This window comes from Ralstonia mojiangensis (assembly GCF_023955645.1).
Taxonomy (GTDB): Bacteria; Pseudomonadota; Gammaproteobacteria; order Burkholderiales; family Burkholderiaceae; genus Ralstonia; species Ralstonia mojiangensis.
In genome coordinates, this window is record NZ_JAMXHU010000001.1 from 1 (window position 1) to 57,671 (window position 57,671).

A 57,671-nucleotide genomic window follows, 5' to 3' on the forward strand; every position below is an offset into this window, starting at 1 on the left:
CGAACAGGACCGTGAAACGACTCCGCGCCGATGATAGTGCGGATTCCCGTGTGAAAGTAGGTCATCGCCAGGCTCTCCCATCTACACCCCAGCTCTGCCTCAGAGCTGGGGTGTTTGCTTTGCGCGATCAGGGCGCTCCCGGCCTGCTGCATTGACCTGTCGGCCAGATCCCGACTACATCTCCCTCCGCTCTCCCGCACAAAACAAAACGCCTCCAAACGGAGGCGTCTGCGTGCTCGCTTGCAAGACTGATTAGCTTCGTGCCAAGAATTTCTCGACGAGGCGAACCCAATATGTCGCGCCCAGCGGCAGCAACTCGTCATTGAAGTCGTAGCTCGGATTGTGCAGCATGCACGGGCCCAGACCATGGCCTTGTTCCCGGTGGTCGCCGTCACCGTTGCCAATGAAGGCGAAGCAGCCGGGCCTCTCGATCAGCATGAACGAGAAATCTTCCGCGCCCATGGTCGGATCGATATTGGCTTCCACGTTATCTGCGCCGACCAGCTCTCGCATCACAGCCGCCGCGAACTGCGTTTCATTCTCCGTGTTCACAGTCGGCGGATAGTTGCGATGGAACACGAAGTCGACCGTGCAATCGTATGCGGCGGCGATGCCCCTAGAGACTTCTTCCATGCGGCGCTCGATCAAGTCGAGGACTTCGGTGGAGAACGTGCGTACCGTGCCGCCGATCCAGGCTTCGTTCGGAATGATGTTGGTCGCATCACCGGCATGGAACTGTGTGACGGAGAGGACCGCGGTGTCGATCGGGCGCTTGTTGCGCGTGATGATGCCTTGCAGCGCCGATACCACCTGAGCGCCGACAAACACCGGATCGTTGCCGTTGTGCGGCAGCGCGGCGTGCGCACCCTTTCCCTTGATCGTGATGCGGAACTCGTTGCTCGATGCCATTAGCGCGCCGGCACGTGTACCGAATGCACCAACCGGCACGCCTGGCCAGTTATGCAGACCAAAGACGGCGTCGCAAGGGAATCGATCGAACAGGCCGTCCTTGATCATCTCGCGCGCGCCGCCACCGCCTTCTTCGGCGGGTTGGAAGATCAGGTTTACGGTGCCGCTGAAATTGCGGTGCCTGGACAGGTAATGCGCTGCGCCGAGCAGCATTGCCGTATGGCCGTCGTGGCCACACGCGTGCATCTTGCCGTCGTGTTTGGAGCGATGCTCGAACTGGTTGGCCTCGGCGAGCGGCAAGGCGTCCATATCGGCGCGCAGGCCGATGCTCTTGCCCTCACCGTTGCGGATAACGCCAACCAGGCCGGTCTTGCCCAGGCCCCGATGCACTTCGATGCCCCATTCGGCGAGCTTCGCGGCGACCAGATCGGAGGTGCGCTGTTCTTCGAAGCACAGTTCGGGGTGTGCGTGGATGTCGCGTCGCAGCGCCTGGATCTCGGGCTGCGCGGCTTGGATTTCTGGGATCAGCTTCATGAGTTGCTCGTGTTCTGGCTGAAGGTTCGGAATCACGTTCGATGATACGCCGAAGGGCGATTTCCGACCGGCTATCAGCCAATTGCTTGATCCGTCCATGCAGTTTCGTATGGATTCTTTCGCGCGATGGCCTGTGCGCTCTCGTTTACAGCCGAAGCCGGGCGGCCGAAACGCCTACACTGGAGGTTCGCCAATTGACCGCGCGCCAGCCTCTGAGCTTTCCCCGCAGGTCTCCGAGCGCACGTGAACGACCCGAGCCCATCATGTCTGCCGACGCCATCGCTGCTGCATCGCAACCTTCCGACGAAGTTCTGCAATTGATCCGCACGCTGGTGGCGTTCGATACGGTCAGCCGCAATTCCAATCTTGGCCTGATTGAGTGGGTACGCGATCGCTTGCGCGCGCAGGGTGCGGACTGCCGACTGACGTATGACGCAACGGGCGGCAAGGCGAACCTGTTTGCGACGCTATCGCCGGGCCGCAAGCCAGGGCTGGTGCTGTCAGGGCACACCGATGTGGTGCCCGTTGATGGCCAGTCGTGGGAGACGAGCCCATTTGATGCGCAGATTCGCGATGGCCGCCTGTACGGGCGCGGCACAGCTGACATGAAAAGCTTCATTGCTGTGGCGCTCGCGAATGTGCCCGCGTTCATGGCGGCGGAGAGTGACGCCAGCTTTCATCTCTCGCTGTCGTACGACGAAGAGATCGGCTGCGTGGGGGTGCGCAGCCTGCTGCGCGATCTGGAGGCCAGCGGCATTCAGCCTGCGGGTTGCATCGTTGGCGAACCTACGTCAATGCGCGCCATCATTGCGCACAAGGGCAAGCGCGAATACCGATGCTGCGTGCGCGGCAAGGAAGCCCATTCCGCGTTGACGCCGCAGGGTGTGAACGCAATCGAGTTTGCGGCGCTGGTCATCGCGCATATCCGTTCGCTTGCCGCACGTCTGGCGGCGGAAGAGGCGCGCGATGCCGCCTTTGTCGTGCCGCACACCACATTGAACACGGGCACGATCAAGGGCGGTATTGCCACCAACGTGGTGCCGCGCGATTGCGAATTCACCTTCGATTTCCGCTATCTCCCGGGCACCGATCCGGATTGGCTGTTCGGTGAGGTCGAGCGCTATGCGCAACAGACGTTGTTGCCGCAGATGCGTGAAATTTCCGCCGATGCTGACATCAGCTTCGCGATGAAGGCCAACACGCCGGGGCTGTCGATTGCGCCGTCGCACGAGCTGGTGGCGCTCGCGCAAGCGTTGGCCGATGGGGGAGGCACGGTCGGCAAGGTCGACTATGGGACGGAAGCGGGACTGTTTTCGCGCGCAGGCATTCCAAGCGTGGTGTGCGGTCCGGGCAATATCGAGCAAGCGCACAAGCCGAACGAGTACATCGAGCTTGCACAGATTGCGCAGTGCGAAGCATTCATGCGGCGGCTCGCGCAGCGGCAGACGCAGCCCGCTTGAGCGATAAAAACCGGGCGCGTGGCCCGGCTTCTTCCTATAAGGGCTGCGCGTTCAGCGGATCACTTGACCGTTCGAGTTGATGATCGTCATCTCAACAAACTTGGAGCCCACATGGTTGGAGGGCGAGAAGTTCACGTTGAAGCCGCCCACGTCGTAGTTGCCCATCGACTCCAGCGCACCGATGAACTTCTCGCGTGTCAGGTCGCGGCCGGCACGCTTCAGACCTTCAACAAAGACGCGCGCCGCGACGTAGCCTTCGATGCTTCCGTAGTCGAAATCGGTAATGCCGTCGGACTTAAGAAGCTTCTGATAATCACGCACCAGCGGCGATGCACCGCTATACGGATACGGCATCACCTGCGAGATGATCACGCCGCCGCCGGCCTTGCCAAGCGCATTGGCCAACGCCTTGGTGCCGACAAACGACACGTTGTAGAACTGCCCCGCGTAGCCCTGTTCCTGCGCGCCCTTCACCAGTGCCGCTACGGTTTGGTAAGCACTGATGACGACGATCGCGTCCGGCTTCTGTGCCAGCACCGTGCCGACTGCCCCCTTCACGTCGGTCGTGTTACGCACCACGCTGGCCTGCGCGGCCAGCGAAACGCCCTGGTTTGCTGGCAGCTTCAGCGCACGCTGCACCCCGTCCAGGCCGGCCTTGCCGTACGCGTCATCGTTGTAGACCACCGCAATGCGCTTGAGGCCGGTCGTACGGATCTGCTGCACGATCGCGGCGGTTTCATCGTTGTAGCTGGCGCGCACGTGGAACACATTGCGCGCGAAGGGCTCGCGCAGCGCCGCGGCGCCCGAGTACGGCGCGAAGAACGGTACACCCGCCGGGTTGGCGATCTTCAGCGCCGCCAAGCTGGTCGGCGTGCCGACATAGCCGAACAAGGCAAAGACCTTGGTGTCTTCGATGAGCGTTTTGGTATTGCGGGCAGCCGCATCGGGCTCATAGAAATCGTCGAGCACCTTCAGCTCGATCTTGCGTCCGTTGATGCCGCCTGCTGCGTTGACGGCGTTGAAGTAAAGCTGAGCGCCGCGGTTCATCTGCTGACCGAGTTGCGCCGCCGGCCCGCTCATCGATGCCGATTGGCCGACGATGATCGCGTCGTTGGTCACGCCCGTCTCCGCGAGCACGCTGCTTGAGGCAGTGCCGATGATGCCGGCTGCGAACATGGCCAGCAGCCCGGTGATTCTGCGAGATTGCATTGCTCTCCCCCGAGAGTTGATTTGCCCGGCATCATAGCTAAACGCGCAGGGGAGGCAAACAGAATCGGGCGGGTTGCAGCGCGTTTAAGCGTTTTTGAGACAGAGAAGCCGCGCGATGTGCACGGCTTCCTTCACATCGGGCGCCATTTCAGGCGCTTCAGCCACCCGACGCTTCATCACTGCAAGCGGCACCGCGGTAACGACGGTGCCCGCCACCAGCGCCGCCACGTAGCCGCCCAGGTGTGTCGCTGCGTTCGGGATTGGCAGCACAAACGCCCCGCCGTGCGGCCCGCGCAGTTCTACCCCAACCAGCATCGATAGGGCGCCCGCGCAGGCTGACCCCACCACGAGCGCCGGAATCACGCGGAATGGGTCCCGGGCCGCCTGCGTGAGCGCCTCGGCTGCCATGAAGGTGTGGGCGATGCCGGTCGGGCACGATGTAGTGGCGATGATGCGTTGGGCTTGTACGCCGGTTTTTGGAACTGGCGGGGCGTTGTGCATCATGCGGGCCAGCACGGCCCGGGTATCCGCCAGCACTTCGTCGAGCGTGACTTCAAACGTGCGCGGATTGGCGTGGCGAGCCGCCGCGTCGGGCGAGAGGCCGGCCCAGACGACGGCCTCGGCGGTGGTCAGCGCCGCCGTGTCGACGACCGAGGCGGTGTCCGGGCTGCGCACGTCCACGTCGAACTTGTAGCCCGATTTGCGCGCTGCATGGCGCTGGGGGCACGCTTCATCCTGCCCGCTGCCGAGGCGGCGGAGGCCGAGGCGCTTGCATGGCTGTCCGGCGCAGAACAACAGCGTCCTGATGCGCTGGTTGCGAGTAAGGCGCAATCGCTGCTCGGCGTGCTGCGTGCGTTGCGCAAACTTTCGCTGGATGTGCCACGCGACATCGCCGTGGCGGGGTTTTGACAACGAGCCTTGGACGGACCTCGCCGGCCCGGGCATCACCGTGATCGAACAGCCGGTGTATGACATCGGCCGCATGGCCATGGCAATGCTGCAGGAGCGCCTCGGGCAGCCCACCTTGCCGACGCGCCGTGTGCTGCTCACGGGGCGGCTCGTCACGCGCGGCTCCACGCCGCTGCGAAGCACTTAGCAGGCGATTACAATTTCCGGATACTCGCGGCGGTGCGACAACGCCGACATGCACCCGCCGCCACCCACTCCGGAGCCCCCTGATGTCCACCCAAGTCATCCGTGCTGCCTGCCCGCACGACTGCCCCGACACCTGCGCCTTGCTCGTCACCGTCGAGGACGGCCGTGCCACCCGCGTGCAGGGCGACCCGGACCACCCGACCACCGCCGGTGTGCTGTGCACCAAGGTCAATCGGTATGCCGAGCGCACGTACCACCCGAACCGCCTGCTGACGCCAATGAAGCGCGTGGGCGCCAAGGGCGAGGGCAAGTTCGAAGCGATCTCGTGGGACGAGGCCATCGACACCGTCGCCACCCGCCTGGGCGACATTGCGGCGCGCAATCCCGAGGCCATCCTTCCGTACAGCTACGCTGGCACGATGGGGCTGGTGCAGGGCGAAAGCATGGCGGCGCGCTTCTTCCACAAGCTGGGAGCGTCGCTCCTCGATCGCACGATCTGCGCGTCGGCCGGGGCGACGGCGCTGCGCTACACGTACGGCGCGAGCCTCGGCATGGACATCGAGCACGTGCAGGACGCCAAGCTGATCCTGATCTGGGGCGCCAATCCGATTGCATCAAACCTGCATTTCTGGACGCGCGCACAGGAAGCCAAACGGCGCGGCGCCACGCTCGTCGCCATCGATCCGTATCGCTCGCTGACGGCCGAGAAGTGCCATCGCCATCTGGCGGTGCGCCCCGGTACCGATGCGGCGCTGGCGCTGGCGATGATCCACGTGTTGGTTCGTGATGACCTGCTCGACCACGACTACATCGCCAATCACACGCTCGGTTTCGAGGCGCTGCGTGAACGCGTGCAGCAATACACGCCGGAATACGCGGCCACGCTGTGCGGAGTGGACGCGGCAGATATCGAGTGGCTCGCCAAGCTGTACGGCACGACCGTGGTGCGCGACAAGCAACCGGCGGCCATTCGCCTGAACTACGGCATGCAGCGCGCGCATGGCGGCGGTCAGGGCGTGCGCGCGGTCGCGTGCCTGCCATCGCTGGTGGGCGCGTGGCGCGATGCGGCGGGCGGCCTGCAACTGTCGACGTCCGGTTTCTTCCCCATCGACAATGCGAAGTTGCAGCGTCCTGACCTGTTGCCGAGCTGGCCCGCGGTGCCGCGCACGATCAACATGAGCACCATCGGCGATGCGCTGCTGCATGCGGGCGATGCGTCGTTCGGCCCCAAGGTCGAGGCGGTGGTCGTCTACAACAGCAACCCCGTGGCGGTGGCGCCGGACTCGCGCAAGGTCGCCGCCGGCTTTGCGCGCGAAGATCTCTTCACCGTGGTGCTGGAGCATTTCCAGACCGACACGGCCGACTACGCCGATATCCTGCTGCCGGCCACCACGCAGCTCGAACACGTCGATGTGCACAAGGCTTATGGCCACACCTACGTGCTGGCTAACAACGCTGCCATTGCGCCGATGGGCCAGTCGCTGCCGAACACGGAGATCTTCCGCCGCATTGCCCAGCGCATGGGGCTCACGGATGCGTGTTTTGCCGATTCCGACGACGACATCGCCGCCCAGGCCGTCCGCCGTGACGACCCGACCTCCGCGCACATCGACTGGGCGACGCTCAAGCGCGAGGGCTGGCAGAAGCTGGCGCACCCGGCCGCACCGCTTGCACGCGGCGGCTATCGCACGCCGTCGGGCCGTTGCGAGTTCTATTCCGAACAGATGGCCAAAGAAGGACTTGATCCACTGCCTGGCTATGTGCCGCCGTATGAATCGGCCATCAGTACGCCAGAGTTGGCCAAGCGCTATCCGCTGTCGATGATCTCGCCGCCGGCGCGCAACTTCCTGAACTCCACCTTCGTCAACGTCGACAGCCTGCGCAACACCGAAGGCGAGCCGCATCTCGACATCCACCCCGACGACGCGAATGCGCGCGGCGTCGTCGATGGCGAGTTGGTCCGTATCTTCAACGATCGCGGCACCATGCAGGCGCGCGCCCGCGTGACCGATCGTGCACGACGCGGCGTGGTCGTCGGCCTGTCGATCTGGTGGAAGAAGCTCGCGCCCGATGGCACCAACGCCAACGAACTGACCAGCCAGCGCCTGACCGACATGGGGCGTGCACCTACCTTCTACGATTGCCTGGTCGAGGTCGCGCCGTTGGCACACGCAGCCTGACGGGGCCATCATGCGTGCCGCACGCGCGCTGTGCCTTGCGCTGTCGCTTGCCGGCTCGGCACTTCTGGCCGGTTGCGACACGGTCGGCTATTACTACCAGTCGGTCAGCGGACATCTTTCGCTGATGGCGCAGCGCGAGTCGATCGACCAGGCCATCGACAACGCGCGGCAGGCCCACAACGACAAGCTCGCCAAGCGCCTGGAAGATGCGCGCAGCATTCGCATCTATGCCTCGCGCGAGCTGGGCCTGCCCGACAACGGCAGCTATCGCGTCTATGCCAATCTCAAGCGCCCCTTTGCGGTGTGGAACGTATTTGCCGCGCCCGAGCTGTCGGTCAAGCTCAAGGAATGGTGTTTCCTCGTCGTCGGCTGCGTGACCTATCGCGGGTATTACGACCGCAACGCCGCCATGGCCTACGCTGATACCTTGCGCGCCCAAGGCTTGGACGTGGATGTGGCCGGCATTCCTGCGTATTCCACACTGGGCTATTTCGACGACCCGTTGCTCAACACCTTCGTCGGCCTGCCCGAAGGCGAGCTGGCGCGGCTGATTTTTCATGAGTTGGCGCACCAGGTCGCCTACGCCAAGGGCGATACGGCGTTCAACGAATCGTTTGCCACCACGGTGGAAACCATTGGTGTCGAACGCTGGCTGGCCGATGCCGCCACCCCGGAGATTCGCGCGGAATACGCCACGTATGACGCCCGGCGCGTACAATTCCGCGCCCTGCTGCTGGAGTATCGCAACCGTCTCGAGGCGCTGTATGCAAGCCCCGTGTCGGACGATGAGAAGCGCGCCGGAAAACGCGCCATCTTCGCGAGCCTGCAGGCGGATTACGCCAAACTCAAAGCAAGCTGGGGCGGTTATACCGGTTACGACCGTTGGTTTGCGCAGCCCCTGTCGAACGCGCATCTGGGAGCAGTCGCGAGTTACCTGGAATGGGTGCCGGCATTCACGGCGCTGTACCAGCGCGATGGCGGCGACTGGGCTCGCTTCTATGCCGACGTCAAAGCTATGGCGGGCGAATCCAAATCGCAGCGCGAGGCATTACTGCGGGCGCTTGCGCCTCCGGCGATGACCACGGAGGCCGGCGTCACGCAAAAGTGATGCCAAGATCGGTTTCAGCACCAGTTTCAAGCAGCCTCGAGCGGCTGAGGGAACTGTCTAAGTTATTGTTTTGACACAGACATCCGCGTAGGATGCCGAAAAAAAACGAACGACCATTCGAAAAAATCGACAATCGCCAGGAGACACACCCATGGATAAGCCGTGGCTGAAGCAGTACCCCGCTGGGGTGCCGGCCGAGATCGATGCATCGCAGTATCGATCGCTGGCCCATCTGCTTGAGGATTCTTTCCAGAAGAACCGCAACCGCCGTGCATTTGAATGCATGGGCAAGGTGCTGACCTACGGCGAGCTGGATACGCTCTCGCGCCAACTGGCGGCGTGGCTGCAATCGCGCGGTCTGACACCGGGCGCGCGCGTCGCGCTGATGATGCCGAACGTGCTGCAGTACCCGGTGGCGCTGGCCGCCGTGCTGCGCGCCGGCTACGTGGTCGTCAACGTCAATCCGCTTTACACCCCGCGCGAACTGGAACACCAGCTCAAGGACAGCGGCGCCGAAGCCATCATCATCCTGGAGAACTTCGCGACGACGCTGCAGCAGGTGCTGCCCAATACACCGATCAAGCACATCGTGGTGGCCAGCATGGGCGACATGCTTGGCGGGCTCAAGGGCATGCTGGTCAATTTTGTCGTGCGCAGCGTCAAGAAGATGGTGCCGGCGTGGGAACTGCCCAGCTGCATCCGCTTCAACACCGCGCTGGAAGAGGGCGCCAAACAGACGCTCAAGCCAACCTCCGTCGGCCCCGACGACGTGGCCTTCCTGCAATACACGGGTGGCACGACCGGCGTGTCGAAGGGCGCGACGCTGCTGCATCGGAACATCGTCGCAAACGTGCTGCAATCGGAAGCGTGGATGAACCCGGCGCTCACCAAGCCCGGCCGCGACGGCCGCATGCTGGCCGCCGACGAAGAAATCGTCACCATCACCGCGCTGCCGCTGTATCACATCTTCGCGCTGACGGTGTGCTGCCTGCTGTCGATGCGTAAGGGCGGGCTGGCCGTGCTGATCCCGAATCCGCGTGACATCCCGGGCTTCATCAAGGTACTCAAGCAGTACCGCTTCCACATGTTCCCGGCCGTGAACACGCTCTACAACGCGCTACTGAACAACCCCGAGTTCAAGGATGTCGACTGCTCCAACCTGCGCGTGGCCAACGGCGGCGGCATGGCGGTGCAGGAAGCCGTGGCCAAGAAGTGGCTCGAAGTGACGGGCTGCCCGATCATCGAAGGCTACGGCTTGTCGGAAACCTCGCCGTCGGCCATCTGTAACCCGACCGATACCGACAAGTTTTCGGGTACCGTTGGTTTGCCAATTCCGGGCACTGAAATCGCCATTCGCGACGACGAAGGCCGCGACCAACCGATCGGCCAGCCGGGCGAAATCTGCATCCGCGGCCCGCAAGTCATGGCCGGTTATTGGAAGCGCCCGGACGAGACCGCCAAGGTCATGTATGCCGATGGTTTCTTCAAGACCGGCGACGTGGGCGTGATGGACGAGCGCGGTTACACCAAGATCGTCGATCGCAAGAAGGACATGATCCTGGTGTCGGGCTTCAACGTGTACCCGAACGAAATCGAAGGCGTGGTGGCAATGTGCCCCGGTGTGCTGGAAGTGGCCGCCGTCGGCGTGCCCGACGTGCATTCGGGCGAGGTGGTGAAGCTGTTCGTGGTGCGTCGCGATCCATCGCTCACGGAGCAGAAGCTGCAGGAGTTCTGCAAGGATCAGCTCACCGGCTACAAGCGCCCGAAGTTCATCGAGTTCCGCAACGAGCTGCCGAAGACCAACGTCGGCAAGATCCTGCGCCGTGAGCTGCGCGACGAGGCGATGAAGAAGCGTGCCTGAGTCTGCGTAGAGGCAAAGAAAAAGCCGCGATTTGTCGCGGCTTTTTTATTGGCCCGGTGCAAGAAGGTACGGCCGGTCAGCCCACGTACAGCAGGATGCTGACGAACTGGCACGCGCTGCCCGCCAGCACGAACAGATGCCAGATGCCGTGGAAGTGCCGCACCTTCTCGTCAAAGAGAAAGAAACCGATGCCGGCCGTGTAAAGCGCGCCACCCGCTACCAGCCACCACAGGCCAGGTGCAGGCAGCGCGGCCGCCAGCGGCCCCATGGCAATCAGCACCAGCCAGCCCATCACCACGTAAATCAACAGAGAGAACAGCCGCGTGCGGCGGCCAATCCAGAGTTCCTGCGCAATGCCGATGGCCGCCAGCGCCCAGTTGATGCTGAACAGTGCCCAGCCCCAGGGGCCGCGCAGCGTGACGAGCGCAAACGGCGTGTAGCTCCCAGCAATCAGCAGATAGATGGCGCAATAGTCCAGCCGCTGGAAGATGCTTTTGGCAGGGCCGCGCAGGCTGTGATACAGCGTGGAAATTGTGTAAAGCAGGACGAGCGTGGTGCCGTAGACAACGGAGCTGACCACCTTCCAGGCATCGTGGTGCAGTGCGGACGACGTGACCAGCACCGCCATGCCGGTAGCAGCCAGGATGGCCCCGGCCAAGTGGCTGAAGCCGTTGAAACGTTCTCCGTGATACATGCGCTGATCTCCAGAAAAAACCGGTTTTCCCTACAATGCCCCAATGCCCGGCACCGATCTCAAAATCACCCCCCAATTGTCTATTCCGGAGTCCGAGCTGGTCGAGCGCTTTGTGCGCGCAAGCGGAGCGGGCGGGCAAAACATCAACAAGGTATCGACGGCGGTGGAGCTGCGCTTTGACATCGCCCAATCGCCGTCGTTGCCGGAGGCATTGCGGGCCCGCTTGTTGGGAAAGCGCGACCGCCGCTTGACCGACGAGGGCGTGATTGTGATTGATGCACAACGGTTTCGCACGCAGGACCGCAACCGCCAGGATGCCCGTGAACGTCTGGCCGCGTTCATCGCGACGGGGCTTTCGGTGCCGAAGTCGCGGATCGCGACCAAGCCTACGCGCGCTTCCAAGACGCGCCGTCTGGAAGGCAAGCGCGCGCGTGGCGACGTCAAGCGTGGTCGCTCGGGCCGCCACTCGTGGGATTAAGCGCGTTGCTATGCGGGGTGCTTACATCAGCCGGGTATCGCGCGTCTCGCGCATGCACAGCACGCCGATCAGGCTGACCACCGCAGCGGCCGACACATACATGCCTACCCAGCTCAGGCCACCTTGCTCGGCCAGCTTCTGCGCGATATACGGCGCAATCGACGCGCCCAGAATGCCGCCCAGGTTGTACGACACGCCGGCGCCCGTGTAGCGCACGTTGGTTGGGAACAGCTCCGGCAGCAGCGCGCCCATCGGCGCGAAGGTCACGCCCATCAGGAACAGCTCGATGATGAGGAACAGCGCCACCAGCGGCGTCTGCCCGCTGCCAAGCAGCGGCGCCATCGCAAAGCCCGAGAGGATGGCCGCGATGATGCCGACGGTCAGCACCGGTTTGCGCCCAAAACGGTCCGACGCCCACGCCGACAGCGGCGTCGCCAGCCCCATGAACACCACCGCCAGGCACAGCAGCCCCAGGAAGCTCGGACGCGAGAAGTGCAACGTGCCCACGCCATACGACAGCGAAAATACCGTCGAGATATAGAACAGCGTGTAGCAGACCACCATGGCCAGTGCGCCCAGCAGCGTGGGCCACCAGTGGTGCGCCAGCAGCGTGGCGACCGGCACCTTCACGCGCTCCTGCCGGTCGATGGCGGCTTGGAAGGCGGGGGTTTCGGCGATCTTCAATCGCACATACAAGCCCAGCGCCACGAGCACTGCGCTGACCAGGAACGGCACGCGCCAGCCCCAACTGCGGAACTGCTCGTCCGACAATGCAATGGCCAGCCCGAAGAAGAGGCCGTTCGATGCCAGGAATCCGACCGACGGGCCGAGCTGAGGAAACATGCCAAACCACGCGCGCTTGCCGGGCGGTGCATTTTCGGTGGCCAGCAGCGCCGCGCCGCCCCATTCACCGCCCAGGCCAATGCCCTGGCCAAAGCGCAGCACGCACAGCAGGATCGGCGCGAGCGTGCCGATGCTGTCGTATCCCGGCACCAGGCCGATCAGCGTGGTCGAAATGCCCATCACCAGCAGTGACGCCACCAGCGTCGATTTGCGCCCGATGCGATCGCCAAAGTGGCCGAACAGGAACGAGCCGATCGGTCGCGCAATGAACGCGATGCCAAATGTGACGAACGCCGACAGCGCTTGCGCCGTGGCAGACCCATGCGGAAAGAACACCGGGCCGATCACCAGCGCCGCGGCGGTCGCATAGACATAGAAATCGTAGAACTCGATGGCCGTGCCGATGAAGCTCGCAAAGACGATGCGCGAGCGGCTGGCGTCGGCGGTCGCGTCGGGGGCAGCGGGCGCCATGGTTGGAGAAGTCGAAGAGGACATGCGGGTCTCCGGTGAGGGTCGCGTTGTTGTCGTTATGAAGCGCCGCGCGTTGTTGTGTTGCCGTCTTGCTGTCCGGCGGCGGGCTCGATCGCAGAGCATAGCGCGCGGCCATGCAAAAAGGCACCCGAAGGTGCCTTCCTGCGCCCGCCAAGGAGAGGGGCGGCGGGCAAAAAACCAAAGCGTGCGTCAGAACTTGTGGCGCACACCCACTGCCACACCGACCTGGTTATCGGAGTTCGGCGTGATGAAGTACGTCTGCGATGCCGCCGGCAGATAGCCCACCGACGTCTGCGCGCCCGTTGCCGGGTTGGTCGCGTAGCCGATCGAATCCCAGTTCAGCGAACCATTTCGCGAATACGCGGCCGTCAGGTACACGTCGGTGCGCTTCGAGAAGTTGTAGTCGGCAATGAAGTTCCACTGCTGCGGGTTGCGCGGGTTGATGGTGGCGCCGCCGATGGTCGCTTCCTTGATGTTGTCGTAGTAGTACGACAGCGTCAGGCCGAGTGCCGGGGTTGCCTGGTAGTTCACGCCCAGCCAGTACAGGTCGTCGCGGTGCGGCGTCAGTGCGGCTGCGGCGCCGCTGGAAGGCGCTTCGGTGTTGCCGTAGCGGAAGCCTGCCATCACCTTGACGGGGCCCGTGGTGTAACTGGCCGCAATGGCGGCGCGCTTGTCACGGGCATATTCGTTGCCGCCCGACAAGCCCAGGGCTTCTGCGGCCGTCAGCACCTTCACTTCGTCATATGCGACACCCAAGCCAAACGGGCCAGCGAAGTAGTTCGCGCCGGCGCCGTAGGCCGAATTGGCCGTGTTGCTGCCCGTGCGCTCGCCGAACGACCAGTGGGCTTCGACCGTCAACGGGCCGAACGTGGCGCCGTACTTGATCATGTTGTCTTCGCGGAAGTTCGCGCCCAGCAGGCCGACCACCGGCTCCCACTGCGTGGCGTAACCGCTCGGCGAGAAGTTCGCCATCATGTCGAAGATCGTCGTGTACTGACGACCCAGCGTGATCTTGCCCCAGTTGCCTTGCAAGCCAACAAACGCCTGCCGGCCGAACAGGCGGCCACCTTGCTGCAGCGTGCCGGTGTCCATGCCGAAACCCGATTCCAGCACGAACAGGCCCTTGAGGCCGCCGCCGATGTCTTCAACGCCGCGCAAGCCCCAACGGTTGGAAGACAGCCCGCCTGCCTGCATTGCAAGGCGCGAACCGCTGCTGCCCGGAATGGCGACGCCTGCCGCCGTTACGTTCTGCTCGTGGTTGACGTACTCGACGTTCGCGTCGACCACGCCATACAGCGTCACACTCGACTGAGCCTGCGCAACACCCGCAAACGTGCCCAGCACTGCCAATGCCAGCAGCGATTTCTTCATCGGTCGGTCTCCAGATCTTTATTTATTGAGTTCGGTGGCAGGCAGACCCTCCGTTCTTGTCTTCCCGCCCCATGACTTTCAAACGAAGTCGCTGACTAATGTAGCAACGCGATACTGGGCTCGGTCGAAATTTGCGAACGAATGTTCGTAAACGCGCGTTTGCTGTCTGATCCCGGCAACAGGCTGTTTCCGAATTTGAAATAGATCAGCGATGTGCGCACTTGATTCGTTGCGGTTTTAGATGCGATCCGCGCGCCAACAGGGTTATCCCGTACAGTAGTGTTTGGTCAGCCTGCTTCTGACCGGACGCAAGGTCCCGCGCAGCGTCGGCTTTACAATGGCGATCGCGCCGCACGCCATTGCCGGCGGTGCCCGTACCTATGCTCGACCGCTTCATCCCCGAATTCGACCGCGCCCTGCGCGCTGTGGCAGGCGTCACCCGCGCCAGCCGACCGAACCCTGCTGACGCCGTTATCGTGTCCACCTCCGCGGATAGGGCCGACAGCGCGACCAAGCTTTCCGAGGCCGACCGCCGCCATGCCGCCGGCTTGATGCGCGTGAACCATGTCGGCGAGGTCTGCGCGCAGGCCCTGTACCAGGGGCAAGCGCTGTTTGCCCGGGACCCGGCCATCCGAGCCCAGCTTGACGAAGCCGCACGCGAAGAAGAAGACCATCTCGCCTGGTGCGCCCAGCGCCTGCAGGAATTGAACGACCGCCCGAGCCTGCTCAATCCGCTGTGGTACGCCGGCGCTTTCGCGATCGGCGCGGTGGCCGGACGCCTGGGCGACAAGATCAGCCTCGGCTTCGTCGCCGAGACCGAGCGCCAGGTCGAGCATCACCTCGACGGTCATCTCGATACATTGCCCGAACAGGACACCCGCTCGCGCGCCATCGTCGCCCAGATGCGCGACGACGAAATCCGCCACGGCGACAACGCGCGCCAAGCCGGTGGCATTGATCTGCCTGCGCCGATCCGCCAAGCCATGCGTGCCGCGTCACGCGTCATGACCACCGCCGCCTATCGCATCTGATCGGCGTGTCGCGTGGGTCGATCGGCCCGCCGACACGGCACACGCTCCTCCATTCGCCCGACCTCTGCCGCCTGCGGTCTGCGCCTTGAACCGGGGCGCTGTCGCTCGCCGTTCTCTCACGTGGTTTCTGCATAAACCACGCTATCTCCTTCATTTGATTGGGAAAAGTGACTTTGCCCCTCCGGGAGGATGCGCTAAGTCATTGTTCTGATTGCAAATTTTCCGTCTCGCAGCCCTCCGCAAGCCTTGACCGCCTAAAGTCGTTCCTCTAAAGTGGGAAACAGTGTCAGAAAGTGTAGTTTTGTGGTTTAAAGAGGCCGTTTGCAGGCCAGTTGACGGCAAGGTGAGTGGCGATCGAATCGCCACACGGAGAGAGAAACCAACGTGTTCCAGGGTGCGTCGGCGCTAACGCTGGATGCCAAAGGGCGGATGTCCATTCCGTCGCGGCACCGCGAAGCGCTCCAGCTGCAGGCCGAGGGTCGGGTGACTGTGACCAAGCACCCGGACGGTTGCCTCATGCTGTTTCCGCGCCCCGAGTGGGAACGCTTTCGCGAGCGCATCGCTGCGCTGCCGATGGAAGCCCACTGGTGGAAACGGATCTTCCTGGGCAGCGCCGCCGATGTCGAACTCGATACCGCCGGCCGCGTCCTCATTACCCCAGAACTGCGCACGGCAGCCTCCCTTGAACGTGACGTGATGCTGCTCGGCATGGGCAGCCACTTCGAAGTCTGGGACGCCGCCACGTACACCGCGAAGGAGCAAGCCGCCATGGCGCAAGGCATGCCCGACGCCCTCAAGAATTTCTCCTTTTGATGACGCACGATGACAACCCAAGCCAGTACGGGACTGCGCCATCAGACGGTGCTCTTAGACGAAGCGGTCGACGCGCTCATCTGGCGCGACGACGGCATCTATATCGATGGAACCTTCGGGAGAGGCGGGCACAGCCGGCTCATCCTGGAACGGCTGGGGCCCGGCGGCAGACTTGTCGCCTTCGACAAGGACCCGGCAGCAATCACCGAAGCGGGCACCGTAGAGGATGCCCGCTTCGCTATTGAGCATGACAGCTTCGCGCAGATGGCCCAGTGCCTGGACGCGCGTGGCGTGGAGCGAGTGGCCGGCGTGCTGCTCGATCTCGGCATCAGCTCGCCGCAGATCGACGAAGGCGCACGTGGCTTCTCGTTTCGGATGGATGGCCCGCTCGACATGCGGATGGACACCACGCGCGGCATCACCGCAGCCCAATGGCTGGCCGAGGCTGATGAGCGCGACATTGCGAGGGTGATACGGGACTATGGGGAAGAACGGTTTGCTGTACAGATTGCAAAGGCGATTGTTGCTCGCCGGGGCCAATCCGGGGATCGAGGTCCTCTCGATCGCACATCCGAGCTTGCCGCGCTCGTGGCGCAAGCCGTCAAAACACGCGAGAAGGGCCAAGACCCTGCGACCCGCACCTTTCAAGCTTTACGGATTCACGTCAATCAAGAGCTTGCGGACCTCGAAACCGGTCTGAAGGCCGCTTTTGAACGCCTGGAACAGGGGGGACGTCTCGTCGTGATCAGCTTCCATTCGCTGGAAGACCGCATCGTCAAGCGCTTCATGCAGGCCCTGGCGCGCCCGGAGCAATCCGCCGCGCCGGAACTGCGTCGGGCGCCGCTGCGTGCGCATGAATTGCCGGCGCCGCAGTTGCGCCTGCTTGGCCGCGTGAAGCCGTCGGAGGCCGAGGTGTCGGCCAACCCGCGTGCGCGCTCGGCCATCATGCGCGTGGCCGAGCGTTGCTGAGCCGACGGAGCCGCACGCCATGAACCGCCTGAACATGTTCCTGCTGACTGCGCTGGTGCTGTGCGCGCTGTCGCTGGTCAACGCACAGCATCAGGCGCGGCAACTGTTTGTCGCGCTGGATCGCGCGCAGGCGGAAGAGAAGCAACTGAACACCGACTGGTCGCGCCTGCAATATGAGCAGAGCGCGCTGGGCAAGAGCGCTCGCATTGCCGACATCGCCAGCAGGCAATTGAAGATGTCGCCCGCGCAGGCGGGCCGTACGCAGTATTTGCAAGGGTTTGCCGATCTGCCGGCAGCAGGGGGGGCCTCCGGGGCGTCCTCGGCGGCGGCGAGCGCGCCCACGGCTTCCGGAGTACAGCCATGAGCGGCGCACGCAAATCCAACGGCACCACGGCGCGCGCGCGCCTGGGCCAGTTCTCCGCCAGCCCGGTGCTCGGCCTGCGCCTGCCGATGTGGCGCTCGAAGCTGGTCGTGTTCCTGATGTTCGCGGCGTTCCTGGCGCTGATCGGACGCGCGCTGTGGATTCAAGGTCCCGGCAACCGTTTCTATGAGGCCGAGGGCAAGAAGCGCTTCCAACGCACGCTGGAGTTGCCGGCCACGCGCGGCAAGATTCTTGATCGCAATGGTCTGGTGCTGGCCACGAGCCTGCCGGTGAAGGCCATCTGGGCCGTGCCCGAAGACGTGCCCAACAACGTGCCTGGCGAAGACATGAAGAAGCTCGCCAAGCTGCTCGGCATGAACAACAAGGAGCTTTCGGGCAAGCTGGGCGAAGACAAGGGCTTCGTCTATCTCAAGCGTCAGGTGCTGCCCGAGGTGGCCGACCAGATTGCCGCGCTGAAGATCGATGGCATCTATCAGACGCGTGAATACAAGCGCTTCTACCCGGAAGGCGAGGCGATGGCGCACATCGTCGGTTTCACCAACGTCGAGGACAAAGGCCAGGAGGGTATGGAGCTGGCGCGCGAGTCCGACCTCGCGGGTGCCGCCGGGCAGCGTCAGGTGATCAAGGATCGGCTGGGCCGCGTGGTGGAAGACGTGGGCGTGCTCAAGGCTCCGCGTGATGGGCATGATCAGACGCTGTCGATCGACGCCAAGATCCAGTACCTGACCTTCAACGAACTGAAGGCCGCCATCGAGCGTACCCATGCTAAGGCCGCCAGTGCGATCGTGCTGGATGCCCAGACCGGCGAGGTGCTGGCGCTTGCTAACTACCCGACCTACAACCCGAACGACCGCACCCGCCTGTCTGGCGAGCAACTGCGTAACCGCGTGCTGACCGACACCTTCGAGCCCGGCTCGATGATGAAGCCGGTCACCATCAGCCTGGCGTTGCAGCTCAAGCGCGTGACGCCCACTACGCTGGTGCAGACCAACGGCAAATACAACTTTGAAGGCGCGACCATTTCCGATACCGGCAACTACGGCACGTTGACGGTCGCTCAGGTGATCCAGCACTCCAGCAACATCGGTACGACCAAGATCGCGATGATGCTCAAGCCGCAGGAAATGTGGGACATGTTCACCAGCGTGGGCTTGGGGCAGGCGCCGAAGATCGGCTTCCCGGGCGCGGTGGCGGGGCGGCTGCGGCCGGCCAACAAATGGCGCCGCATCGAGCAGGCGACCATGTCGTACGGCTACGGCCTGTCGGTGTCGCTGTTCCAGATTGCGCATGCGTACACCATCTTTGCGCACGATGGCGAGCTGATTCCGATCACCATGTACCGCACCGACGGCCAGCCGCCGCAGGGCGAGCGCGTGATCTCGCCGGAGGTGGCGCGGCAGGTCCGTCAGATGCTCGAGACGGTGACGGCGCCCGGCGGTACCGCACCGCAGGCCCAGGTGATGGGTTATCGCGTCGGCGGCAAGACCGGCACGGCCTGGAAGCACACCGGGCGCGGCTATGACCGCTCGAAGTATCGCGCCTCGTTTATTGGCCTGGCGCCGATGTCGAACCCGCGCATCATCGTGGCGGTGAGCGTGGACGAGCCGACCGTGGGTAACCGCTATGGCGGTGGCGCGGCCGGCCCCGTGTTCTCTCAAATCGTGGGCGGCACCCTGCGCGCGTTGAACGTGCCGCCGGATTCGCCGGTGCGCCAGTTGGTGATGACGCCGGATGTGCCGGAAGAGCCGGTCGGGGGCCTGCAATGACAGCCAAGCCCACTTCTGACCGCCCGACCATCGCCGCGCGCCTTGCGCCCGTGGTGGATTGGCTGCGCGCCCAAGCGCCAGCCGGCGCCGACCTCACTAGCGACACGCGCAAGCTCAAGACTGGCGATGTGTTCGTCGCCTACGTGCTCGGCAATGTGCGCCAGCGCGGCGATGGCCGTCCGCATATTCCACAGGCGATCGAGGCTGGGGCTTCCGCCGTGCTGGCCGAAGCCCATGGCTACGCCATGCCCGCAGACGCGCCCGTGCGCATCCTGCCGGTGGACGGCCTGGCTGAACTGGCCGGTCCGCTTGCCGCTCAGTGGTACGGCGTGCCGGGCGCGGACGCCCTGCGCGTGATTGGCGTGACAGGCACCAACGGCAAGACTTCATGTTCGCAATGGATTGCGCAGGCGCTGACCAAACACGGCGAGCGTTGCGCAGTGGTGGGTACGCTCGGCACCGGGTTTGTCGATGCGCTGGCCGCTACCGGCTTTACCACGCCGGATGCCATCCAGCTCCAGCACAGCCTTGCCGACCTGCACCGTGCGGGTGCCCGCGCCATCGCCATGGAAGTGTCGTCGCATGGTCTGGAGCAAGGCCGCGTGGATGGCACCTGCTTCGACATCGCGGTGTTCACCAACCTGACGCAGGATCACCTCGACTACCACGGCACGATGGCTGAGTACGAACTCGCCAAGGCGCGTCTGTTCGGCTGGCCGGGCCTGCGCGCCGCAGTCATCAACCGCGACGACGCGGCCGGTGCGCGCTTGCTGCAGAACGCCCGCGCCGATGTTGAAACCATCGAATACGGCATCGACGGCGAAGCCGCTGCGCAGCACGGTGCCAAACAATGGCTGCGCGCCAGCAACGTGCGCGCGCATCGCACCGGAACGACATTCGACGTGGATGGCAGCTTTGGCCACGCGACCATCCATGCGCCCATCGTCGGCCTGTTCAACGTATCGAATCTTCTCGGTGTGCTGGGCGCACTGCTGGCGGCAGGTGTGCCGTGGCAAGGCGCCATCGCGCGCCTCGAAAAGCTGCAACCCGTGAGCGGCCGCATGGAGCGTTTCGGCGGCGAAGACGGGCCCCTCGTGGTGGTCGATTACGCCCACACGCCCGATGCGCTGGAGCAAACGCTGCGCGCACTCGCCCCGATTACCGAGGCACGCGGCGGCAAGCTGTGGGCCGTGTTCGGCTGCGGCGGTGACCGCGACCCTGGCAAGCGTCCGCAGATGGGTGCCATCGCCGAGCGCCTGGCACCGCACGTTGTGCTGACCTCCGACAACCCGCGCAGCGAAGATCCGCAGCACATCCTCGACGAGATCGCTGACGGCATGGACAACCCGCGCGCCGCCACGCAGATCGAAGACCGCGCGGCCGCCATCCTGCATGCCGTGCGCCACGCCGATTCGCATGACGTGATCGTCGTGGCCGGCAAGGGGCATGAATCGACGCAGGAGATTGCTGGTCGCAAGCGGCCATTCTCCGATCAGGAACATGTGCGCCTGGCGCTTGCAGCCCGCGGGGTGAACGCATGAGCGCCCCGACCGTGATGATGCACGCCACCGACGCCGCTGCATGGATGGCTGGAGCCCATCTGACGGGTCCCGATGCGGCCATCCTGCGCGTGACGACCGACAGCCGAGCCGTGCAGCCTGGCGACCTGTTCGTCGCGCTGATCGGCGAGCGTTTCGATGCGCACGATTTCCTGCCCGAGGTGGTGGCGCGTGGCGCTGCCGCCGTGCTGGTGTCGCGCGCGCCGGCTGCCACGCTGGATGTGACGAAGGTGGCCGTGCTGACCGTTGCCGATACGCGTATCGGACTCGGCCAACTTGCCGCCGGCTGGCGCCGCCAGTTTCCAATTCCCGTCGTCGCCGTGACGGGCAGCAACGGCAAGACCACGGTCAAGGAAATGATCTCCGCGATCTTCGCGCAGGCCGTGGGTGAAGACGCCCGCCTGGCGACGGCTGGCAACTTCAACAACGACATCGGCCTGCCGCTCACGCTGTTCCGCCTGAACGCGCAACACAAGCTGGCCGTGCTCGAACTCGGCATGAACCATCCGGGCGAGACGGCCGTATTGGCCGCCATTGCCCAGCCCACCGTGGCGATGATCAACAACGCCCAGCGCGAGCACCAGGAATTCATGGTCAGCGTGGAAGCGGTTGCGGAAGAACACGCCGCCGTGCTGGCCGCGTTGCCGGCAGATGGCGTGGCGGTGTTTCCCCGCGATACGGCCAACGGCGGCGAATATGCGCCGGTGTGGCAGGCCGTGGCCGGTTCGCGTCGCGTGCTCGATTTCGGTATCGAGGCCGGGGCTGTGACGGGCACGGTGGTGGACACCGCCGACGGGCAACGCATCGATGTGCAGGCCCCTGGCGAGCGCTTCGTCATCACCTTGCCGCTGCTCGGCCTGCACAACGCACGCAATGCGCTGGCCGCGACGGCATGCGCGCTGGCTGCCGGAGTTGCCCCGGAGGTGATCGCACAAGCGCTGGGCAACTTTGCTCCGGTCAAGGGTCGGTTGCAGCGCAAGCACGGCACGCACGGCGGCCTTGTCATCGACGACACGTACAACGCGAACCCGGATTCGATGCGCGCGGCGATCGATGCGCTCGTCACGCTGCCCGCGCCGCGCTGCCTGGTGCTGGGTGACATGGGCGAGGTTGGCTCGCAGGGTCCGGCATTCCACGAGGAAATCGGCGCTTATGCGCGCGAGCACGGCATCGACGCGGTGCTGGCGACCGGCGAGCTTGCGCGCCACACCGTCGACGCTTTCGGCGCAGGCGCGCAGCATTTTGCGTCGGCGGAGGACTTGATTGAACACGGCGTGCCCGCCATTGCGCCGGCCGCGACGGTATTGGTAAAGGGCTCGCGCTTCATGCGGATGGAACGCATTGTGGAAGCGCTGGTCTTGAAAGACCCGGGTGCGGATTTGCCGACCGGTTCCAGCACACAACAGCAGCATTAAGGGAAGCAAGAACCCATGTTATTGGCATTGGCGCAATGGTTGCAGAACGACTACGGCTTCCTGCGCGTCTTCAACTATCTGACGTTCCGCGCCGTGATGGCATCTCTCACGGCGCTGGTGATCGGCCTCGGCTTCGGGCCGTGGGTGATCCGTCGCCTGACCGAGCTGAAGGTCGGCCAGGCTGTGCGCAGTTATGGCCCGCAAACGCACCTGGTCAAGGCCGGCACGCCCACGATGGGCGGTGTGCTGGTGCTCATCGGTATTGCTGTGTCGACGCTGCTGTGGGCGGACTGGGGCAACCGCTTCATCTGGATCGTGCTGCTCGTCACGCTCGGCTACGGCGCGATCGGTTGGGTGGATGACTACCGCAAGGTCGTGCACCGTGATCCGAAGGGCATGTCCTCGCGCGAGAAATTCTTCTGGCAGACCGTGATCGGTCTGTTTGCTGCGGCATACCTGGCGTTCTCGGTGTCCGAGACGAGCAACATGCGCGTGCTTGAGCTGTTCATGGATTGGGTGCGAAGCGGCCTGTCACTGAACCTGCCGGCCAAGTCGCACCTGATCGTGCCGTTCTTCAAAGAGATCAGCTACCCGCTGGGCGTGTTCGGTTTCATCATCCTGACGTACCTCGTGATCGTCGGCTCCAGCAATGCGGTGAACCTGACCGACGGCCTTGATGGCCTCGTCATCATGCCGGTCGTGCTTGTGGGCAGCGCGCTGGGCGTGTTCGCCTACGTGATGGGTAGCGCTGTCTACAGCAAGTACCTGCTGTTCCCGCACATTCCGGGCGCGGGCGAGCTGCTGATCTTCTGCTCGGCGATGGCAGGTGCGGGGCTTGCCTTCCTGTGGTTCAACGCGCATCCGGCACAGGTGTTCATGGGTGACGTCGGCGCGCTGGCGCTGGGTGGGGCGCTGGGCACCATCGCTGTGATCGTGCGTCAGGAAATCGTGCTCTTCATCATGGGCGGCATCTTCGTGGCGGAGACCGTCTCCGTGATGCTGCAGGTGACGTGGTTCAAGTTCACCAAGAAACGTTATGGCGAGGGCCGGCGCCTGTTCCGCATGGCGCCACTGCACCATCATTTCGAGCTGTCCGGCTGGAAGGAAACGCAAGTGGTCGTGCGCTTCTGGGTCATCACCATGATGCTGGTGCTGATCGGCCTGTCGACCCTGAAGCTGCGGTGAGCACGCACATGACCGACATGACCGAATCGATCAGCCCGGACGACATGGACGCCACACAGCCGGAAGCGGCCGTGGACGCCGTTGTCGCGACGCTCGATTCCACCGAACCGATGCCCGCTGCCGAAACCGCCCAGGAGCCGCGCATGTTCGGCGACTTCGACGCGCCGGCGGTGCTGGTGCTCGGCCTTGGCGAATCCGGCCTGGCAATGGCGCGCTGGTGTGCCCGTCATGGCGCGCGAGTGCGCGTGGCCGACACGCGCGAGGCGCCGGCCAACCTGCCGACGTTGCGTGCGCACGTGCCGGATGCCGAATTCGTGAGCGGCCCATTCGCCGTGTCGCTGCTGGACGATGTGACGCTGGTGGCCATCAGCCCCGGGCTGTCGCCGCTGGATGCCAACGTCGCCGCACTGCTGAGCGCCGCCAATGCGCGCAGCGTGCCAGTGTGGGGCGAGATCGAATTGTTTGCCCGCGCGTTGGCGGGTCTCAAGACCGCGCAAGGCTACACGCCGCGCGTGCTAGCCATTACCGGGACCAACGGCAAAACAACCACCACGGCGCTCACGGGCGCCTTGGTGGAGCGCGCCGGCAAGACTGTCGGCGTGGCAGGCAACATCAGCCCGTCGGCGCTCGATAAGCTCGGCGAATGCATTGACGCCGGCACGCTGCCTGAAGTGTGGGTGCTCGAGCTTTCCAGCTTCCAGCTCGAAACCACGCACACGCTGGACGCAGACGCCGCCACCGTCCTCAACATCACGCAGGATCACCTTGACTGGCACGGCACGCTGGAGGCCTATGCCGCTGCGAAGGGCCGCATCTTCGGCGCCAACACCGTGCGCGTGCTGAACCGTCAGGACGCGGGCGTGATGGCATTCGCAAGCAAGAACGGCGGCGATATCACCTTCGGCATCGATGAGCCGGGCACGCCCGATGCGCTCGGCCTGCTGCGCGATGGCGGCATGCCGTGGATCGTCCTGGCCGAAGCCGACGAGGAAGATCTGCCCAAGCCCACGCGCCGCAAGAAGGGCGACAACGCGCCCGCCGCCCCGGTGCCGGTGCGCCTCAAGCGCTTGATGCCCGCCGACGCGCTGCGCATCCGCGGCTTGCACAACGCCACCAACGCGATGGCCGCACTGGCGCTGTGCCGCGCGATTGGCCTACCCGTGAGCGCGCTGCTGCACGGCCTGCGCGACTACGCCGGCGAGCCGCACCGCGTCGAACTGATCGCCGCATTTGACGACATCGAATTCTTCGACGACAGCAAGGGCACCAACGTCGGCGCGACGGTGGCTGCACTCTCGGGCTTGTCCAAGCATGTCGTGCTGATCGCCGGTGGTGACGGCAAGGGTCAGGACTTCTCGCCGCTGGCCGAGCCGGTCGCGCAGTACGCGCGCGCCGTGATCCTCATCGGCCGCGATGCACCGCTGATTCGTGAGGCGCTGGCCAATACCGGTGTCGCGCTGATCGATGCGCCGACGCTGGAGGCCGCCGTGCCGCAAGCCGCCGCGCATGCGCAACCGGGCGATGCCGTGCTGTTGTCGCCGGCGTGCGCCAGCTTTGACATGTTCCGCAACTATGAACATCGCGCCCAGGTGTTCCACGAGGCCGTGGCCGCATTGGCGGCAGACCGAGGAGTCCTCCTATGAGCGACACCCAGATCAAGCGCAGCGGCTTCATCGGCGCGACCATCGGCAATGCGTGGGATGGCCTGCGTGATGCCGTTTCGGGGGTCAAGCCCACGCGCTCCAAGATGATGGAGTACGACCAGCCGCTGATGTGGGTTGCGATTGTGCTGCTCGGCCTCGGGCTGGTGATGGTGTATTCGGCGTCCATCGCGTTGCCGGATTCGCCCAAGTACGCCAACTACAGCAATGGCCACTTCCTGATCCGCCACATTTTCTCGCTGGTGATTGGGCTCATCGGTGCGATCGTCGCATTCCAGATTCCGGTCAAGTTCTGGGACAAATACGCACCGAAGCTTTTCATCATCGCGCTGGTGCTGTTGGTGATCGTGCTCGTTCCGCACGTGGGCAAGGGCGTGAACGGAGCGCGCCGCTGGCTGCCGCTGGGCGTCATGAACTTCCAGCCGTCCGAGCTGATGAAGCTGGCGGTCGTGCTGTACGCCGCCAACTACACCGTGCGCAAGCAGGACTGGATGCAGAGCGTGCGCAAGGGCTTCCTGCCGATGGGCGTGGCCGTGGCGTTTGTGGGCTCGCTCCTGCTGTTGGAGCCGGACATGGGCGCGTTCCTGGTGATCGCGGCCGTGGCCATGGGCATCCTCTTCCTGGGCGGCGTGAACGGCAAGCTGTTCGGCGGCCTCGTGCTGACGGCGGTTTCCACCTTCTCACTGCTGATCGTGGCGTCGCCGTGGCGGCGTGAGCGGATCTTCGCGTACCTGAACCCCTGGCAAGAGGAATACGCACAGGGCAAGGCTTACCAGCTCACCCACTCGCTCATCGCTTTCGGCCGTGGCGAGTGGACCGGCGTCGGCCTGGGCGGCAGCATCGAGAAGCTGCACTACCTGCCGGAAGCACATACCGACTTCATCCTGGCCGTGATCGGCGAGGAACTGGGCTTTGTCGGCGTGCTGATCGTGATCCTGCTGTTCTACTGGATGGTGCGGCGCGCATTCGAGATCGGCCGCACCGCATTGCAGCTCGACCGCACGTTTGCCGGCCTGGTCGCCAAAGGCTTGGGTATCTGGATCGGCTGGCAGGCCTTCATCAACATGGGTGTGAACCTCGGCCTGCTGCCAACCAAGGGCCTGACACTGCCGATGGTCAGCTACGGCGGTTCGGGCATCCTGATGAACTGCGTGGCGCTCGCGCTGTTGCTGCGTATCGATTATGAAAACCGCGTGCTGATGCGTGGGGGCAAGGTATGACGGTAGGCTCGGCGCCCCGCACGCTCCTCGTCATGGCCGGCGGTACGGGCGGTCACATCTTCCCCGCGCTGTCGGTGGCCAAGCTGCTGGCCGCGCGTGGCTGGAAAGTGGTGTGGCTTGGTAACGCGAACGGCATGGAAGGCCAGCTGGTGCCCAAGCATGGCTTCCCTCTGGAGTCGGTGCAGTTTGGTGGCCTGCGCGGCAAGGGCCTCGTCACCAAGTTTCTGCTGCCGCTCAACCTGTTGCGCGCGTTCTGGCAGAGCCTCGGTGTGGTGCGCCGCGTGCGTCCAAACGTGGTGTTGGGCATGGGCGGCTATATCACGTTCCCGGGCGGCATGATGAGCGTGCTGCTGGGGCGCCCGCTGGTGCTGCACGAACAGAATTCCATCGCAGGTCTGGCCAACCGCGTGCTTGCGCGCGTGGCGGATCGCGTGCTGTGCGCATTTCCGAATGCACTGTCCGGTGCTGAGTGGGTCGGCAACCCGATCCGCGCCGACCTGGCCATGCTGGCTTCGCCGCAAGCGCGCTACGCCGAGCGAACCGGCCCGCTGCGCGTGCTGGTCGTTGGCGGCAGCCTGGGCGCGGCGGCGCTCAACGACGTGGTGCCCAAGGCGCTGGCGTTGCTGCCGGCTGATACGCGCCCGATCGTCATCCATCAGGCTGGTGCCAAGCAGATCGACACGCTGCGCGCCAACTATGCCGCCGCGGGCATTGAAGATGCCCACGCGCAACCCGTGCCCTTCATCGACGACATGGCGGCCGCGTATGCGCACGCCGATCTCGTGATCTGCCGCGCGGGCGCAATGACCGTTTCAGAAGTGGCCGCGGCGGGTGTCGCGGCGCTGTTCGTGCCGTTCCCGCACGCCGTGGACGATCACCAGACCACCAACGCGCGCTTCCTTTCGGAACGCGGGGCGGCGCTGTTGGTGTCGCAGCAGGAACTGGGTCCGGCATCGCTGGCAGATACACTCGCGTCCCTGACGCGTGCGCAGTTGGCCGATATGGCGGCTAAAGCACGTGAGCAGGCACGGCCCGAAGCGGCCGAGCGTGTCGCCGACGTGTGTGTAGCGGTGGCACGGGCATAGGGAATCGAATCGATATGAAGCACATCGTCAAGAACATCCATTTTGTAGGCATCGGCGGGGCCGGCATGAGCGGCATCGCCGAGGTGCTGCTGAACCTCGGCTACCGCGTGACAGGCTCAGATCTGGGCAGCAGCGCGACCACGCAGCGGCTGGCAACCCTCGGCGCGACAATCATGCAGGGCCACGCGCCGGAGCACGTAATCGGCGCCAATGCTGTGGTCGTGTCCACCGCCGTGCGCGGCGACAACCCCGAAGTGCTGGCGGCGCGCGCCAAACGCATCCCCATCGTGCCGCGTGCGGTGATGCTGGCCGAGCTGATGCGCCTGAAGCAGGGCATCGCCATTGCCGGCACGCACGGCAAGACAACCACCACCAGCCTCGTCGCCTCCGTGCTGGCCGAAGGCGGCCTGGACCCGACCTTCGTGATTGGCGGCCGCCTGAACTCTGCCGGCGCCAACGCTCGGCTGGGCACGGGCGACTTCATCGTCGCCGAGGCCGACGAATCCGATGCGTCGTTCCTCAACCTGTTCCCCGTGATCGAAGTCATCACCAATATCGATGCCGATCACATGGAGACCTACGGGCACGATTTCTCGCGCCTGAAGCAGGCGTTCATCGAGTTCACGCAGCGTCTGCCGTTCTACGGCATTGCCGTGCTGTGCGTGGATGATCCGAACGTGCGCGAAATTCTGCCGTTCGTCTCCAAGCCTGTCGTGCGCTACGGTTTTGCCGAAGATGCGCAAGTGCGTGCGGTCAATGCGCGCGCCGTCGATGGCCGCATGGAATTCACCGTGATCCGCCAGATCAACGGCCATGCCGAGCCGCCGCTGTCGATCACGCTCAACCTGCCGGGCCTGCACAACGTGCAGAACGCGCTGGCCGCCATCGCCATCGCTACCGAACTGGAAGTGCCGGACGAGGCCATCGTCAAGGCGTTGGCCGAATTCAACGGCGTGGGCCGCCGCTTCCAACGCTACGGCGAAGTGCCGACCGCCGACGGCAAGGGCCGCTTCACGCTCATCGATGACTACGGCCACCACCCCGTCGAGATGGCTGCCACGCTGGCCGCTGCGCGCGGCGCGTTCCCCGGTCGTCGCCTTGTGCTGTCGTTCCAGCCGCACCGCTTTACCCGCACGCGCGATTGCTTCGAAGATTTTGTGAAGGTGCTCGGTACCGTAGATGCGCTGCTGCTCGCCGAGGTGTACGCCGCCGGTGAGCCTCCCATCGTCGCCGCCGACGGCCGCGCGCTGACGCGTGCGCTGCGCGTGGCCAACAAGATCGAGCCGGTATTCGTCGAGCAGATCGAAGACATGCCGCAAGCGATTCTGAATGCGGCGCAGGACGGCGACGTGGTCATCACCATGGGCGCAGGTTCGATCGGGCAGGTGCCCGGTCAAGTGGTTGCGTTGCAGGCGCAGGCGCGCAGCACAAATGTCGTGGATCTGAACGGAGGCGCCGCAGCATGACGACCGGTCCGTTTGTTCCAAATCCGACGATTGATCCGAAGTCCCTCGGCAAGGTGGGCGTGCTCATGGGCGGCCGGTCCGCCGAACGCGAAATCTCGCTGATGTCCGGCAACGGCGTGTTGGCTGCTCTGCGTGCGCGCGGCGTCGATGCGCACCCGTTCGACCCGGGCCTGCAGGCCGTGGCCGATCTGGCCAAGCAAGGGTTCGACCGCGTCGTGATCTCGCTGCACGGCCGCTTTGGCGAAGACGGCACGATCCAGGGCTTGCTCGAACAATTCGGCATTCCGTACACCGGCAGCGGCGTACTCGCGTCTGCGCTGGCGATGGACAAGGAAGCCACCAAGCGCCAATGGCAGACCCACGGCCTGCCCACGCCTGACTTCGTGATGTTGCACGCCGGCGCTGACTGGCAAGCCGTGGCCGACCGCCTTGGCCTGCCGCTGATCGTCAAGCCGGCGCGCGAAGGTTCGTCGATCGGTCTGACCAAGGTCACGAGCGCCGCCGAGCTGCCCGCCGCCTACGAAAAGGCTGCACGCCTGGACCGCGACGTGATGGCTGAGCAGTTCATCGAAGGCGACGAACTGACCTGCCCGATCATCGGCGAAGGCGAAAGCGCCACGGCATTGCCGCTTATCCGCATCGTCGCGCCGCAGGCCAACTACGACTACCAGAACAAGTACTTCACCGACGACACGCGCTACGAATGCCCGGCACCGATTCCCGCCGACGTGGCCTCGCGCGTGCAGGCGCTGGTGGTACAGGCGTATCGCGGGCTGGGCTGCCGTGGCTGGGGCCGTGCCGACATCATGCTGCGCAAGTCCGACAACGCGCCGTTCCTGCTGGAGATGAACACGTCGCCGGGCATGACTGGCCATTCGCTGGTGCCGATGGGCGCGCGCGCGGCCGGCATCAGCTATGAAGATTTCGTCTTGCAACTGGCGGCGAGTGCATCGCTGGAGCTGCACGCGAGCACCGACTGGAAACCAGAGTAATCAACGCAACGTCAGCGAAACCGGACAGCACAACGTTATGTGGCACAACACCCGTCTCCTCAACGCCGTCGCGAGCGCGCTCTATGCGCTGCTCGCGCTTGGCGCGTTGGGCGTTGGGACGGTCTGGCTGATGCAGCGACCGATGTTCCAGCTGCAGCAGGTGCGGGTGATGCCGATGGCCGGCAGCGAGTTGCGCCACGTAAATGTGCCGAGTCTGCGCGCCAACGCGCTGACCAAGCTGCGCGGCAATTTCTTCTCGCTGAATCTGGACGACGCGCGTGCCGCATTCGAATCGGTGCCGTGGGTGCGGCGTGCGAGCGTACGCCGCGTGTGGCCGAACGGGCTGCTGGTGGAAGTGCAGGAGCACGAAGCGCTCGGCACCTGGGGCGGCAATGAGTCCGGCAAGCTGGTCAACACGTATGGCGAAGTCTTCGTGGCCAACCTGGCCGAAGCTGAAGATGACACCGATTTGGTTGCGCTGGCTGGCCCCGAAGGAACCGAGCAGGACGTGGTCGACAAGCTGGAGACCATGACCGAGTGGTTCAAGCCGATGAATGTCGAGCCGCTGAGCGTGACGCTCACCGACCGCTACGCCTGGCGCGCGCGGTTGTCCAACGGCACGGTCATCGAGCTGGGCCGCGAACTGAATGACGATGACCGCACAGCGCTGGCCGCGCGTGCCCGCCGCTTTGTGCGTGCGTGGCCCGAGGTGACGAAGCGCTGGGGCGGTCAGATCGAATACGCCGATCTGCGGTATCCCAACGGATTCGCAGTTCGGGCGGCGGGTGTGCGCTTCCTGACCGATGCGCAGGCTGCGGTGCTGGCCAAGGGGGGCAAGCTGCCTGGCACCGCGAATGGCACCAGCAGTGCTGCAAAGCCGAAAGCCACGCTGGGGGGTAAGCCGGCGGCCAACAACAAAGCAACGCGAAGCACAGAGAAAACGCGATGAGCAAGGAATACAAGGATCTTCTGGTCGGGCTGGACATCGGCACCTCCAAGGTGGTGGCGGTGGTCGCCGAGCTGCGTCCTGACGGCGCCTACGAGGTCATTGGCATGGGCCAGACCGAATCGAAGGGGCTGAAAAAGGGCGTGGTGGTCAACATCGAGGCGACCGTCCAGTCGATCCAGAAAGCGCTCGAAGAAGCGGAGCTGATGGCTGACTGCAAGATCAGCGAGGTCTTCACCGGCATCGCGGGCAGCCACATCCGCAGCTTCAACTCGAGCGGCATGGTGGCGATCAAGGACAAGGAGGTCACCTCCACCGACGTGGCGCGCGTGATTGAGACCGCCAAGGCCGTCAACATCCCGACCGACCAGCAGATCCTGCACATCCTCACGCAGGAATTCATCATCGACGGTCAGGAAGACGTGCGCGAGCCGATCGGTATGAGCGGCATCCGGCTTGAGGTGAAGGTGCACATCGTGACCGGTGCCGTGAGTGCGGCGCAGAACATCGTCAAATGCGTGCGCCGCTGCGGGCTGGAAGTGCACGACCTGATTCTGCAGCCGCTGGCATCGAGCCTAGCGGTGCTGACCGAAGACGAGAAGGAACTCGGCGTGGTGCTGGTCGACATCGGCAGCGGCACGACCGACATCGCCATCTTCAGCGAAGGCGCGATCCGCCACACGGCCGTGATCCCCATCGCCGGTGACCAGATCACCAACGACATCGCGATGGCCCTGCGCACGCCGACGCCGGACGCTGAAGACATCAAGATCCAGTACGGCATCGCCAAGCAGGTGCTGGCCGATCCGGACGAGATGATCGATGTGCCCGGCGTCGGCGACCGCGGCCCACGCACGCTCTCGCGCCAGGCGCTGGCCGCCGTGATCGAGCCGCGTGTGGAAGAGCTGTTCTCGCTCGTGCATCAGGTAGTGCGCGAATCCGGCTATGAGGAACTGCTCTCCAGCGGCGTGGTCCTCACTGGCGGTACCGCAATGATGCCGGGCATGGTCGAGCTGGGTGAAGACATGTTCTTGAAGCCCGTGCGCGTGGGCGTGCCTGAGTACCGCGGCAACCTGCACGAGGTGGTGAAGAGCCCGCGTTACGCCACCGTGATGGGCTTGCTGCAGGAAGGTCGCGTGCAGCGGGTGCGTGGGCGCAAGGTTGTGGTGCAGTCCGGATCGGCCAAGCAGATCTGGACGCGCATGAAGGAATGGTTCATCGGCAATTTCTAAGCACGTGTGTGCTGGGTGTTGACGATGTGCTCCCTGGGGGGAGCAAGTTGAGTTTCTTGTTTTGATGTTTTTTGTTCAGGAACCAGGAGTTGCGGCGGGGAGGCTGCATCGTCTGGGACTGATCACTTCTGGAGGCAATGATGGACTTCGACATGATTGAAACGGAAATGCAGGACGGCACCATCATCAAGGTGGTCGGCGTCGGCGGCGCGGGCGGTAATGCCGTGCAGCACATGATCAACCGCGGCGTACAAGGCGTGGAATTCATCTGCATGAACACCGATGCGCAGGCGCTCAAGCGCTCGACCGCATCGCGCGTGCTGCAGCTCGGCAGCACTGGCCTTGGCGCTGGCGCCAAGCCGGAAGTGGGCAAGCACTGCGCAGAGGAAGCCCGTGAGCAGATCGCCGACGCACTGCGCGGCGCGCACATGGTCTTCATCACGGCCGGCATGGGCGGCGGTACGGGCACGGGTGCAGCACCGGTGGTTGCACAGGTCGCCAAGGAAATGGGCATCCTGACCGTGGGCGTGGTGTCCAAGCCGTTCGAATTCGAAGGCGCACGCCGCTCGAAGGTTGGCGAGCACGGCGCGAACGACCTCGAAGGTAACGTCGATTCGCTGATCGTCGTGCTCAACGAAAAGCTCTTCGAAGTCATGGGCGATGATGCCGAGATGGACAAGTGCTTCCAGTGCGCCGACGACGTGCTGCACAACGCGGTTGCCGGCATTGCGGAAATCATCAACGTCGATGGTCTGGTGAACGTCGACTTTGAAGACGTGAAGACCGTGATGGGCGAACAAGGCAAGGCGATGATGGGCACGGCCACCGTGTCCGGCGTCGACCGTGCGCGTCTGGCCGCTGAACAGGCCGTGGCAAGCCCGCTGCTGGAAGGCGTGGACCTGTCGGGCGCGCGTGGCGTGCTGGTCAACATCACGGCCAGCCGTTCGCTCAAGCTGTCCGAAACCAAGGAAGTGATGAACACCATCCGCAGCTATGCTGCGGAAGATGCCACCGTCATTTTCGGTACGGTCTACGACGACGCCATGGGCGACGCACTGCGTGTGACCGTGGTTGCGACGGGCCTGGGTCGCGCTGCTCGCAACAAGCAGCAACAGCAACAGACGATGACGCTGCTGAAGACCGGTACGGACAACCAGCCGGTGGCTTTCGGCGGTAGCGCCGGTCACTCGGTGGCGGCCGCGCCGGACTACAGCAATTTCGACACCCCCGCCGTGTGGCGCAGCTCGCGTGAGTCGGCATCGGCTCACGTGGCGGCACTGCAAGAGAAGGGCGTCGACACGTACGACATTCCGGCATTCCTGCGTAAGCAGGCGGACTGATCGGGCCTGCGTTGGTTCGATAGCGCTCGCGCACGTCCGACTGCCTGCGGCACCGCACGCCGCGCGCGGTTCACGGCTCCCCTCCCGTGATCGCCGTTGTGTGATGGCCCGCTGCTCGCAAGTCGACAGCGCTCGACGAACCGGACACAGTCGTTGCCGCCGGGCAGGTTGGCCTCTGGCCGCCTCCCCGGAAGGGTTCACCCCGCCCGGCGGGTGTATCCGTTCGTTGTGCCGCGCGCGCTGCGTTCCGAGCCAAGCGGCCTGATGGTGTTGTCTCCCAAGACCGCCCGCGTGATTCGTTCACGCGGGCGGTCTCGTTTTACGAACCGGCTGCGCGGTCGCGCGGCAAGTTCTATGATCGCGATATCCACGCACGCTTCCTGACGATCATGATCCAGCCTGGTCAACCGCTTCCCGACGCAACGCTCTACGAGTTCTTTGAAGTGGAAAAGGACGGCTGCGCGCTCGGCCCCAATGCTTTTTCCGTCCAGCATCTGGCCGAGGGCAAGACGATCGTCATCTTCGGGCTGCCCGGTGCGTTCACGCCGACCTGCTCGGCGCGGCATGTGCCCGGCTACCTCGCCCACTTCGACGCGCTGCGCGCCAAGGGTGTCGACGAGATCTGGTGTGTGTCCGTCAACGATGCCTTCGTGATGGGGGCCTGGGCCCGCGCGCAAGGCACCGACGACAAAATCCGCATGCTGGGTGATGGCAGCGCGGAGTTCACCAGCAAGCTCGGCCTGGAGCAGGACCTCTCCAAGCGCGGCATGGGCGTGCGCTCGCAGCGCTACGCGATGGTCGTGAAGGACGGTGTGGTAACAGCGCTACAGGTGGAAGCGCCCGGGCAGTTCGCCGTCAGCAGCGCCGAATCCATCCTGGCGATACTCTGACGCCCCGCCAACGGCTCCCCCAAATGGCGGAGTACCGCCCGCTATCCCGCCCCGCCTCAAGGCCGACGAGACCGTGGCGCCGAATCTGCGTGCACTAAGGTTAAGCAGAGTGTGAGCACCCCTAACATCCCGATACAAAAGTCGTTTTGAAGGCAGGGACGTGAAAATGGTATGCTTAGGGTTATCACCTATGCAGACCGCATAGATAAAAACAATCGTAGAAATTTCGTGAGTTGAGGGCGGCCATGTTGAAACAACGCACCATCAAGTCCCTCGTCAAGACCGTCGGCATCGGGTTGCACTCGGGCCGTAAGGTGACGTTGACGTTGCGCCCGGCAGCCGCAGGCACCGGCATCGTCTTCACGCGCGTTGACCTCGAGCCGGCCGTCGAGATTCCCGCTACCGCCAGCGCCATCGGCGACACCCGCTTGGCGTCCGTGCTGCAAAAGGACGGCGCCCGCGTGTCGACCGTCGAACATTTGATGTCGGCTTGCGCCGGCCTCGGCATCGACAATCTCTATGTCGACGTCGACGCCGAAGAAATCCCCATCATGGACGGCAGCGCGGCCTCATTCGTGTTTCTGTTGCAATCGGCGGGCATCGAAGAGCAGGGCGCGGCCAAGCGGTTCATCCGCGTGCTCAAGCCGGTGGAAATCCGCGAGGGCGACAAGCTTGCCCGCCTCGACCCATACTTCGGCTTCAAGCTGTCGTTCACGATCGAATTCCGCCATCCGGCTGTCGACAAGACCGGCCAGACGTTCGAGATCGACTTTGCTGACACCAGCTACACGCGCGAAATCGCCCGCGCCCGTACGTTCGGTTTCGCGCATGAAGTTGAAATGCTGCGCGAGGTCGGTCTGGCGCGCGGCGGCAGCCTCGACAACGCCATCGTGCTCGACGAGCACCGCATGCTGAACAACGACGAACTGCGCTATGGCGATGAGTTCGTCCGTCACAAGATTCTCGACGCGATTGGCGATCTGTATGTGGTCGGCCATCCGCTGATTGCCGCGTACACGGCGCACAAGTCGGGCCACGGCCTGAACAACGCGCTGCTGCGCGCGCTGCTGGCGGACGAAACGGCCTACGAGATGGTGACGTTCGACAAGGTGGAAGAGGCGCCGCGCGCGTTCTTGCCCCAGTTGCAACCAGCGTTTTCTTGACCGGCCGAGGCGATCGTCGCCATGAAAAAGCGCCCCACGGGGCGCTTTTTATTTAGGTCCTGCGACAGGGGGCACGTGCCGGGCAATCATTTCAGCCAACGCTTGGCGGAGTGGCGAATCAGGCAGTTCGTTGGCCAGCGCCGCCAAGCTATTGACCCCAACTGCCGTCATCTTGGCGCGTTTAGGCGGCTTTTCGGTCTCTTGTGGCCATAAGCTGTCGCTGCCGCCCTGCGGTTGTACCCGTACACGAATTGCGGTAATCTGCGATCCCCGGCGTTGCAGACGCTCCAGCAAGGTGGGTACCACCTGCCGTAAGCGCGCCGCAGCCGCACTATGTGCGGCGAGCAACACCAGAGTCGCTTCCCGGCTATCGCGCGCATCGTTCTTGATGCCACCGATCGCCACGCCGCCGCCCAAGCCGGGCGGCAACAGCGACAACACCTCCGCTTCCAACGACGCCAATTGCCTGGCCGCCTGCATCAGCGGGCCGACCGAACCGGCACCCGAGAGCCAATCCTGGACGGGTTTTGCCACAGGCGTCTTGAGGGCGGGATGAACAAAGATTCGCATGCCGGCATTGTAGGGCGCTTCCTCGCGCTTTCGTGCCGGTGGGCAGCTTTTTTGTCCGGAAAACGAGCGATGCAGATCATCCTGATTCACCCGCGCAAGGCCGGCGCGATGCACCTGTCGCGACGCGGCGTCTTCGTGGCTATTGGCGCGGCGTTGCTGACCGTGGCGGCTCTGTCCGTCGGTGGGACGTGGCTGGCGGCCAAGCAGGGGCTGCTGCCGGGTGCGGCTGCTTCCGCGGTTCCCGGCGCCGACCAGCGCGTCACCCGCGAAAACCTCAACCTGATGGCCGCGCGCATTGGCGAAATGCAGGCGCAGATCGCGCGCCTGGACGCGCTGGGCGCCCGTGTGTCGGGGCTGGCAGGTGTGCCGCCGCGCGAGTTCGATTTCAAATCACAGCCGAGCCGCGGCGGGCCGGAGGGTGCATTCTCGCGGCCGATGTCGATGCCGGAAATTCAGTCCGAGCTGAATCGACTGACGCGCTCGGCAGACCAGCGCAACGATTACCTCAGCGTGCTTGAGAGCACCCTGATGGACCGGCAGATCCACGCCAAGATGATGCCGACCGTGCGCCCGGTGGCCACGGGCTACGATTCCTCGGGCTTCGGCACGCGGATCGATCCGTTCACGGGCCGGCGCACGCAGCATGACGGCGTCGACTTTGTCGGTCCGGTTGGAACGCCCATCGTGGCCGCTGCCGGTGGCGTGGTGGTGGCCAGCGAGTTCCACCACGAATACGGCAACATGATCGACATCGACCACGGCAACGGCCTGAAGACGCGCTATGCGCATGCGTCCAAGGTGTTTGTGAAGGTCGGCGACATCGTGAAGGCGGGCGAGCGCATTGCGTTAATCGGCCGCACCGGCCGCGCCACTGGCCCGCACCTGCACTTCGAGGTGCACGTCAACGACGTTCCGCAGAATCCGGTGGCCTTCCTGGAGAACGCCGGTCAACCCAAGATGGCAACCAACAAGGCGCCCGCGCCGAAGGTTGCGGCGGCCGATATCGGAAAGAGCATGGCGGCGGCCGGCCATTGATCTAGCGTGGGTTGCAATCGGGGCGCCCGTCCCCAGTTCAGCGTGAGTGTGTAGCCGCCCGGACGACGTTCGTGCGGCCCTAAAGTGCAGCGTTCCTGCCACATCCGGCGGTTCTGCTGCCATCAAGCGGGTGTTTTGCACATGCTAAACTCCCGCCTTTGCGCCAACCCTTTCTGGGCCGTTGTGCTGCCTGTGTTTCGCGGTCTCTCCGACGCGTTTTCCGGGTGGCTCACCAGCCCTAGCCATCGATGATCACGGGCCTTCTCAAGAAGATTTTCGGCAGCCGTAATGAACGGCTGATCAAACAATACCGCCGCAAGGTGGCGCAGATCAATGCGCTCGAGCCCAAGTTCGAAGCGCTCTCCGATGCCGAGCTGCAGGCCAAGACCGAAGAATTCCGCCAACGTTTTGCCAAGGGCGAGACCCTCGACGCGTTGTTGCCCGAAGCGTTTGCTGTGTGCCGCGAGGCCAGCAAGCGCGTGATGAAGATGCGGCACTTCGACGTGCAGCTTGTCGGCGGCATGGTCCTGCACGACGGCAAGATCGCCGAAATGCGCACGGGTGAAGGCAAGACGCTGACCGCAACGCTGGCTGTGTATCTGAACGCCATTTCGGGTCAGGGCGTGCACGTCGTGACGGTCAACGATTACCTCGCCCAGCGCGACGCCGAGTGGATGGGTCGTCTGTATAACTGGCTGGGTTTGTCGGTGGGGGTCAACCTGACCACCATGGACCACGACCAGAAGCAGGCTGCCTACGCGTCGGACATCACCTACGGCACGAACAACGAGTTCGGCTTCGACTACCTGCGCGACAACATGGTGTACGACGCCGGCCAGCGCGTGCAGCGTCCGCTGAACTACGCGATCGTCGATGAGGTGGATTCGATCCTGATCGATGAAGCGCGCACCCCGCTGATCATCTCTGGCCAGGCAGAAGACCACACCGACCTGTACCGCCGCATGAACGGCATCCCGGCGCAGCTCACGCGCCAGATCGGTGAAGAGAAGTCGGATGGCACAGGCGTCGAGAAGCCGGGCGATTACTATGTCGACGAAAAGTCGCACCAGGTCTACCTGACCGAATCGGGCCACGAGAAAGCCGAGCAGATTCTGCTGCAAGCCGGCTTGATCGGTGAGGGCGAATCGCTCTACGCGCCGCAGAACATCACGCTGATGCACCACCTGTACGCCGCCCTGCGTGCGCACAGCCTGTTCTTCCGCGATCAGCACTACGTGGTGCAGAACGGTGAAGTGGTGATCGTCGATGAATTCACCGGCCGGCTGATGGCGGGCCGCCGCTGGTCCGACGGTCTGCATCAGGCCGTGGAGGCCAAGGAAGGCGTGCAGATCCAGCAGGAAAACCAGACGCTGGCGACCATCACGTTCCAGAACTACTTCCGCATGTACAACAAGCTGTCGGGCATGACCGGCACGGCTGACACGGAAGCGTATGAATTCCAGGAGATTTATGGCCTGGAAACCGTGGTGATCCCGACTAACCGCACGCCGCAGCGCAAGGACTTGCAGGATCAGATCTACAAGACCTCGAAGGAGCGCTACGACGCCGTCATTCGCGATATTCGCGATTGCTACGAGCGGGGCCAGCCGGTGCTGGTGGGCACAACGTCCATCGAAAACTCCGAACTGCTGTCGAACCTGCTGAACCAGGCCAAGCTGCCGCACCAGGTGCTCAACGCGAAGCAGCACGAACGTGAAGCCGAGATCATCGCGCAGGCCGGTCGTCCGAAGATGATCACCATTGCCACCAACATGGCTGGCCGCGGTACCGACATCGTGCTGGGCGGCAATGTGGAAAAGCAGTCTGGCTTCGTGATGGCCGACGAGTCGCTCTCCGACGCTGAGAAGGCCTCGCGCGTGAAGACACTGCAGGACGAATGGCAATCGCTGCACGAGCAGGTGAAGGCCGCCGGCGGTCTGCACATCGTGGGCACCGAGCGCCACGAGTCGCGCCGGATCGACAACCAGCTGCGTGGCCGTGCCGGCCGTCAGGGCGACCCGGGTTCGTCGCGTTTTTATCTGTCGTTGGACGATCAACTGCTGCGCATCTTCGCAGGCGACCGCGTCCGCGCAATTATGGATCGCCTGAAGATGCCCGAAGGCGAGCCGATCGAAGCCGGCATCGTCACGCGCTCGATCGAATCGGCGCAGCGCAAGGTCGAAGGCCGCAACTTCGATATCCGCAAGCAACTGCTGCAATACGACGACGTCTCCAACGATCAGCGCAAGGAACTCTACAAGCTGCGTAACGAGATTCTCGAAGCGCAGGACGTGGGCGATCTGGTCAAGAACCTGCGCGAATCCGTGTTCATCGAGCTGTTCCGCACCTATGTGCCGGCCGAGACCATGGAAGAGCAGTGGGATGTCGCCGGTCTGGAGAAGGCCCTGCGTGAAGACTGGGGTGTCGATCAGCCGCTGGTGAAGACGCTGGAAGATGCGCAGTCGATCGAAGACGAAGATCTGCTGAAGATGGTGCTGGACGCCGCCGAAGCGGTGTACGAAGGCAAAGTGGCGCAGGTGGGCCGCGAGTCATTCGCAGGGTTCGAGCGTTCGGTGATGCTGCAAAGCCTCGATACGCACTGGCGTGAGCACCTGGCGGCGCTCGACATGCTGCGCCAGGGCATCCACCTGCGCGGCTATGCGCAGAAGGACCCGAAGCAGGAATACAAGCGCGAGTCGTTCGAACTGTTCGGCCGCCTGCTCGATACCATTCGCAACGAAGTCACGCGTATTGTCTTCACGGTGCGAATCCAGTCGCAGGAAGAGCTGGAGCAGGCGTCCGAGCAGATCGAAGAAGATCTTTCTGCGCTGAGCAACCTGCAGTACAAGCACGACGAATTCAGCGAGCTGGCCGAAGTGGCCGCGGGTGATGCGGAGATTCACGGCGCGACACCGGCTATGGCCGCACCGCGTTCGGCGGCATCTGCCGCTGCTGCCGCATTGGCTGGCGAAGTGCCGAAAGTTGGCCGCAACGACCCGTGCCCATGCGGTTCGGGCAAGAAGTACAAGCAGTGCCACGGCAAACTTGCCTGACGCTGTTTAGACCCGTTTTCTGTTGATTCACGATGCCCGCAATGCGGGCATCCTCATTTTGAAAGGTGTGCTCCATGGCTGTGAATCTCGTCGCGCCTGCCGCTGACTCCCTGTTGCCGATCGACGGTGTGGACCTGGGCTGGGCCGAGGCCGGTGTGCGTAAGGCCAATCGCAAGGACGTGCTGCTGGTTCGTATCGCCGAGGGCTCGACGGTGGCCGGTGTGTTCACACAGAACCGTTTCTGCGCGGCACCTGTGCAGGTGTGCCGCGAGCATCTGGCGAGCGGCAAGGGCGCACGTGCGATCGTCGTGAACACAGGCAACGCGAATGCCGGAACGGGCGCACCGGGCCTCGCGCACGCACGCCAGACCTGCGATGCCGTGGCCAAGCTGCTGGGCGTGTCGGCGGAGCAGGTGCTGCCGTTCTCTACGGGCGTGATTCTGGAGCCGCTGCCCGTAGACCGCATCGTCGCTGGGCTGCCCGCCGCGCAGGCGAATGCCAAGCCCGATAACTGGCTGGCCGCCGCCGAAGCCATCATGACCACCGACACCGTACCCAAAGCAGCGTCCGCCACGTGCACGCTGTCGGGCAAGACGGTACGCATGTCGGGCATCAGCAAGGGCGCAGGCATGATCCGCCCGAACATGGCGACGATGCTCGGCTTCATCGCCACCGATGCCAATGTGGATGAAGCCGTGCTTCAAGGTTTGGTGCGCCACGCCGCCGATCATTCGTTCAACAGCGTGACGGTGGATGGCGATACCTCCACCAACGACTCGTTCGTCGTCATCGCCACGGGCCGCGCCGGCACGCCGCGCATCGATTCCGAATCGCACCCCGACTACGCGGCGCTGCGCGATGCGCTGACGGGCCTCGCACAAGACCTGGCGCAGAAGATCGTGCGCGACGGCGAGGGCGCGACCAAGTTCATGGCCATCCAGGTTGAGGGCGGCCGCAACGTTGAGGAGTGCCGACTGATCGCCTACGCAGTCGCTCACTCGCCGCTGGTCAAGACCGCGTTCTACGCGTCGGACCCCAACCTCGGCCGCATCCTGGCCGCCGTTGGCTACGCCGGTGTGACGGACCTCGACGTGAACGGCGTCAACCTCTGGCTCGACGACGTGTGGGTTGCGCGTGACGGTGGCCGCAACCCCGAATACCGCGAAGAGGACGGCCAGCGCGTGATGAAGCAGGCAGAGATCACCGTGCGCATTGCACTCGGCCGCGGCAACGCCACCGCCACCGTGTGGACGTGCGACTTCTCGCACGATTACGTGTCCATCAATGCGGACTACCGTTCGTAATTCGGAGTCAGCCGCTATGTCGTCCGACCTTTCCGCACGGCTCGACCGCTTTCTCGGTCGGCTTGAGCAATGGCTGCCGCCTGAACTGACCGAAGCTGACTGGAACGAAGCCGTGGCTTTCCGCTGGCGAAAACGCCAGAGCTTGTTCGGCAACATCGGCTATCTCGCGCCGATCCGGCAACTGCCGCCGATCCGTCTGAGCGATCTGCACAACATCGAGCGCCAGAAAGACGCCATCGTCGCCAACACTCGCCAATTCGTGCGTAAGTTGCCGGCCAACAATGTGCTGCTCACGGGTGCGCGGGGCACCGGTAAGTCATCGCTCATCAAGGCGTGCCTGAACGAATTCGTGAAGGAAGGCCTGCGCCTTGTCGAAGTCGACAAGGATGATCTGGCTGATCTGGGCGATATCGTCGAGCAACTTTCGACGCGCCCGGAGCGCTTCGCGATCTTCTGCGATGACCTTTCGTTCGAAGAGGGCGAGTCGGGTTACAAGGCGCTGAAGTCTGCGCTGGACGGTTCGGTGGCAACGCAGTCGGACAATGTGCTGATCTACGCGACGTCCAACCGGCGCCATTTGCTGCCGGAATACATGAAGGACAACGAGACCTATCAGCACACATCGGACGGCGAAATCCATCCGGGCGAGGTGGTGGAAGAAAAGATCTCGCTCTCGGAGCGCTTCGGGCTGTGGCTGTCGTTCTACCCGCCCAAGCAGGACGAATATCTGACCATCGTCGGCCACTGGCTCCGGCATTTCGGCTGCAGCGACGAGGACATCGCCGCTGCGCGTGGCGATGCGCTGGTCTGGGCGCTCGAGCGCGGTTCGCGCTCTGGTCGCGTGGCATGGCAGTTCGCCCGCGACTGGGGCGGCAAACATGGGCGGCAGCATGTCGACTGACAATCTGACGCAAGTGCCACCCACGCACACGCCCGACGGCCGCAGGATCACCGAAGTGGCCGTTGGCGTGCTGGTGCAGCCGGACGGCCAGTTCTTGCTGGCGCAGCGCCCCGAGGGCAAGCCGTACGCGGGCTACTGGGAATTCCCTGGCGGCAAGCTGGAGGCGGGCGAATCGGTGGAAGCTGCGCTCACGCGTGAGCTGAAGGAAGAGCTGGACGTTACGCTGCGCACCTGCGTGCCCTGGCACACCATCGAGCACGACTACCCGCACGCGTACGTGCGCCTGCACTTCTGCAAGGTAACAGCATGGGACGGCACATTGCGTGCGCTGGAAGGCCAGGATTTCGCCTGGCAGACGCTGCCGATCAACGTTGATCCGGTGTTGCCGGCAACGTTGCCCGTCTTCGAGTGGATGCGCGAGGAAGCGACGGCTAGTTGAGCTTGCCGCTCGTATCGTTGCCGGGTGCCTCGGGCAGGTCGTCCTCTTCGACCACGGGGATGGTGTACTGCTCGGCGGCCCAGGCGCCCAGGTCAATCTGCTTGCAGCGCTCGGAGCAGAAGGGGCGGTAGCGGCTCTCAGGCACCCAGGGCACGGGCTTGCCGCAGTTGGGGCATTTGACGGTCTTCACATTCATGGTGCGGCTCAGAAATTACAGAGCTTCAGCTGGAACGGGATATCCGCATCGACCGGCTTGGGTCGCAGGTCGCCATCCTGCTGGGTAAAACGCACCCAGAGCATGTACTTGTTGGCGCTGATCTCGGGAATGAACCCCAGCGCCGACTCGTCCAGGCGCACCTGCATCAGCTGGTACACACGGCCCGACAGCATCTGCTGATAGCTGCCAGCGTTAGCAATCACCTTGCCACTCTGGCCCGATTCGCGCAGCAGGCGCAGCACGATCATCGTGGCGTCGCGCAGCGGCACCAGCGGTTGGGCCCATTTGATGATGTCGGCGCGGCGGCGCTCGGCGGGGTGATGCTGCCATGCAAAATACGCGGGCAGATCAAACTCGCACGTACCGCCGGGGATGATCGCGCGGCTGCGGATGCTCGTCAGCCACTCGTTGTCGGCGATGAGTTGGCCGGCCTTGCCATGCGTGGCAGTGAGATTGCCCGAGGCGGTTTCCAGCTCGCTGATGACGGCATCAAGCGCGTCCTGGTCGATCTGCGGATTGGCGCGCAGCGCGGTGAGCGTCTGGCGCTGGCGATCGAGTTCTTTCAGCAGATCGGATTTGAGGTCGGCACGCCCGGCTACGTCCACCACTTCGAACAGCGTGGTCAGGGCCACATGGTGCTGCAGAGGGTGTTCCTGCACGAGAAAGAAATCCAGCCGCTCGAACAGGTCTTCGAGGCGCAGCAGCGTCCGAATGCGTTCGTTGAAGGGATATTCGTACAGGATCAAAACTTGGGTGCCCGGTTTGCTGGCCAGCTGGCATATGCGGCCCCGAAGCCCATTTGGCCTCGATCTGCCCGCATTCTATGCGAGACCCTCGTTCATCACAATGCAAAGGGCTGTGACGACCGCTTTCAGACCGTTTCAGTTCGCCCTGTAGGTTAGGTCCAGACGGTCGATCTGCGGCAGGAGGTCAGCCAGCGTGCCGCTGTTGTCGATCACGTCGTCGGCTGCGGCAAGGCGCGCTTCGCGTGAAGCCTGGCGCGCGATGATGGCTTCCACCTGCGTGCGCGGCAGTCCGCTACGGGCCATCACGCGGGCAATCTGCGTCTCCACCGGGCAGTCGACCACCAGAATGCGGTCGACCAGCGTGCGCCAACTGTGATGCCCGGCGAGGGATTCCACCAACAGGGGGACCACGTAGACGAGGTACGGATGCGCGCTCGATGCCTGCGCGGCGGCTCCGCGCGACAACGCGATCTTGCGGATGAGCGGATGCGTGATCTGCTCCAACCGCGATTTGGCGCTGGCGTCCGAAAACGCGAGGGCGCGCATGGCGTCGCGGTCCATGGCACCGTCCGCGCGCAGGATGCCGGCGCCGAATGTTTCGACCAGCTTCGGGATGGCGCCGCCGCCCGGTGCGGTGATTTCATGGGCGATAGCGTCGGTGTCAATGATGGCGGCACCGCGCTCAGCAAGGCGATCCGCCACGTAGCTCTTGCCGCTGCCGATGCCGCCGGTCAGGCCGATCACGCGCATGCCGATCGTGTCCTTATGGCGCAAGCAGCGGGCCGAGCCCTGCCATCATGAGCAGCTGCGGGCCGGCCAGCAGTGCGATCACACCGGCCCCGGCAATGAACGGTCCGAACGAGAACGGCGATTCGCTCTTCGCGCCGCGTGCAATGCGCACCAGCCCAAACACCAGTCCCACGACTGAGGACAGCAGCACCAGCAGCGGCAGCGCCTGCCAGCCGAACCAGGCGCCGAGTGCGGCCATCAACTTGAAGTCGCCGTAGCCCATGCCCTCACGGCCGCGCAGCAGCTTGTAGGCCCAGTAGATCGACCACAGGAACAGGTAGCCGGCCATCGCGCCAATCACCGCGTCGTGCAGATGCGTGAACATGCCGAACAGGTTCACGCCCAGCCCAAGCCAGAGCAGCGGCTGGGTGATGGCATCGGGCAACAGTTGTGTGTCGGCGTCGATCATCGTGCCGGCGATCAGGAACCACAGCAGCACCGCCGATGCGACTGCCACCCACGTCGGGCCGAAGTGCCACAGGCAGGCCGCGGTCAGCAAGCCGGTAACCAGTTCAACAGCGGGATAGCGCCACGAGATGGGTGTTTTGCATGCGCTGCACTGGCCGCGTAGCGCAAGCCAGCTCAACACGGGGATGTTCTCGATCGCCTTGATCTGATGACCGCACGACGGGCATGCCGAGCGCGGGACGACCAGGTTGTATGCGTCGGGGTGAGGCAGCGGCTCTTCGCGCAGCTCGGCGATGTAGTTGGCTTCCTCTCGCTCGATCATGCGCGGCAGGCGGTGGATCACCACGTTCAGGAAGCTGCCGACCAGCAAGCCCACCAGCGCCCCCGCTGCAATCACAAACCACGCTGGCAGTTGTGCCAGCGTGGGGATGACAAACAACTCCGGCATCAGACCACCTGCCCCAACTTGAAGATCGGCAGGTACATTGCCACCACCATGCCGCCAATCAGCACGCCTAGAATCACGATGATGATTGGCTCGATCAGCGCCGAGATGTTAGCCACCGCATCGTCCACCTCGCGCTCGTAGAACTCGGCCACCTTGAGCAGCATGCTGTCGAGCGCACCGGATTCTTCTCCGATCTGCGTCATCTGCAGCACCATGTTGTCGAACACGTGCGTGGCCTGCATGGCGTTGGTCAGGCTGGTACCGATGCGCACGGCTTGTTGGATCTCGATCGTGGCGTCGTGATAGATCCAGTTGCCGGCGGCGCCAGCCACCGATTCCATCGATTCCACGAGCGGCGTGCCGGCGGCAAACATGGTGGCCAGCGTACGCGTCCAGCGGGCGATGGTGGCTTTGCGGATAATGCTGCCGAAGATCGGCATGCGCAGAATCCAGCGGTGCGTGGAGCGCTGCACGTTCTCCGAGCGCTTGAATGCCCGCATGAACAGCACGATGCCGATGATGGGGGCAAAAACGATGATGTACCACCATTGCACGAAGAAGTCGGAGATGCCCATCACCACCAGTGTCGGGGCCGGCAGCGTAGCACCGAAGCTGGAAAACACGCCCTTAAACGCTGGCACCACAAAAATCATCAGCACCACCGTCACCAGGAAAGCCACCGTCAGCACCGAGATCGGATAGATCATCGCCGACTTGATCTGCGCCTTCAGCGCGATCGACTTCTCCATGTACAGCGAAAGCCGCTCAAGCAGGGCATCGAGAATACCGCCCTGCTCACCAGCGTCGATCAGGTTGCAGTACAGCGTGTCAAAGTACTTCGGATGACGGCGGAAGGCTTGCGCCATGCTGCTGCCCGACTCAATGTCGACACGGATTTCCGTCAGCAGTTGCGTGAAGTTCGGGTTGGCATGGCCCTTCGCGATGATGTCGACCGACTGCAGGAGCGGCACGCCGGCCTTCAGCATGGTCGAGAGCTGGCGCGTGAAGTAGGCGATGTCCTTCGGCGTGATCTTCTTGCCGCGGGCCGCCCGGCGGCGCTTGGACTTCGTGATCGACAGGCCTTGCTTGCGCAGGATGGCGTTCACCTCCGTGATGCTCTCGGCGCGCATCTCGCCCTTGAAGATCTTGCCTTTGCGATCTTTGCCTTCCCACTCGAAGATGTACTGCGTGGGCGCCTTTGTCTTGGCAGTCTTTCGCGCTGGCGCGGCGGCCGCGCGGTTCGCGGCGGGTGCTCGTGTGGCCATGGTTGGTTCCTACCCCCCGGTATGGGAACGATTGATCGAGAAGGTTATTGGTTCGTTGTGGCCAGCACTTCCTCAAGGGAAGTCAGCCCCTGCTTCACTTTCCGCAAGCCCGATTCGCGCAGCGACAGCACGCCCTCTTTACGCGCCTGCTCAGCGATCTGCAGCGCCGTGCCGTGCGTAAGGATGATCTCCTGGATCGCTTCGGTGATCGGCATGACCTGGTAGATGCCGACCCGGCCCTTGTAGCCGCTGCCGTTGCAGGTTTCGCAACCGACCGGGTGATACGGCTGCCAGGAGCCGTCGACGTCCGCTTCGGTAAAGCCCGCGTCGAGCAGCGTTTCCTTGGGCAGCGGCCCCGGCTTCTTACAATCCTTGCACAACCGGCGTGCCAGACGCTGCGCCGTAATCAGCAGCACCGACGACGCGATGTTGAACGGCGCCACCCCCATGTTCATCAGGCGAGTCAGCGTGGTCGGGGCATCGTTGGTGTGCAGCGTGGAAAACACCAAGTGCCCGGTCTGCGCGGCCTTGATCGAAATGTCGGCCGTTTCCAGATCTCGGATTTCGCCCACCATGATGATGTCCGGATCCTGCCGCAGGAACGACTTCAGAGCCGCTGCAAAGGTCAGCCCCGCCTTGTCATTCACGTTGACTTGGTTGATGCCGGGCAACTGGATTTCCGCCGGATCTTCGGCGGTAGAGATATTGATGTCGCCCTGATTCAGCCTGTTCAGGAAGGTGTATAGCGACACGGTCTTGCCCGAGCCCGTTGGCCCCGTCACCAACACCATGCCGTACGGGCGCTTGATCACGTCGAGCAGCAACTGCTTCTGTTCCGGCTCGTAGCCGAGCTGATCGATATCGAGCCGCTCGGTGGACGACTCCAGAATCCGGATCACGATCTTCTCGCCGAACAGCGTCGGCAGTGTCGATACCCGGAAGTCGATGGCGCGCTCGATCGTCTCCTTGTTGTCCTTGTCCTTGCGGTCTTTCGGAACAGTGATCAGCAGCTTCATGCGGCCGTCTTGCGGCACGCGCTTTTCCGAGATATCCAGGCGCGACAGCACCTTGATGCGCGTCGCGATCTTGTCGCGGATATCCAGCGGCGGCTGCGCGACCTGCGCGAGGATGCCGTCAATACGGAAACGCACGCGGTAAAACGTTTCAAAGGGCTCGAAATGCAAGTCCGATGCGCCGCGCAACAAGGCCTCGGTAAAGAGCTTCTGCAGGAAGCGCACCACGGGGGCATCGTCGATGCCATCGGCGGTCGTGCGACGCGTGGCGGCAGCAGCACCCGGGTCGTACTCGATCTGGGTGGCTTCCTGCTTGGTGAAGAGCGACTTGATCTCGGCCGGTGCCTCATTGGCGAGGCTCAACTGGCGCACCAGCTTGTCGTGCTCGACGATGACCGTTTCGATGGCCACGTTCATCTTCTGACGCAGCTCTTCGATCGGTTTCGGATCGCTCGGGTCGGACGTGGCGAGGATGAGGCGGTTTTCGCGGCGGCCCAGCGGCAACAGGCGCAACTGGGCAAAGTGCTTGTTGGCTGACAGCACGGCCGGCACGGTGTCGAGCTTGTACTGAGCCAAGTCCAGCAGCGGCATCTGATACTTGCCGGCCACGAACACCGCGAGGTCGTGCGCACTCATGATCCCGCTGCCCACCAGTTCGTCGATCAGTTGCGTGCGTTTTTCACGCGCGCTCTGTTCGAGCTGGGTGAGTAGCGTCGGCGCGATCCGCCGGCTCTGCGCTAGAGCGAGTCCGAGTGTCATGAGTCCAGTCCGTCAGGCTGAAGCTGACCATTTCAGCGCGCGCCGGGCCCCACCGCCTCCAGCGTGCGCTCGCCCCCCAAGGCGATTGTTTTATGTTCTGCAGCCGGTACCCCACCCATTCGTGGGGGGTGGTGTCCGGAACCGGGGCAGTTTGCCGACCGCCCCTGCATTTGTAAAGCGCACATCAAAGCGCAGCTTGCATTTGTGCCACATCGGCAGAAAACCGCTCCAACTGAAGCGTTCGCGCTTGAGTGTGGCGTCAACTGCGCTTTGATTGCGGCGGCTGGTGCAGGCGTACCGTCCGGATCGATTGGCTGTCCATCTGGACGATGTCCATCACGCAGCTCGCAATCTTCACACTCACAGTCGCTTCGGGAATCTCTTCCAGCACTTCCAGTAACAGCCCGTTGAGCGTCTTCGGGCCGTCGGTCGGCAGGCCCAAGCCTAGACGCCGGTTCAGATCGCGCAACGACATTCCCGCATCCGCAAGATAAGTGCCTTCCTTGTCCCAGGCCAGCTTGCCGGCGTTGGGCAGCGTGGTGGTGAACTCGCCGATCATCTCTTCGATGATGTCTTCAAGCGTCACCAATCCCAGCATGTCGCCGTATTCATTGACGATCAGGCCGAGACGGCGGCGGTTCTCCTGAAAGTACTGTAGCTGGCGGAAAACGGGCGTGCCGCTCGGTACAAAATACGGCTCGGCGAGCAAGCCCCGGAAATCGTCGTGCGTGAGTTCGGTGTGCCCCAGCAGTGACAGCGCCTTGCGCACATGCAGGATGCCGATCACCTGATCGCTATCCTGCTCGAACACGGGCAGCTTGTTGTGATAGCAGGTTTCGAGCTGCTGGATGACTTCTTCAATCGGGCGTGACAGATCGAGCGATTCCACGCGCGCGCGCGGCGTCATCACGTCGTCCACGGTGATGACGTCAAGGTCGAACAGGTTGAGCAGGATGCTGCGGTGCTTGTGCGGAATGAAGTTACCTGATTCCAGCACCAGCGTGCGCAGTTCCTCGGTCGACATGCGCTGCTCCGGCGCCTTGCGCGTGTTGATGCGCACCAATCGCAGGACACCCATGGCAAACGCGTTGACCACCGCGACCAGCGGCGTCGAAATCTGCAGCAGCGGCTTGATGATGAAACTGGCCGGGAAGGCCACGCGTTCGGGGTAGGTCGCGCCTACGATCTTGGGGGCAATCTCCGCAAATACGATGATGAGAAACGCGACGATGGCCGTGGCGATCGACAGCGTCGTTCCGTTGTTGCCGAAGTAGTGGATTGCCAGGGTGGTGATCAGCACCGGCACAGCGGTGTTGATCAGATTGTTGCCGATCAGGATGAGCGAGAGCAGCTTGTCGGTCTGACCGAGCAACTGCTGCGTATTGCGCGCGCCCGATACGTTGGACTTGGCAAGATGCCGCAGGCGATGGCGGTTGAGGGCCATCATCGCGGTTTCGGAAATCGAGAAGAAGGCGGAGCAGCACAACAGCAGCACGACGGCGCCGATTTGTGCCCAGAGCGGCCAAGAGTCCAAGGCAGGAGAGGAGGGGCGGCGAAGTGCCCACTATAACAGAGGGGTTTGTCGCGCCGATGCGGGCAGCCGTTGCGCATGCCGCTAACGCAGGCTCCCTCAGATGGTCGTTCAGAAACAAAAAAGCCCAGCAATTGCTGGGCTTGATGTCCTTGATCGACAAGGGAATTTCTGGTCGGGGTGAGAGGATTCGAACCTCCGGCCTCTACGTCCCGAACGTAGCGCTCTACCAGGCTAAGCTACACCCCGATGCTTCTTCGCAGATCTCGTGCGTGTCAGGACTGACGTTGCAGCGAGAAAGCACACAAGTCTATCAGCGTCTGACGGAAAAGGGAAGGGGGTAATGCGTTTGCTGCTGCTTCAGCTGCGGCGGCTTCGCGCTCGGCGGCCTGGCGCGTGTACTCCAGCGCGCCGGAAGCCTGAATGGCAGCGAAGATGGCGTCGAAATGCTCCGTGCCGCCTTGCTCGATGGCTTGGCGCACCAGTGCGCGCTGTTCTTCCGTGCCGTTTGACAGCAGGTGGATGAGTGGTAGGGTCGGCTTGCCTTCGCGCAGGTCGTCGCCAGCGTTCTTGCCCATCTGGTCGGCGGTGGACGTGTAGTCGAGCAGGTCGTCGACGATCTGGAACGCGGTGCCGATGCGGCGGCCGTACTCGGCGGCGGCTTCTTCAGTGGCGGCGTCTGCGCCCGAGAGCACTGCACCGATCTGGGCAGCTGCCTCGAACAGCTTGGCGGTCTTGTAGCGAATGACCTGCAGGTAGCGCTCTTCCGTTACGTCCGGGTCATGCATGTTCAGCAGTTGCAGAACCTCGCCTTCGGAAATGATGTTAGTTGCGTCGGCCAGGATCTGCATGATGCGCATGCTGTTGGCCTGCACCATCATCTGGAAGGCGCGCGAATACAGGAAATCGCCCACCAGCACGCTGGCTGCGTTGCCGAACACGGCGTTGGCGGTCTTTCGGCCGCGGCGCAGGTCGGATTCATCAACCACGTCGTCGTGCAGCAGTGTGGCCGTGTGGATGAACTCGACCACGGCGGCCAGTTCGTGCTGATGCTCGCCCTTGTATCCGAGCGCATTCGCCACCAGCAGCAGAATCACCGGGCGCAGCCGCTTGCCGCCAGCGCTGATGATGTATTCGCCGATCTGATTGATCAGCACCACCTCCGAGCCCAGGCGGCGGCGGATCACGGCATCGACGGCGCGCATGTCTTCAGCGACAGGGGCGAGCAGGACGGAGGCGGAGGTCTGGGTCAAGGCGAATTCCGACAGAAAGCGTGTGGCTGGTGGTCAACTTGCGCGCGTACGATGCTGCGCAAAAAACCGCGAGATTATAGAGCAACAAGGTGGTTTGCCCGATGGCCCGGCGCACCACGCTTGACGTGGCGGGTGCGTTGCGCGGGCGCAGCACGCCCGTAACGCATTAGCCTTTGATTTGCTTGGGTTTTTCTTGTATAGTTGCGAGTTCTCTGTGTCCGTTGTCCGCGCATGCGGGCGTCGAGTGGCACAAGAGTCACGTTTTAGTTCTTTTATCGAGGTCCGACAATGTACGCGGTCGTAAAAACCGGCGGTAAGCAATACAAGGTTGCTGCTGGCGAAAAACTGAAAGTAGAACAGATACCGGCGGACGTTGGCGCAGAAATCACGCTTGACCAGGTGCTCGCAGTGGGCGCCGGCGACCAACTCAAGGTTGGTGCGCCGCTGGTGAGCGGGGCTGCCGTCAAAGCCACCGTCATCTCCCACGGTCGTCACGACAAAGTGCACATCTTCAAGATGCGCCGTCGTAAGCACTATCAAAAGCGCCAAGGGCATCGTCAAAATTACACCGAGTTGCGTATCGACTCGATCGTGGCCTAAGGCTGCGTCGTCTACGTAACCGGATAGGAGTTCAGTCATGGCACAGAAAAAAGGCGGCGGTTCCACACGGAACGGCCGCGATTCCGAGTCGAAGCGCCTGGGCGTGAAGGTGTACGGTGGTCAAGCCATCAACGCTGGCGGCATCATCGTTCGCCAACGCGGCACCCGCACGCACGCTGGCGTGAACGTGGGCATGGGCAAGGACCACACCCTCTTCGCGCTGGTCGATGGCCACGTGAAGTTCGCCAACCGCGGCGAAGGCAAGAAGCAGTTCGTCGACGTTGTTCCGGCGGCCTGATTCAGCCTTGTAGTAGAAAGGCCCCGCACCCGTGCGGGGCTTTTTCGTTTCTGGCCGCTAACAAAACGCGACCCTGGTCCTGGGCGGTACGCAGCTTCTCGGCGCACGATTCCAGGCGCGTTCTGTTAGCGATGGCGCGAGTGGCGCCGATTTCTTTTTACCTGCCGTGCGTACGCCGCACGGGCGGAGACCTCCATGAAGTTCATCGACGAAGCCCGGATTGAAGTGATCGCTGGTGACGGCGGCAACGGCAGCGCCTCGATGCGCCGCGAGAAATTCGTCCCGTTTGGCGGACCGGACGGCGGCGACGGTGGGCGTGGCGGCAGTGTGTGGGCCGTGGCTGACCGCAACATCAACACCCTGATCGACTACCGCTTCGCCAAGAAGCACCTCGCGCGCAATGGTGAAAACGGCCGTGGTGCCGATTGCTACGGCGCCGCTGGCGACGACATCACGCTGCGCATGCCTGTGGGCACGGCCATTTACGATGCCGACACGGAAGAGCTGATTGCCGACCTGACCGTCGACGGCCAGCGCCTGTGCCTGGCGCAGGGCGGCGAGGGCGGCTGGGGCAACATCCACTTCAAGTCGAGCACCAACCGCGCGCCGCGGCAGAAGACCGACGGCAAGGCCGGTGAGCGCCGCAACTTGCGCCTCGAATTAAAGGTGCTGGCCGACGTGGGCTTGCTCGGTATGCCCAATGCGGGCAAATCGACGCTGATCACCGCCATTTCCAATGCGCGTCCGAAGATTGCGGACTACCCGTTCACGACGCTGCACCCGAATCTGGGTGTGGTGCGGAGTGGCCCATCGAAGTCGTTCGTGGTGGCGGACATTCCCGGCCTGATCGAAGGCGCAGCGGAAGGCGCCGGTTTGGGCCACCAGTTCTTGCGGCACCTGCAGCGCACGCGCGTGTTGCTGCACGTGGTGGATCTCGCCCCGTTCGACGAGAACGTCGACCCGGTGGCCGAAGCCAAGGCGATTGTCGGCGAGCTGAAGAAATACGACGCTGAACTCTTCGACAAGCCGCGCTGGCTCGTGCTCAACAAGCTCGACATGGTGCCCGAGGACGAACGCGAAGCGCGCGTGAAAGACTTCGTGAAGCGCTTCAAGTGGAAGGGTCCGGTGCACCGCATTTCTGCGTTGACGCACGATGGCACGCAGGCGCTGGTCCACGCGATCCAGGAATACCTCGACGAGCTGCGCGCCGAAGAGGATGCGGCCGCCGCCGCGCCCGACCAGCGTCTAGACCCGAGCCTGCACAACGTCGACCACGACGGTCAAGCCTAAACACAACATCCTTCGGAGACACGCCCACCATGGCCCTGCATTCGCTGATTGCCGATGCGCGCCGCCTTGTCGTCAAGGTCGGTTCCAGCCTGGTTACCAACGATGGTCGTGGCCTCGACCAGGCCGCCATTGCCCGCTGGGCCGCGCAGATCGCGGCGTTACGGGCGGCGGGCAAGGAAGTCGTGCTGGTCAGCTCCGGCGCCATCGCCGAGGGCATGCAGCGGTTGGGCTGGGCCAAGCGCCCGAAGGAAATTCATGAGTTGCAGGCCGCCGCCGCGGTCGGGCAGATGGGGCTGGCCCAGGTGTACGAATCTGAGTTCGCGCGGCACAGCATCCGCACAGCGCAGGTGCTGCTCACGCATGGCGATTTGGCCGATCGCGAGCGCTATCTCAACGCACGTTCCACGCTGCTCACGCTGCTGAGCCTCGGTGTCGTGCCGATCATCAACGAGAACGACACCGTCGTCACCGATGAAATCAAGTTCGGCGACAACGACACGCTGGGCGCGCTTGTCACCAATTTGATCGAAGGCGATGCACTGATCATCCTGACAGACCAGCGCGGCCTGTATACCGCTGACCCGCGCAAGGACCCAGGTGCTCGCTTTGTCGACGAGGCGCAGGCCGGCACGCCTGACCTTGAGCAGATGGCTGGCGGCGCCGGTTCGAGCATCGGCAAGGGCGGCATGTTGACGAAGATTCTGGCGGCCAAGCGCGCGGCAAAATCCGGCGCGCACACAATCATCGCGTCGGGCCGCGAGGCTGATGTGCTTGCGCGGCTGGCGAGCGGCGAGGCCATCGGCACGCAACTTCGCGCGCCGACCGGGCGGATGGCGGCGCGCAAGCAGTGGATGATCGATCATCTTCAGCTGCGCGGTCGCGTGGTGCTGGATGCCGGGGCGGTAGAAAAACTCACGGCCGGCGGCAAGTCGTTGCTGCCGATTGGCGTGACCGAAGTGCAGGGGGAGTTTGCGCGCGGCGAAGTGATCTCGTGCGTGGACGCGGCGGGGCTGGAAGTCGCCCGTGGGTTGACGAACTATTCGTCAGCTGAGGCCCGCTTGATTGCGCGGAAGTCTTCTTCGGAGATCGAGGCGGTGCTGGGGTATGTGAGTGCTGCCGAGTTGGTGCACCGGGACAATCTGGTATTGCTCTGAGTTGGGGTGTTGGTGGCTTGCCCTCTTCGGCCCCGGCAGGGGGGGCGAAAGGAGAGGTTGGGCCACCAACGTCCAATCAAAATCTCCAGGCGTTTACGGCCCGAAATAGCGCCCGCTGCCGCCCAGCCGTTGCACCAGCGTAGACGCCTTTCCATCTCCCGCTACTGAGCGCACGTCGCAGAAGTACGAGCGCATCAGCGCCGACGCATAGTCCGTCGGGCCGCCATTGCCAACGCGCTGCCAATCGGTGGCCGGTTTGTAGGCGTTCATGCTGGCGGATTCAGCATTTGCGGTTTCATTCATGTCGACCGCGCGGTTCCCGACCCACTGGTTGGAGTCATTGCGCAGCGTCGCATAGATGCGTCGCTCGGCCGTGTCGCAGCGCAGGCCTTCATAGTTCACGTTCCGCGCGCCGGTCTTGCTGGTGATCAGCACGGTGTAGCGCACCACGTTGTCCTTGCCGATCGACACCGATTTCGGATCGATGGCAAAACGCAGCGGCGAATCAGTGCGACCGCCCACATCGAACGGCACGGCATCACGATCGACCGGCGGGGCCGGGAAGGTCACGGCGTCTTCCTTGAAGGGCTTGTCGTTGAACGGGTCCATCAACAGCTTGTCTTCGAGGTCGCCGGTGCGGTTATGGCCACATGCCGTCAACGCCAGCGCAGCCGCCAGCGCGAGCGGCACGAGAGCGCGGCGCGCTCCACGTGTCGTCGTCATCAGATTCACGAATTGTCCTTGGGAGCCGTGTCGTCAGGGTTGGGAAGGGAGGGGGCAGGTGCGGATACGCTCACCGTTTCGACGATGACCGTCGTGGTGGTGACCGTCAGGGCCGGCTGGGCATACTGCTCGTTTCGGCCGCTTTGGCCGCCGGAACGTTCGCGGCCTTCGCGCCCATCACGTCCGTCGCGCTCACGGTGCTGCCCGCCGCGCCCGTAAGGCGAGAGCGGTGCGCGAGTCTGCCGCTGCACGAAGCGCGAAAGCTCCGACAGCGCCAGCTGATACACCTCGCGCTTGAACTCGATGACGGCTTCGAGCGGCACCCAGTACTGGCTCCACCGCCACGCATCGAATTCCGGATGCTCGGTGGCACGCAGTTGGATGTCGCAGTCGCGACCGACCATGCGCAGCAGGAACCAGATCTGTTTCTGGCCCCGGTAGTGGCCGCGTATTTCGCGGCGGATGAACTTGTCCGGCACCTCATACCGCAGCCAGTCGCGCGTGCGACCGACGATCCGGACGTGTTCTGGCAACAGGCCGACTTCTTCGTGCAGTTCGCGGAACATCGCTTGTTCGGGCGTTTCGCCGTACTTGATGCCGCCTTGTGGAAACTGCCAGGAGTGCTCGCCAATGCGCTTGCCCCAGAACACCTCGTTTCTTGCGTTGATGAGGATGATGCCGACGTTCGGGCGGAAGCCTTCACGATCGAGCATGACTGCACCTCGAATACTTTAGAATTACGCCGATTATAGAGCGGCCCGTCGCTCGGCTGTCACAGAAGCCGAAATGTTGCCGCTCACTCGCGCCTCCTGGGGGAGGGGTGCTGATCGCGCGAATGTGCGTCTGGCGCCTCGTCTCATCTCCTGATTCCGGTGGCTTTTGCCCTTGTTTTCGCGGCTTTGGTTGGCTGCGTCATCCCTTATTGTCAGTCGCATGAAAGCGTCCCAATTCTTCATTTCCACGCTCAAAGAAGCGCCCTCCGACGCGGAGATCGTCTCGCATAAGTTGATGATGCGTGCCGGCATGATCAAGAAGCTCGGCGCAGGTCTCTATACGTATATGCCCGTGGGCCTGCGGGTGATTCGCAAGGTCGAGCAGATCGTGCGTGAAGAAATGAATGCCGCCGGCGCGGTGGAAGTGCTGATGCCGGTGGTGCAGCCGGCCGAGCTGTGGCAGGAAACCGGCCGCTGGGACAAGATGGGCGACGAGCTGATGCGCGTGAAGGACCGCCACGACCGCGACTTCGTCATCCAGCCGACCTCGGAAGAGGTGGTGACCGACATCGCCCGCACCGAGATCCGCTCGTACAAGCAGATGCCGGTCAATTTCTACCAGATCCAGACCAAGTTCCGCGACGAGCGTCGCCCGCGCTTCGGCATCATGCGCGGCCGCGAATTCACCATGAAGGACGCGTACTCCTTCGACCGCGACGCCGAGGGTCTGAAGGCGTCGTATCAGAAGATGTTTGACGCTTACATGCGCATCTTCCGGCGCTTTGGGCTGGATTTTCGTGCGGTGGCGGCTGACAACGGCGCCATCGGCGGATCGGGTTCGCAGGAATTCCACGTGATCGCCGAGACGGGAGAAGACGCCATCATCTACTGCCCCGATTCGGACTACGCCGCCAATATCGAAGCCGCCGAGGCGCTCGCACCGGCCACGCCGCGCGCTGCGCCGACGGAGGCGTTCACCAAGACGCACACGCCGGGCCGCACCAAGTGCGAGGCGGTTGCCGAACAGTTGGGCATTGCGCTGGAGCGCAACGTCAAATCCATCGTGCTGGCCACGGAAGTCGAGGGTGCTGAGCCGCAGATCTGGATGCTGCTGCTGCGTGCCGATCACGAACTCAACGAGGTCAAGGCATCGAAGGTGCCGGGCCTGGCCGAATTCCGCTTCGCCACGGAAGGGGAAATCCTGCGCGCGTTTGGTACGCCTCCGGGCTACCTGGGCCCAATCGGCACCAAGCAGCCGATCAAGGTGGTGGCGGACCGCGCCGTTGCGGTCATGAGCGACTTTGTCATTGGCGCCAATGAAGAGGACTACCACTTCACCGGGGTGAACTGGGGCCGCGATCTGCCCGAACCCGAGGTCTACGATCTGCGCAACGTGGTGGCGGGCGATCCGTCGCCGGACGGCAAGGGCACGCTCGCCGTCTGCCGCGGCATTGAAGTGGGCCACGTCTTCATGCTGGGCACGCGTTACTCCGAGGCGATGAACGCGACGTTCCTTGATGAAAACGGCAAGACCCAGCCGATGGTGATGGGCTGCTACGGCATCGGCATCACGCGGATCCTGGGTGCGGCCATCGAGCAGAACTACGATGCGCGCGGGATTATCTGGCCGGCGTCGATCGCCCCGTTCCAGGTGGTGATCTGCCCGGTGGGCTACGACCGCTCCGACGCCGTGCGCGCCGAGGCCGATCGCTTGCATGCCGAGCTGGTCGCCGCCGGCATCGACGTGATGCTGGACGATCGCGGCGAGCGCCCCGGCGCGATGTTCGCCGACTGGGAGCTGATCGGCGTGCCG

The 57,671-nt window shown here is 63.8% G+C and carries 49 protein-coding genes, 1 tRNA gene and 2 pseudogenes (1 of these 52 running past the window's edge); 34 read left to right on the forward strand and 18 right to left on the reverse strand.

Features of this window, described 5'->3' with window-relative positions; all coding sequences use genetic code 11:
* Positions 1-252: 252 nt before the first annotated feature.
* Entirely contained in the window at positions 253-1,443 is a 1,191-nt protein-coding gene (locus NG898_RS00005) for a M20 aminoacylase family protein (RefSeq protein ID WP_252690523.1), read from the reverse strand.
* A gap of 263 nt (positions 1,444-1,706) precedes the next feature.
* Between NG898_RS00005 and argE the strand changes: the two genes are divergently transcribed.
* A complete protein-coding gene (gene argE, locus NG898_RS00010; RefSeq protein ID WP_252690525.1) occupies positions 1,707-2,903 on the forward strand; it encodes an acetylornithine deacetylase in 1,197 nt (398 codons plus the stop codon).
* A gap of 51 nt (positions 2,904-2,954) precedes the next feature.
* On the opposite strand, the gene NG898_RS00015 is transcribed toward argE, so the two are convergent.
* Together NG898_RS00015 and NG898_RS26160 are read right to left on the reverse strand one after the other, a co-directional pair.
* Positions 2,955-4,112 carry an ABC transporter substrate-binding protein gene (locus NG898_RS00015; protein WP_252690526.1) on the reverse strand — a complete coding sequence of 386 codons (1,158 nt, stop codon included), beginning with the start codon at positions 4,110-4,112 and terminating at the stop codon, positions 2,955-2,957.
* An 84-nt stretch (positions 4,113-4,196) separates the two neighbouring features.
* Positions 4,197-4,829, reverse strand: a pseudogene (locus NG898_RS26160) (hypothetical protein); the annotation flags it as partial.
* Here NG898_RS26160 and NG898_RS00025 point away from each other — a divergent pair.
* From NG898_RS00025 to NG898_RS00040, 4 genes and pseudogenes are all read left to right on the forward strand, one after another.
* A pseudogene (locus tag NG898_RS00025) lies at positions 4,737-5,208 on the forward strand (substrate-binding domain-containing protein); the annotation flags it as partial. The pseudogenes NG898_RS26160 and NG898_RS00025 sit on opposite strands and share 93 nt — an antisense overlap.
* 82 nt (positions 5,209-5,290) lie before the next feature.
* Entirely contained in the window at positions 5,291-7,387 is a 2,097-nt protein-coding gene (locus NG898_RS00030) for a molybdopterin-containing oxidoreductase family protein (RefSeq protein ID WP_252690528.1), read from the forward strand.
* A gap of 10 nt (positions 7,388-7,397) precedes the next feature.
* Positions 7,398-8,495 (forward strand): aminopeptidase, encoded by a 1,098-nt coding sequence (locus tag NG898_RS00035; protein ID WP_315862488.1) that lies wholly within the window; start codon positions 7,398-7,400, stop codon positions 8,493-8,495.
* Positions 8,496-8,646: 151 nt separating this feature from the next.
* Positions 8,647-10,356 (forward strand): long-chain fatty acid--CoA ligase, encoded by a 1,710-nt coding sequence (locus tag NG898_RS00040; RefSeq protein ID WP_252690529.1) that lies wholly within the window; start codon positions 8,647-8,649, stop codon positions 10,354-10,356.
* A 76-nt stretch (positions 10,357-10,432) separates the two neighbouring features.
* On the opposite strand, the gene trhA is transcribed toward NG898_RS00040, so the two are convergent.
* Positions 10,433-11,050, reverse strand: a complete 618-nt coding sequence (trhA, locus tag NG898_RS00045; protein ID WP_252690531.1) for a PAQR family membrane homeostasis protein TrhA — start codon at positions 11,048-11,050, stop codon at positions 10,433-10,435.
* A 43-nt stretch (positions 11,051-11,093) separates the two neighbouring features.
* On the opposite strand from trhA, the gene arfB reads away from it, so the two are divergent.
* Positions 11,094-11,528: an alternative ribosome rescue aminoacyl-tRNA hydrolase ArfB gene (gene arfB, locus NG898_RS00050; protein ID WP_009241618.1), complete on the forward strand. Its 435-nt coding sequence runs from the start codon at positions 11,094-11,096 to the stop codon at positions 11,526-11,528.
* Positions 11,529-11,549: 21 nt separating this feature from the next.
* On the opposite strand, the gene NG898_RS00055 is transcribed toward arfB, so the two are convergent.
* Positions 11,550-12,866: an MFS transporter gene (locus NG898_RS00055; protein ID WP_252690533.1), complete on the reverse strand. Its 1,317-nt coding sequence runs from the start codon at positions 12,864-12,866 to the stop codon at positions 11,550-11,552.
* 186 nt (positions 12,867-13,052) lie between these two features.
* Positions 13,053-14,234, reverse strand: coding sequence for a porin (locus tag NG898_RS00060; RefSeq protein WP_092972347.1), 1,182 nt, complete (start codon positions 14,232-14,234; stop codon positions 13,053-13,055).
* Positions 14,235-14,614: 380 nt separating this feature from the next.
* Between NG898_RS00060 and coq7 the strand changes: the two genes are divergently transcribed.
* From coq7 to lpxC, 18 genes are all read left to right on the forward strand, one after another.
* A complete protein-coding gene (gene coq7 / locus NG898_RS00065) occupies positions 14,615-15,265 on the forward strand; it encodes a 2-polyprenyl-3-methyl-6-methoxy-1,4-benzoquinone monooxygenase (RefSeq protein WP_252690535.1) in 651 nt (216 codons plus the stop codon).
* A gap of 384 nt (positions 15,266-15,649) precedes the next feature.
* On the forward strand, positions 15,650-16,078 hold the full coding sequence (mraZ, locus tag NG898_RS00070) for a division/cell wall cluster transcriptional repressor MraZ (protein WP_024979191.1): 429 nt from the start codon (positions 15,650-15,652) through the stop codon (positions 16,076-16,078).
* A gap of 9 nt (positions 16,079-16,087) precedes the next feature.
* Positions 16,088-17,047 (forward strand): 16S rRNA (cytosine(1402)-N(4))-methyltransferase RsmH, encoded by a 960-nt coding sequence (gene rsmH, locus NG898_RS00075; protein ID WP_252690537.1) that lies wholly within the window; start codon positions 16,088-16,090, stop codon positions 17,045-17,047.
* Positions 17,048-17,066: 19 nt separating this feature from the next.
* Positions 17,067-17,411 carry a cell division protein FtsL gene (ftsL, locus tag NG898_RS00080; RefSeq protein ID WP_252690539.1) on the forward strand — a complete coding sequence of 115 codons (345 nt, stop codon included), beginning with the start codon at positions 17,067-17,069 and terminating at the stop codon, positions 17,409-17,411.
* Complete coding sequence (locus NG898_RS00085; protein WP_252690541.1) at positions 17,408-19,195, forward strand: peptidoglycan D,D-transpeptidase FtsI family protein; 1,788 nt, start codon at positions 17,408-17,410, stop codon at positions 19,193-19,195. The genes ftsL and NG898_RS00085 overlap by 4 nt, the downstream gene beginning before the upstream one ends.
* On the forward strand, positions 19,192-20,736 hold the full coding sequence (locus NG898_RS00090) for a UDP-N-acetylmuramoyl-L-alanyl-D-glutamate--2,6-diaminopimelate ligase (RefSeq protein ID WP_252690543.1): 1,545 nt from the start codon (positions 19,192-19,194) through the stop codon (positions 20,734-20,736). Before NG898_RS00085 ends, NG898_RS00090 begins: the two co-directional genes overlap by 4 nt.
* A complete protein-coding gene (locus NG898_RS00095; RefSeq protein ID WP_252690544.1) occupies positions 20,733-22,169 on the forward strand; it encodes a UDP-N-acetylmuramoyl-tripeptide--D-alanyl-D-alanine ligase in 1,437 nt (478 codons plus the stop codon). The genes NG898_RS00090 and NG898_RS00095 overlap by 4 nt, the downstream gene beginning before the upstream one ends.
* A gap of 15 nt (positions 22,170-22,184) precedes the next feature.
* Positions 22,185-23,354 carry a phospho-N-acetylmuramoyl-pentapeptide-transferase gene (mraY, locus tag NG898_RS00100; RefSeq protein WP_092972354.1) on the forward strand — a complete coding sequence of 390 codons (1,170 nt, stop codon included), beginning with the start codon at positions 22,185-22,187 and terminating at the stop codon, positions 23,352-23,354.
* 143 nt (positions 23,355-23,497) lie between these two features.
* Positions 23,498-24,997 (forward strand): UDP-N-acetylmuramoyl-L-alanine--D-glutamate ligase, encoded by a 1,500-nt coding sequence (gene murD / locus NG898_RS00105; protein ID WP_252691590.1) that lies wholly within the window; start codon positions 23,498-23,500, stop codon positions 24,995-24,997.
* Positions 24,994-26,235: a putative lipid II flippase FtsW gene (ftsW, locus tag NG898_RS00110; RefSeq protein ID WP_092972356.1), complete on the forward strand. Its 1,242-nt coding sequence runs from the start codon at positions 24,994-24,996 to the stop codon at positions 26,233-26,235. The genes murD and ftsW overlap by 4 nt, the downstream gene beginning before the upstream one ends.
* Positions 26,232-27,320 carry an undecaprenyldiphospho-muramoylpentapeptide beta-N-acetylglucosaminyltransferase gene (gene murG / locus NG898_RS00115; RefSeq protein ID WP_252690546.1) on the forward strand — a complete coding sequence of 363 codons (1,089 nt, stop codon included), beginning with the start codon at positions 26,232-26,234 and terminating at the stop codon, positions 27,318-27,320. The genes ftsW and murG overlap by 4 nt, the downstream gene beginning before the upstream one ends.
* A gap of 14 nt (positions 27,321-27,334) precedes the next feature.
* The gene (gene murC / locus NG898_RS00120; protein WP_252690548.1) at positions 27,335-28,786 is read left to right on the forward strand and encodes a UDP-N-acetylmuramate--L-alanine ligase; all 1,452 of its coding nucleotides are present in this window, start codon (positions 27,335-27,337) and stop codon (positions 28,784-28,786) included.
* Positions 28,783-29,778, forward strand: coding sequence for a D-alanine--D-alanine ligase (locus NG898_RS00125; protein ID WP_252690549.1), 996 nt, complete (start codon positions 28,783-28,785; stop codon positions 29,776-29,778). The genes murC and NG898_RS00125 overlap by 4 nt, the downstream gene beginning before the upstream one ends.
* A gap of 37 nt (positions 29,779-29,815) precedes the next feature.
* A complete protein-coding gene (locus NG898_RS00130) occupies positions 29,816-30,727 on the forward strand; it encodes a cell division protein FtsQ/DivIB (protein WP_092972360.1) in 912 nt (303 codons plus the stop codon).
* Positions 30,724-31,956, forward strand: coding sequence for a cell division protein FtsA (ftsA, locus tag NG898_RS00135; RefSeq protein ID WP_024979178.1), 1,233 nt, complete (start codon positions 30,724-30,726; stop codon positions 31,954-31,956). The genes NG898_RS00130 and ftsA overlap by 4 nt, the downstream gene beginning before the upstream one ends.
* Before the next feature lie 140 nt (positions 31,957-32,096).
* Positions 32,097-33,296: a cell division protein FtsZ gene (gene ftsZ / locus NG898_RS00140; protein ID WP_024979177.1), complete on the forward strand. Its 1,200-nt coding sequence runs from the start codon at positions 32,097-32,099 to the stop codon at positions 33,294-33,296.
* Between the two features lie 389 nt (positions 33,297-33,685).
* The gene (locus tag NG898_RS00145; RefSeq protein WP_252690551.1) at positions 33,686-34,186 is read left to right on the forward strand and encodes a peroxiredoxin; all 501 of its coding nucleotides are present in this window, start codon (positions 33,686-33,688) and stop codon (positions 34,184-34,186) included.
* 245 nt (positions 34,187-34,431) lie between these two features.
* Entirely contained in the window at positions 34,432-35,349 is a 918-nt protein-coding gene (gene lpxC, locus NG898_RS00150; protein ID WP_252690553.1) for a UDP-3-O-acyl-N-acetylglucosamine deacetylase, read from the forward strand.
* A gap of 48 nt (positions 35,350-35,397) precedes the next feature.
* Here lpxC and NG898_RS00155 read toward each other — a convergent pair whose 3' ends face one another.
* A complete protein-coding gene (locus tag NG898_RS00155; RefSeq protein WP_045204768.1) occupies positions 35,398-35,919 on the reverse strand; it encodes a DciA family protein in 522 nt (173 codons plus the stop codon).
* A 69-nt stretch (positions 35,920-35,988) separates the two neighbouring features.
* Here NG898_RS00155 and NG898_RS00160 point away from each other — a divergent pair, with 69 nt between their 5' ends.
* From NG898_RS00160 to NG898_RS00180, 5 genes are all read left to right on the forward strand, one after another.
* A complete protein-coding gene (locus NG898_RS00160) occupies positions 35,989-36,954 on the forward strand; it encodes a M23 family metallopeptidase (RefSeq protein ID WP_252690554.1) in 966 nt (321 codons plus the stop codon).
* A gap of 248 nt (positions 36,955-37,202) precedes the next feature.
* Positions 37,203-40,007 (forward strand): preprotein translocase subunit SecA, encoded by a 2,805-nt coding sequence (secA, locus tag NG898_RS00165; protein ID WP_252690556.1) that lies wholly within the window; start codon positions 37,203-37,205, stop codon positions 40,005-40,007.
* Positions 40,008-40,081: 74 nt separating this feature from the next.
* Positions 40,082-41,311 carry a bifunctional glutamate N-acetyltransferase/amino-acid acetyltransferase ArgJ gene (argJ, locus tag NG898_RS00170; protein WP_252690558.1) on the forward strand — a complete coding sequence of 410 codons (1,230 nt, stop codon included), beginning with the start codon at positions 40,082-40,084 and terminating at the stop codon, positions 41,309-41,311.
* 16 nt (positions 41,312-41,327) lie between these two features.
* Entirely contained in the window at positions 41,328-42,212 is an 885-nt protein-coding gene (locus NG898_RS00175; RefSeq protein WP_252690559.1) for an ATP-binding protein, read from the forward strand.
* A complete protein-coding gene (locus NG898_RS00180) occupies positions 42,202-42,651 on the forward strand; it encodes an NUDIX domain-containing protein (RefSeq protein WP_252690561.1) in 450 nt (149 codons plus the stop codon). Before NG898_RS00175 ends, NG898_RS00180 begins: the two co-directional genes overlap by 11 nt.
* On the opposite strand, the gene NG898_RS00185 is transcribed toward NG898_RS00180, so the two are convergent.
* From NG898_RS00185 to ispB, 9 genes are all read right to left on the reverse strand, one after another.
* The gene (locus NG898_RS00185) at positions 42,644-42,847 is read right to left on the reverse strand and encodes a DNA gyrase inhibitor YacG (protein ID WP_252690563.1); all 204 of its coding nucleotides are present in this window, start codon (positions 42,845-42,847) and stop codon (positions 42,644-42,646) included. The two genes, NG898_RS00180 and NG898_RS00185, sit on opposite strands and share 8 nt — an antisense overlap.
* An 8-nt stretch (positions 42,848-42,855) precedes the next feature.
* The gene (gene zapD / locus NG898_RS00190; protein ID WP_004633038.1) at positions 42,856-43,614 is read right to left on the reverse strand and encodes a cell division protein ZapD; all 759 of its coding nucleotides are present in this window, start codon (positions 43,612-43,614) and stop codon (positions 42,856-42,858) included.
* A gap of 135 nt (positions 43,615-43,749) precedes the next feature.
* A complete protein-coding gene (gene coaE / locus NG898_RS00195) occupies positions 43,750-44,364 on the reverse strand; it encodes a dephospho-CoA kinase (RefSeq protein WP_252691591.1) in 615 nt (204 codons plus the stop codon).
* Between the two features lie 13 nt (positions 44,365-44,377).
* Entirely contained in the window at positions 44,378-45,259 is an 882-nt protein-coding gene (locus NG898_RS00200) for a prepilin peptidase (protein ID WP_252690564.1), read from the reverse strand.
* Positions 45,259-46,524, reverse strand: a complete 1,266-nt coding sequence (locus tag NG898_RS00205) for a type II secretion system F family protein (protein ID WP_252690566.1) — start codon at positions 46,522-46,524, stop codon at positions 45,259-45,261. Before NG898_RS00205 ends, NG898_RS00200 begins: the two co-directional genes overlap by 1 nt.
* 44 nt (positions 46,525-46,568) lie before the next feature.
* Positions 46,569-48,296 (reverse strand): type IV-A pilus assembly ATPase PilB, encoded by a 1,728-nt coding sequence (pilB, locus tag NG898_RS00210; RefSeq protein ID WP_252690568.1) that lies wholly within the window; start codon positions 48,294-48,296, stop codon positions 46,569-46,571.
* 259 nt (positions 48,297-48,555) lie between these two features.
* Positions 48,556-49,830, reverse strand: a complete 1,275-nt coding sequence (locus NG898_RS00215) for an HlyC/CorC family transporter (protein ID WP_252690570.1) — start codon at positions 49,828-49,830, stop codon at positions 48,556-48,558.
* Between the two features lie 169 nt (positions 49,831-49,999).
* Positions 50,000-50,076, reverse strand: a tRNA-Pro gene (locus NG898_RS00220).
* A gap of 26 nt (positions 50,077-50,102) precedes the next feature.
* Positions 50,103-51,032 carry an octaprenyl diphosphate synthase gene (gene ispB, locus NG898_RS00225; protein WP_050775659.1) on the reverse strand — a complete coding sequence of 310 codons (930 nt, stop codon included), beginning with the start codon at positions 51,030-51,032 and terminating at the stop codon, positions 50,103-50,105.
* 336 nt (positions 51,033-51,368) lie between these two features.
* Here ispB and rplU point away from each other — a divergent pair, with 336 nt between their 5' ends.
* From rplU to proB, 4 genes are all read left to right on the forward strand, one after another.
* Entirely contained in the window at positions 51,369-51,680 is a 312-nt protein-coding gene (rplU, locus tag NG898_RS00230) for a 50S ribosomal protein L21 (RefSeq protein WP_004633023.1), read from the forward strand.
* A 37-nt stretch (positions 51,681-51,717) separates the two neighbouring features.
* The gene (gene rpmA, locus NG898_RS00235) at positions 51,718-51,978 is read left to right on the forward strand and encodes a 50S ribosomal protein L27 (RefSeq protein WP_004633021.1); all 261 of its coding nucleotides are present in this window, start codon (positions 51,718-51,720) and stop codon (positions 51,976-51,978) included.
* 195 nt (positions 51,979-52,173) lie between these two features.
* Positions 52,174-53,268 carry a GTPase ObgE gene (gene obgE, locus NG898_RS00240; RefSeq protein ID WP_252690572.1) on the forward strand — a complete coding sequence of 365 codons (1,095 nt, stop codon included), beginning with the start codon at positions 52,174-52,176 and terminating at the stop codon, positions 53,266-53,268.
* A 29-nt stretch (positions 53,269-53,297) separates the two neighbouring features.
* On the forward strand, positions 53,298-54,422 hold the full coding sequence (proB, locus tag NG898_RS00245) for a glutamate 5-kinase (protein ID WP_175537137.1): 1,125 nt from the start codon (positions 53,298-53,300) through the stop codon (positions 54,420-54,422).
* Positions 54,423-54,515: 93 nt separating this feature from the next.
* Here the strand turns inward: proB and NG898_RS00250 are convergent, their stop codons facing one another.
* Entirely contained in the window at positions 54,516-55,145 is a 630-nt protein-coding gene (locus NG898_RS00250; protein WP_092972375.1) for a CNP1-like family protein, read from the reverse strand.
* A 5-nt stretch (positions 55,146-55,150) separates the two neighbouring features.
* On the reverse strand, positions 55,151-55,858 hold the full coding sequence (locus tag NG898_RS00255) for an RNA pyrophosphohydrolase (protein ID WP_092972376.1): 708 nt from the start codon (positions 55,856-55,858) through the stop codon (positions 55,151-55,153).
* A gap of 220 nt (positions 55,859-56,078) precedes the next feature.
* Here NG898_RS00255 and NG898_RS00260 point away from each other — a divergent pair, with 220 nt between their 5' ends.
* Positions 56,079-57,671, forward strand: partial view of a proline--tRNA ligase gene (locus NG898_RS00260; protein ID WP_252690574.1) — the 5' portion only. The gene runs 132 nt beyond the window's last position; only the first 1,593 of its 1,725 coding nucleotides appear in the window; the start codon lies at positions 56,079-56,081; its stop codon lies off the right edge, out of view.

Excerpts from the sequence above, each read along its gene's own strand:
- NG898_RS00005 (WP_252690523.1), bottom strand. The coding sequence starts at position 1,443 with ATGAAGCTGATCCCAGAAATCCAAGCCGCGCAGCCCGAGATCCAGGCG.
- argE (WP_252690525.1), top strand. The coding sequence starts at position 1,707 with ATGTCTGCCGACGCCATCGCTGCTGCATCGCAACCTTCCGACGAAGTT.
- NG898_RS00015 (WP_252690526.1), bottom strand. The coding sequence starts at position 4,112 with ATGCAATCTCGCAGAATCACCGGGCTGCTGGCCATGTTCGCAGCCGGC.
- NG898_RS00030 (WP_252690528.1), top strand. The coding sequence starts at position 5,291 with ATGTCCACCCAAGTCATCCGTGCTGCCTGCCCGCACGACTGCCCCGAC.
- NG898_RS00035 (WP_315862488.1), top strand. The coding sequence starts at position 7,398 with ATGCGTGCCGCACGCGCGCTGTGCCTTGCGCTGTCGCTTGCCGGCTCG.
- NG898_RS00040 (WP_252690529.1), top strand. The coding sequence starts at position 8,647 with ATGGATAAGCCGTGGCTGAAGCAGTACCCCGCTGGGGTGCCGGCCGAG.
- trhA (WP_252690531.1), bottom strand. The coding sequence starts at position 11,050 with ATGTATCACGGAGAACGTTTCAACGGCTTCAGCCACTTGGCCGGGGCC.
- arfB (WP_009241618.1), top strand. The coding sequence starts at position 11,094 with ATGCCCGGCACCGATCTCAAAATCACCCCCCAATTGTCTATTCCGGAG.
- NG898_RS00055 (WP_252690533.1), bottom strand. The coding sequence starts at position 12,866 with ATGTCCTCTTCGACTTCTCCAACCATGGCGCCCGCTGCCCCCGACGCG.
- NG898_RS00060 (WP_092972347.1), bottom strand. The coding sequence starts at position 14,234 with ATGAAGAAATCGCTGCTGGCATTGGCAGTGCTGGGCACGTTTGCGGGT.
- coq7 (WP_252690535.1), top strand. The coding sequence starts at position 14,615 with ATGCTCGACCGCTTCATCCCCGAATTCGACCGCGCCCTGCGCGCTGTG.
- rsmH (WP_252690537.1), top strand. The coding sequence starts at position 16,088 with ATGACAACCCAAGCCAGTACGGGACTGCGCCATCAGACGGTGCTCTTA.
- ftsL (WP_252690539.1), top strand. The coding sequence starts at position 17,067 with ATGAACCGCCTGAACATGTTCCTGCTGACTGCGCTGGTGCTGTGCGCG.
- NG898_RS00085 (WP_252690541.1), top strand. The coding sequence starts at position 17,408 with ATGAGCGGCGCACGCAAATCCAACGGCACCACGGCGCGCGCGCGCCTG.
- NG898_RS00090 (WP_252690543.1), top strand. The coding sequence starts at position 19,192 with ATGACAGCCAAGCCCACTTCTGACCGCCCGACCATCGCCGCGCGCCTT.
- NG898_RS00095 (WP_252690544.1), top strand. The coding sequence starts at position 20,733 with ATGAGCGCCCCGACCGTGATGATGCACGCCACCGACGCCGCTGCATGG.
- mraY (WP_092972354.1), top strand. The coding sequence starts at position 22,185 with ATGTTATTGGCATTGGCGCAATGGTTGCAGAACGACTACGGCTTCCTG.
- murD (WP_252691590.1), top strand. The coding sequence starts at position 23,498 with ATGTTCGGCGACTTCGACGCGCCGGCGGTGCTGGTGCTCGGCCTTGGC.
- ftsW (WP_092972356.1), top strand. The coding sequence starts at position 24,994 with ATGAGCGACACCCAGATCAAGCGCAGCGGCTTCATCGGCGCGACCATC.
- murG (WP_252690546.1), top strand. The coding sequence starts at position 26,232 with ATGACGGTAGGCTCGGCGCCCCGCACGCTCCTCGTCATGGCCGGCGGT.
- murC (WP_252690548.1), top strand. The coding sequence starts at position 27,335 with ATGAAGCACATCGTCAAGAACATCCATTTTGTAGGCATCGGCGGGGCC.
- NG898_RS00125 (WP_252690549.1), top strand. The coding sequence starts at position 28,783 with ATGACGACCGGTCCGTTTGTTCCAAATCCGACGATTGATCCGAAGTCC.
- NG898_RS00130 (WP_092972360.1), top strand. The coding sequence starts at position 29,816 with ATGTGGCACAACACCCGTCTCCTCAACGCCGTCGCGAGCGCGCTCTAT.
- ftsA (WP_024979178.1), top strand. The coding sequence starts at position 30,724 with ATGAGCAAGGAATACAAGGATCTTCTGGTCGGGCTGGACATCGGCACC.
- ftsZ (WP_024979177.1), top strand. The coding sequence starts at position 32,097 with ATGGACTTCGACATGATTGAAACGGAAATGCAGGACGGCACCATCATC.
- NG898_RS00145 (WP_252690551.1), top strand. The coding sequence starts at position 33,686 with ATGATCCAGCCTGGTCAACCGCTTCCCGACGCAACGCTCTACGAGTTC.
- lpxC (WP_252690553.1), top strand. The coding sequence starts at position 34,432 with ATGTTGAAACAACGCACCATCAAGTCCCTCGTCAAGACCGTCGGCATC.
- NG898_RS00155 (WP_045204768.1), bottom strand. The coding sequence starts at position 35,919 with ATGCGAATCTTTGTTCATCCCGCCCTCAAGACGCCTGTGGCAAAACCC.
- NG898_RS00160 (WP_252690554.1), top strand. The coding sequence starts at position 35,989 with ATGCAGATCATCCTGATTCACCCGCGCAAGGCCGGCGCGATGCACCTG.
- secA (WP_252690556.1), top strand. The coding sequence starts at position 37,203 with ATGATCACGGGCCTTCTCAAGAAGATTTTCGGCAGCCGTAATGAACGG.
- argJ (WP_252690558.1), top strand. The coding sequence starts at position 40,082 with ATGGCTGTGAATCTCGTCGCGCCTGCCGCTGACTCCCTGTTGCCGATC.
- NG898_RS00175 (WP_252690559.1), top strand. The coding sequence starts at position 41,328 with ATGTCGTCCGACCTTTCCGCACGGCTCGACCGCTTTCTCGGTCGGCTT.
- NG898_RS00180 (WP_252690561.1), top strand. The coding sequence starts at position 42,202 with ATGTCGACTGACAATCTGACGCAAGTGCCACCCACGCACACGCCCGAC.
- NG898_RS00185 (WP_252690563.1), bottom strand. The coding sequence starts at position 42,847 with ATGAATGTGAAGACCGTCAAATGCCCCAACTGCGGCAAGCCCGTGCCC.
- coaE (WP_252691591.1), bottom strand. The coding sequence starts at position 44,364 with ATGCGCGTGATCGGCCTGACCGGCGGCATCGGCAGCGGCAAGAGCTAC.
- NG898_RS00200 (WP_252690564.1), bottom strand. The coding sequence starts at position 45,259 with ATGCCGGAGTTGTTTGTCATCCCCACGCTGGCACAACTGCCAGCGTGG.
- NG898_RS00205 (WP_252690566.1), bottom strand. The coding sequence starts at position 46,524 with ATGGCCACACGAGCACCCGCCGCGAACCGCGCGGCCGCCGCGCCAGCG.
- pilB (WP_252690568.1), bottom strand. The coding sequence starts at position 48,296 with ATGACACTCGGACTCGCTCTAGCGCAGAGCCGGCGGATCGCGCCGACG.
- ispB (WP_050775659.1), bottom strand. The coding sequence starts at position 51,032 with ATGCGCGCCGTCGATGCCGTGATCCGCCGCCGCCTGGGCTCGGAGGTG.
- rplU (WP_004633023.1), top strand. The coding sequence starts at position 51,369 with ATGTACGCGGTCGTAAAAACCGGCGGTAAGCAATACAAGGTTGCTGCT.
- rpmA (WP_004633021.1), top strand. The coding sequence starts at position 51,718 with ATGGCACAGAAAAAAGGCGGCGGTTCCACACGGAACGGCCGCGATTCC.
- obgE (WP_252690572.1), top strand. The coding sequence starts at position 52,174 with ATGAAGTTCATCGACGAAGCCCGGATTGAAGTGATCGCTGGTGACGGC.
- proB (WP_175537137.1), top strand. The coding sequence starts at position 53,298 with ATGGCCCTGCATTCGCTGATTGCCGATGCGCGCCGCCTTGTCGTCAAG.
- NG898_RS00250 (WP_092972375.1), bottom strand. The coding sequence starts at position 55,145 with ATGACGACGACACGTGGAGCGCGCCGCGCTCTCGTGCCGCTCGCGCTG.
- NG898_RS00255 (WP_092972376.1), bottom strand. The coding sequence starts at position 55,858 with ATGCTCGATCGTGAAGGCTTCCGCCCGAACGTCGGCATCATCCTCATC.